Source organism: Chthonobacter albigriseus, from assembly GCF_013839445.1.
Classification (GTDB): domain Bacteria; phylum Pseudomonadota; class Alphaproteobacteria; order Rhizobiales; family Pleomorphomonadaceae; genus Chthonobacter; species Chthonobacter albigriseus.
This window is the reverse complement of the sequence record NZ_JACDIT010000003.1, coordinates 219538-275364: the sequence shown is the minus strand read 5'-3', so window position 1 is coordinate 275364 and position 55827 is coordinate 219538. Positions and strand designations below refer to the sequence as shown.

At 68.0% G+C, this 55827-nt stretch carries 54 protein-coding genes and 1 tRNA gene (2 of these 55 cut by a window edge); 40 read left to right on the top strand and 15 right to left on the bottom strand.

Annotated features, from left to right (window positions below; all coding sequences use genetic code 11):
* The 5 genes from HZ321_RS11580 to HZ321_RS11560 form a co-directional block, all read left to right on the top strand.
* A protein-coding gene (locus tag HZ321_RS11580) for an SspB family protein (protein ID WP_181702499.1) crosses the window boundary here: on the top strand, window positions 1-446 show its 3' portion. Its footprint begins 115 nt before the window's first position; only the last 446 of its 561 coding nucleotides appear in the window; its start codon lies beyond the left edge, outside the window; it ends in the stop codon at window positions 444-446.
* A 144-nt stretch (window positions 447-590) separates the two neighbouring features.
* Window positions 591-1979: a class II fumarate hydratase gene (fumC, locus tag HZ321_RS11575; protein ID WP_181702638.1), complete on the top strand. Its 1389-nt coding sequence runs from the start codon at window positions 591-593 to the stop codon at window positions 1977-1979.
* 85 nt (window positions 1980-2064) lie between these two features.
* Window positions 2065-2256, top strand: a complete 192-nt coding sequence (locus HZ321_RS11570) for a DUF4169 family protein (protein WP_181702498.1) — start codon at window positions 2065-2067, stop codon at window positions 2254-2256.
* Window positions 2253-2528, top strand: a complete 276-nt coding sequence (locus HZ321_RS11565; RefSeq protein ID WP_342343840.1) for a ribbon-helix-helix domain-containing protein — start codon at window positions 2253-2255, stop codon at window positions 2526-2528. The genes HZ321_RS11570 and HZ321_RS11565 overlap by 4 nt, the downstream gene beginning before the upstream one ends.
* The gene (locus HZ321_RS11560; protein ID WP_181702497.1) at window positions 2525-2986 is read left to right on the top strand and encodes a hypothetical protein; all 462 of its coding nucleotides are present in this window, start codon (window positions 2525-2527) and stop codon (window positions 2984-2986) included. Before HZ321_RS11565 ends, HZ321_RS11560 begins: the two co-directional genes overlap by 4 nt.
* Before the next feature lie 21 nt (window positions 2987-3007).
* On the opposite strand, the gene serB is transcribed toward HZ321_RS11560, so the two are convergent.
* Entirely contained in the window at window positions 3008-3898 is an 891-nt protein-coding gene (gene serB / locus HZ321_RS11555; RefSeq protein ID WP_181702496.1) for a phosphoserine phosphatase SerB, read from the bottom strand.
* A gap of 15 nt (window positions 3899-3913) precedes the next feature.
* Here serB and miaA point away from each other — a divergent pair, with 15 nt between their 5' ends.
* The 9 genes from miaA (at window position 3914) to HZ321_RS11510 (ending at window position 12328) form a co-directional block, all read left to right on the top strand.
* Complete coding sequence (gene miaA, locus HZ321_RS11550) at window positions 3914-4861, top strand: tRNA (adenosine(37)-N6)-dimethylallyltransferase MiaA (protein WP_181702495.1); 948 nt, start codon at window positions 3914-3916, stop codon at window positions 4859-4861.
* 120 nt (window positions 4862-4981) lie between these two features.
* Window positions 4982-5476, top strand: coding sequence for a YcbK family protein (locus HZ321_RS11545; RefSeq protein WP_181702494.1), 495 nt, complete (start codon window positions 4982-4984; stop codon window positions 5474-5476).
* 313 nt (window positions 5477-5789) lie between these two features.
* Entirely contained in the window at window positions 5790-7553 is a 1764-nt protein-coding gene (locus HZ321_RS11540) for an acetolactate synthase 3 large subunit (protein ID WP_181702493.1), read from the top strand.
* Between the two features lie 64 nt (window positions 7554-7617).
* Window positions 7618-8169: an acetolactate synthase small subunit gene (gene ilvN, locus HZ321_RS11535; protein ID WP_425305393.1), complete on the top strand. Its 552-nt coding sequence runs from the start codon at window positions 7618-7620 to the stop codon at window positions 8167-8169.
* A gap of 22 nt (window positions 8170-8191) precedes the next feature.
* Window positions 8192-8347 carry a hypothetical protein gene (locus tag HZ321_RS11530; RefSeq protein ID WP_181702492.1) on the top strand — a complete coding sequence of 52 codons (156 nt, stop codon included), beginning with the start codon at window positions 8192-8194 and terminating at the stop codon, window positions 8345-8347.
* Window positions 8348-8375: 28 nt separating this feature from the next.
* Window positions 8376-9017 (top strand): VOC family protein, encoded by a 642-nt coding sequence (locus HZ321_RS11525; RefSeq protein ID WP_181702491.1) that lies wholly within the window; start codon window positions 8376-8378, stop codon window positions 9015-9017.
* A 154-nt stretch (window positions 9018-9171) separates the two neighbouring features.
* Window positions 9172-10377: a DUF898 family protein gene (locus tag HZ321_RS11520; RefSeq protein ID WP_181702490.1), complete on the top strand. Its 1206-nt coding sequence runs from the start codon at window positions 9172-9174 to the stop codon at window positions 10375-10377.
* Window positions 10364-11527, top strand: coding sequence for a M48 family metallopeptidase (locus tag HZ321_RS11515; protein ID WP_425305390.1), 1164 nt, complete (start codon window positions 10364-10366; stop codon window positions 11525-11527). The genes HZ321_RS11520 and HZ321_RS11515 overlap by 14 nt, the downstream gene beginning before the upstream one ends.
* Before the next feature lie 51 nt (window positions 11528-11578).
* Window positions 11579-12328 carry a pyridoxine 5'-phosphate synthase gene (locus HZ321_RS11510; RefSeq protein WP_181702488.1) on the top strand — a complete coding sequence of 250 codons (750 nt, stop codon included), beginning with the start codon at window positions 11579-11581 and terminating at the stop codon, window positions 12326-12328.
* 9 nt (window positions 12329-12337) lie between these two features.
* Here HZ321_RS11510 and HZ321_RS11505 read toward each other — a convergent pair whose 3' ends face one another.
* On the bottom strand, window positions 12338-13438 hold the full coding sequence (locus HZ321_RS11505) for an NADH:flavin oxidoreductase/NADH oxidase (RefSeq protein WP_181702487.1): 1101 nt from the start codon (window positions 13436-13438) through the stop codon (window positions 12338-12340).
* A 116-nt stretch (window positions 13439-13554) separates the two neighbouring features.
* On the opposite strand from HZ321_RS11505, the gene HZ321_RS11500 reads away from it, so the two are divergent.
* The gene (locus tag HZ321_RS11500; protein ID WP_181702486.1) at window positions 13555-13860 is read left to right on the top strand and encodes an ArsR/SmtB family transcription factor; all 306 of its coding nucleotides are present in this window, start codon (window positions 13555-13557) and stop codon (window positions 13858-13860) included.
* Window positions 13861-13972: 112 nt separating this feature from the next.
* On the opposite strand, the gene HZ321_RS11495 is transcribed toward HZ321_RS11500, so the two are convergent.
* Window positions 13973-15088 (bottom strand): helix-turn-helix transcriptional regulator, encoded by a 1116-nt coding sequence (locus HZ321_RS11495; protein WP_181702485.1) that lies wholly within the window; start codon window positions 15086-15088, stop codon window positions 13973-13975.
* Window positions 15089-15387: 299 nt separating this feature from the next.
* On the opposite strand from HZ321_RS11495, the gene HZ321_RS11490 reads away from it, so the two are divergent.
* A complete protein-coding gene (locus tag HZ321_RS11490) occupies window positions 15388-16050 on the top strand; it encodes a TetR/AcrR family transcriptional regulator (protein ID WP_244635818.1) in 663 nt (220 codons plus the stop codon).
* A gap of 17 nt (window positions 16051-16067) precedes the next feature.
* A complete protein-coding gene (gene ilvC / locus HZ321_RS11485) occupies window positions 16068-17087 on the top strand; it encodes a ketol-acid reductoisomerase (RefSeq protein ID WP_181702482.1) in 1020 nt (339 codons plus the stop codon).
* A 331-nt stretch (window positions 17088-17418) separates the two neighbouring features.
* Here the strand turns inward: ilvC and HZ321_RS11480 are convergent, their stop codons facing one another.
* The gene (locus HZ321_RS11480) at window positions 17419-18942 is read right to left on the bottom strand and encodes a methyltransferase regulatory domain-containing protein (RefSeq protein WP_181702481.1); all 1524 of its coding nucleotides are present in this window, start codon (window positions 18940-18942) and stop codon (window positions 17419-17421) included.
* A 152-nt stretch (window positions 18943-19094) separates the two neighbouring features.
* Between HZ321_RS11480 and HZ321_RS11475 the strand changes: the two genes are divergently transcribed.
* The gene (locus HZ321_RS11475) at window positions 19095-19802 is read left to right on the top strand and encodes an NUDIX hydrolase (protein ID WP_181702480.1); all 708 of its coding nucleotides are present in this window, start codon (window positions 19095-19097) and stop codon (window positions 19800-19802) included.
* Window positions 19803-19824: 22 nt separating this feature from the next.
* On the opposite strand, the gene HZ321_RS11470 is transcribed toward HZ321_RS11475, so the two are convergent.
* Window positions 19825-20298, bottom strand: a complete 474-nt coding sequence (locus tag HZ321_RS11470) for a BA14K family protein (protein ID WP_181702478.1) — start codon at window positions 20296-20298, stop codon at window positions 19825-19827.
* Between the two features lie 255 nt (window positions 20299-20553).
* Between HZ321_RS11470 and HZ321_RS11465 the strand changes: the two genes are divergently transcribed.
* The 3 genes from HZ321_RS11465 (at window position 20554) to HZ321_RS11455 (ending at window position 22837) form a co-directional block, all read left to right on the top strand.
* Complete coding sequence (locus tag HZ321_RS11465) at window positions 20554-21468, top strand: PhzF family phenazine biosynthesis isomerase (protein ID WP_206682770.1); 915 nt, start codon at window positions 20554-20556, stop codon at window positions 21466-21468.
* Window positions 21469-21534: 66 nt separating this feature from the next.
* Window positions 21535-22116 (top strand): NAD(P)H-dependent oxidoreductase, encoded by a 582-nt coding sequence (locus tag HZ321_RS11460; RefSeq protein WP_181702476.1) that lies wholly within the window; start codon window positions 21535-21537, stop codon window positions 22114-22116.
* A gap of 100 nt (window positions 22117-22216) precedes the next feature.
* Window positions 22217-22837: a GNAT family N-acetyltransferase gene (locus HZ321_RS11455; protein WP_181702474.1), complete on the top strand. Its 621-nt coding sequence runs from the start codon at window positions 22217-22219 to the stop codon at window positions 22835-22837.
* Window positions 22838-22902: 65 nt separating this feature from the next.
* Here the strand turns inward: HZ321_RS11455 and HZ321_RS11450 are convergent, their stop codons facing one another.
* On the bottom strand, window positions 22903-23970 hold the full coding sequence (locus HZ321_RS11450) for a coiled-coil domain-containing protein (protein WP_181702471.1): 1068 nt from the start codon (window positions 23968-23970) through the stop codon (window positions 22903-22905).
* 642 nt (window positions 23971-24612) lie between these two features.
* Between HZ321_RS11450 and HZ321_RS11445 the strand changes: the two genes are divergently transcribed.
* The 7 genes from HZ321_RS11445 (at window position 24613) to HZ321_RS11415 (ending at window position 29719) form a co-directional block, all read left to right on the top strand.
* Window positions 24613-26175: a 2-isopropylmalate synthase gene (locus HZ321_RS11445; RefSeq protein WP_181702469.1), complete on the top strand. Its 1563-nt coding sequence runs from the start codon at window positions 24613-24615 to the stop codon at window positions 26173-26175.
* A gap of 364 nt (window positions 26176-26539) precedes the next feature.
* A tRNA-Lys gene (locus HZ321_RS11440) sits at window positions 26540-26615 on the top strand.
* A 219-nt stretch (window positions 26616-26834) separates the two neighbouring features.
* Window positions 26835-27416 carry a DJ-1/PfpI family protein gene (locus tag HZ321_RS11435; protein WP_181702467.1) on the top strand — a complete coding sequence of 194 codons (582 nt, stop codon included), beginning with the start codon at window positions 26835-26837 and terminating at the stop codon, window positions 27414-27416.
* Window positions 27416-27961 (top strand): class I SAM-dependent methyltransferase, encoded by a 546-nt coding sequence (locus tag HZ321_RS11430; RefSeq protein WP_181702466.1) that lies wholly within the window; start codon window positions 27416-27418, stop codon window positions 27959-27961. The genes HZ321_RS11435 and HZ321_RS11430 overlap by 1 nt, the downstream gene beginning before the upstream one ends.
* 32 nt (window positions 27962-27993) lie before the next feature.
* Window positions 27994-28356 (top strand): ArsR/SmtB family transcription factor, encoded by a 363-nt coding sequence (locus tag HZ321_RS11425; RefSeq protein ID WP_181702634.1) that lies wholly within the window; start codon window positions 27994-27996, stop codon window positions 28354-28356.
* The gene (locus HZ321_RS11420; protein WP_181702464.1) at window positions 28337-28897 is read left to right on the top strand and encodes an SRPBCC family protein; all 561 of its coding nucleotides are present in this window, start codon (window positions 28337-28339) and stop codon (window positions 28895-28897) included. Before HZ321_RS11425 ends, HZ321_RS11420 begins: the two co-directional genes overlap by 20 nt.
* Before the next feature lie 24 nt (window positions 28898-28921).
* Window positions 28922-29719, top strand: a complete 798-nt coding sequence (locus tag HZ321_RS11415; protein ID WP_181702463.1) for an SDR family NAD(P)-dependent oxidoreductase — start codon at window positions 28922-28924, stop codon at window positions 29717-29719.
* 239 nt (window positions 29720-29958) lie between these two features.
* Here the strand turns inward: HZ321_RS11415 and HZ321_RS11410 are convergent, their stop codons facing one another.
* Window positions 29959-31086: a LacI family DNA-binding transcriptional regulator gene (locus HZ321_RS11410; RefSeq protein WP_181702461.1), complete on the bottom strand. Its 1128-nt coding sequence runs from the start codon at window positions 31084-31086 to the stop codon at window positions 29959-29961.
* A gap of 461 nt (window positions 31087-31547) precedes the next feature.
* Here HZ321_RS11410 and HZ321_RS11405 point away from each other — a divergent pair, with 461 nt between their 5' ends.
* Window positions 31548-31715 carry a hypothetical protein gene (locus HZ321_RS11405; protein WP_181702459.1) on the top strand — a complete coding sequence of 56 codons (168 nt, stop codon included), beginning with the start codon at window positions 31548-31550 and terminating at the stop codon, window positions 31713-31715.
* Between the two features lie 276 nt (window positions 31716-31991).
* Entirely contained in the window at window positions 31992-32822 is an 831-nt protein-coding gene (locus HZ321_RS11400; RefSeq protein WP_181702458.1) for an aldo/keto reductase, read from the top strand.
* A gap of 71 nt (window positions 32823-32893) precedes the next feature.
* Here the strand turns inward: HZ321_RS11400 and HZ321_RS11395 are convergent, their stop codons facing one another.
* A complete protein-coding gene (locus HZ321_RS11395; RefSeq protein ID WP_181702457.1) occupies window positions 32894-35089 on the bottom strand; it encodes an esterase-like activity of phytase family protein in 2196 nt (731 codons plus the stop codon).
* Between the two features lie 454 nt (window positions 35090-35543).
* On the opposite strand from HZ321_RS11395, the gene HZ321_RS11390 reads away from it, so the two are divergent.
* Both HZ321_RS11390 and HZ321_RS11385 read left to right on the top strand, forming a co-directional pair.
* Window positions 35544-36485: an acetamidase/formamidase family protein gene (locus HZ321_RS11390; protein WP_181702456.1), complete on the top strand. Its 942-nt coding sequence runs from the start codon at window positions 35544-35546 to the stop codon at window positions 36483-36485.
* 23 nt (window positions 36486-36508) lie between these two features.
* Window positions 36509-38203, top strand: coding sequence for an asparaginase domain-containing protein (locus tag HZ321_RS11385; RefSeq protein ID WP_181702455.1), 1695 nt, complete (start codon window positions 36509-36511; stop codon window positions 38201-38203).
* Window positions 38204-38313: 110 nt separating this feature from the next.
* Here the strand turns inward: HZ321_RS11385 and HZ321_RS11380 are convergent, their stop codons facing one another.
* Both HZ321_RS11380 and HZ321_RS11375 read right to left on the bottom strand, forming a co-directional pair.
* Window positions 38314-38736 carry a MarR family winged helix-turn-helix transcriptional regulator gene (locus HZ321_RS11380; protein WP_181702454.1) on the bottom strand — a complete coding sequence of 141 codons (423 nt, stop codon included), beginning with the start codon at window positions 38734-38736 and terminating at the stop codon, window positions 38314-38316.
* Window positions 38737-39045: 309 nt separating this feature from the next.
* Window positions 39046-40083, bottom strand: a complete 1038-nt coding sequence (locus tag HZ321_RS11375) for a substrate-binding domain-containing protein (RefSeq protein WP_181702453.1) — start codon at window positions 40081-40083, stop codon at window positions 39046-39048.
* Between the two features lie 413 nt (window positions 40084-40496).
* On the opposite strand from HZ321_RS11375, the gene HZ321_RS11370 reads away from it, so the two are divergent.
* Window positions 40497-41882: an amidase gene (locus tag HZ321_RS11370; protein ID WP_181702452.1), complete on the top strand. Its 1386-nt coding sequence runs from the start codon at window positions 40497-40499 to the stop codon at window positions 41880-41882.
* Window positions 41883-42020: 138 nt separating this feature from the next.
* Here HZ321_RS11370 and HZ321_RS11365 read toward each other — a convergent pair whose 3' ends face one another.
* The 4 genes from HZ321_RS11365 to HZ321_RS11350 are packed head-to-tail and all read right to left on the bottom strand — an operon-like array spanning window position 42021 to window position 46481.
* Window positions 42021-43415, bottom strand: coding sequence for an amidase (locus tag HZ321_RS11365; RefSeq protein WP_181702451.1), 1395 nt, complete (start codon window positions 43413-43415; stop codon window positions 42021-42023).
* A 10-nt stretch (window positions 43416-43425) separates the two neighbouring features.
* A complete protein-coding gene (locus HZ321_RS11360) occupies window positions 43426-44829 on the bottom strand; it encodes an amidase (RefSeq protein ID WP_181702450.1) in 1404 nt (467 codons plus the stop codon).
* 33 nt (window positions 44830-44862) lie between these two features.
* Window positions 44863-46275, bottom strand: a complete 1413-nt coding sequence (locus HZ321_RS11355) for an amidase (RefSeq protein ID WP_181702449.1) — start codon at window positions 46273-46275, stop codon at window positions 44863-44865.
* Entirely contained in the window at window positions 46272-46481 is a 210-nt protein-coding gene (locus tag HZ321_RS11350) for a hypothetical protein (protein ID WP_181702448.1), read from the bottom strand. Before HZ321_RS11350 ends, HZ321_RS11355 begins: the two co-directional genes overlap by 4 nt.
* Before the next feature lie 378 nt (window positions 46482-46859).
* On the opposite strand from HZ321_RS11350, the gene HZ321_RS11345 reads away from it, so the two are divergent.
* The 7 genes from HZ321_RS11345 to HZ321_RS11315 all read left to right on the top strand — a co-directional run bounded on the left by HZ321_RS11345 (window position 46860) and on the right by HZ321_RS11315 (window position 55202).
* Entirely contained in the window at window positions 46860-48464 is a 1605-nt protein-coding gene (locus tag HZ321_RS11345) for an ABC transporter substrate-binding protein (RefSeq protein ID WP_181702447.1), read from the top strand.
* Window positions 48465-48559: 95 nt separating this feature from the next.
* A complete protein-coding gene (locus HZ321_RS11340) occupies window positions 48560-49516 on the top strand; it encodes an ABC transporter permease (RefSeq protein WP_181702446.1) in 957 nt (318 codons plus the stop codon).
* An 18-nt stretch (window positions 49517-49534) separates the two neighbouring features.
* Window positions 49535-50431, top strand: coding sequence for an ABC transporter permease (locus tag HZ321_RS11335; protein ID WP_181702445.1), 897 nt, complete (start codon window positions 49535-49537; stop codon window positions 50429-50431).
* A 14-nt stretch (window positions 50432-50445) separates the two neighbouring features.
* Complete coding sequence (locus tag HZ321_RS11330; RefSeq protein ID WP_181702444.1) at window positions 50446-51579, top strand: ABC transporter ATP-binding protein; 1134 nt, start codon at window positions 50446-50448, stop codon at window positions 51577-51579.
* An 8-nt stretch (window positions 51580-51587) separates the two neighbouring features.
* Window positions 51588-52613, top strand: a complete 1026-nt coding sequence (locus HZ321_RS11325) for an ABC transporter ATP-binding protein (protein WP_181702443.1) — start codon at window positions 51588-51590, stop codon at window positions 52611-52613.
* Between the two features lie 68 nt (window positions 52614-52681).
* Complete coding sequence (locus HZ321_RS11320; RefSeq protein ID WP_181702442.1) at window positions 52682-53626, top strand: DMT family transporter; 945 nt, start codon at window positions 52682-52684, stop codon at window positions 53624-53626.
* A 64-nt stretch (window positions 53627-53690) separates the two neighbouring features.
* Entirely contained in the window at window positions 53691-55202 is a 1512-nt protein-coding gene (locus tag HZ321_RS11315; protein ID WP_181702441.1) for an amidase, read from the top strand.
* A 138-nt stretch (window positions 55203-55340) separates the two neighbouring features.
* On the opposite strand, the gene HZ321_RS11310 is transcribed toward HZ321_RS11315, so the two are convergent.
* Window positions 55341-55827, bottom strand: the 3' portion of a protein-coding gene (locus HZ321_RS11310; RefSeq protein ID WP_181702440.1) for an urease accessory protein UreD. The gene runs 392 nt beyond the window's last position; only the last 487 of its 879 coding nucleotides appear in the window; its start codon lies off the right edge, out of view; the stop codon is at window positions 55341-55343.

Sequence of the window (55827 nt, the reverse complement as noted above, 5' to 3'; positions counted from 1 at the left end):
ACATCGCCTTCGACACCGGTGCGCCTGGCGTGCGGATCTCGTCGCGGCTGCGCGAGCGGTTCCCGGAGGAGATGACCATCATCCTCCAGCACCAGTTCTGGGACCTCGCCGTCACCGAGCACGCGTTCGAGGTGGGGCTGTCGTTCTCCGGCGTGCCGGAGCGTCTGCTGGTGCCGTTCTCGGCGGTGAAGGGGTTCTTCGACCCGTCGGTGGAGTTCGGCATGACCTTCGAGGTGGCGCGCGAGGCCGAGGCCACAGCCGCCGGCGCGGAGGTGGAGACGCTGAAGCCGGCGCCGCCGGCGCTGACGCCCGTGGTGCCCGTGCAGGTGAAGCCGGTCGACGACGAGGCCAAAGAGGCCGCGCCGCCGGCCGCCGAAGCGCCGCCGGCGGAGGGCGAGAAATCCGCCGCGGTGGTCTCGCTGGACGCGTTCCGCAAGAAGACCTGAGCCTTTTCCCGATCCCATCAGAAACCCATCGTCGTTCAACTCGACGCGACGGGAGCGGTTCGCTCTTCTGGCGCGGGGTGGGGCGGTCTATCTCTTGTCCGGGGGCTACCGGAGAGAGATGCCGTGAGTGAACTTTTGCCCGCCATGCGGATGGAAAGCGACACCTTCGGGCCGATCGCGGTGCCGGCGGACCGGGCGTGGGGCGCGCAGACCCAGCGGTCGGTGGAGAACTTCCCGATCGGCGGGCCGGACGAGCGGATGCCCTTGCCGCTGATCCGCGCGCTGGCCGTGGTCAAGGTGGCGGCGGCGCGGACGAACCGGGCGCTCGGGCTGCTGGACGAGCGGCTTGCCGATGCGATCGAGCGGGCGGGGCTGGCGGTGGCCGGCGGGATGCACGACGGGGAGTTCCCGCTGGTGGTCTGGCAGACCGGTTCGGGCACCCAGACGAACATGAACGTCAACGAGGTGATCGCCAACCTCGCCAACGAGAGCCTGGGCGGGACGCGCGGCGCCAAGATGCCGGTGCACCCGAACGACCACGTGAACATGGGGCAATCGTCCAACGACGTGTTCCCGACCGCCATGCATGTGGCGGTGGCGACCGCGATCGTGCGGGACCTGATCCCGGCGCTGCGGCATCTGGCGGGCGCGCTGGCGGTCAAGGAGCAGGCGTTCGCCGGGATCGTGAAGATCGGCCGGACTCATACGCAGGATGCGACGCCGCTGACGCTGGGGCAGGAGTTCTCCGGCTACCGGCACATGGTGGAGAAGGGGATCGGGCGGCTGGAGGCGGCGCTCGACGGGGTGCTGGAACTGGCGCAAGGCGGGACGGCCGTCGGTACGGGGCTGAACGCGCATCCGGAATTCGCGGCGCGGGTGGCGGCCGACGTCGGCGACCTGACCGGCATCGCGTTCCGGACGGCGGAGAACAAGTTCGAGGCCCTGGCGACGCACGACGCGCTGGTGTTCGCCCACGGGGCGATCGAGACGGTGGCGGTGTCGCTGCACAAGATCGCCAACGACATCCGGTTTCTGGGCAGCGGGCCGCGCTCGGGGCTCGGCGAGCTCAGCCTGCCGGAGAACGAGCCGGGATCGTCCATCATGCCTGGGAAGGTGAACCCGACGCAGGCCGAGGCGCTGACGATGGTGGCCGCACGGGTAGTGGGCAACCAGGCGACGGTGGCTTTTGCCGGAGCGCAGGGGCATTTCGAGCTCAACGTCTACAAACCGGTGATCGCGGACGCGGTGCTGCAGTCAGTGCGGCTCCTGGCGGACGCCGCGCGGTCGTTCGCGGACCGCTGCGTGGCGGGGATCGAGGCGAACGAGGACCGGATCGCGGAGCTGGTGGCGCGGTCGCTGATGCTGGTGACGGCGCTGGCGCCGACCATCGGCTACGACAAGGCGGCGGCGATCGCCAAGGCGGCGCACAAGAACGGCACCACGCTGCGCGAGGAGGCCGTGCGGACGGGCGCCGTCAGCGAGGCCGAGTTCGACGCCCTGGTGCGCCCGGAGACGATGGTGGGTCCGGGCTGATGCGCACGGCGGCGTGCCGTCTTCGCAGCGGGGCCGATCGGAGGTATCGTGCGGAACCTATCCGTTTTGCTAAGGGGGCCAAGACATGGGCGATGTCGTCAGCCTGAGACTGCACCGCAAGCGGAAGGAACGCGACGCGAAGGCCGACAAGGCCGCGGAGAACCGCGCCAAGTTCGGGCGCACCAAGGCGGAGAAGACGCAGGAGTCCGCGCTCGCCGAACTCGCCGAGCGGCGCCTGCAGGGACACCGGATCGATAATGGCGAGGACGGGTCGTGAGCCCGCAGGCGGAACCGGCCGGCGGCGCCCGGGCGAGCACACCCCCGTCGCCGCTGCTGGAGAAGCGCTCGATCTCGCTGTCGGGTCATCGCACCAGCGTGGCGCTGGAGCCGGAATACTGGGCGGTGGTGGAACGCATGGCGGCCGAGCGCGGGCAATCGGTGGCGGCGCTGGTCGCCGCCGTGGACCGGACCCGCGGGCCGCGGAACCTTGCGAGCGCGATCCGGGTGGCCGTTCTCAAGGCGCTGGACGAACGGGGGAAGCCGGCGTGAGACGATTTTTCAGCGTGGTTTCGGCGGCAATGCTTATGGCGGGCGCTTCGGTTGCCGGTGCGGCGGAGGTGAGCCTAGGTAAGCCGCATGTGTTCCTGATCTTCGAGGATTCCGGCGGACTGTCGAACGAGCTTGCGACCGTCGAGGGACCGGTTCTGGCGATGACGGACAAGGGCCGCTCGCTGCAGATGGTGGTCGACGTGATCGTGGACGGTGAGCCCGACGCGCTGTTCTTCGACCCGCCGCGCGTGGAGGTGACCGCGCGGGGGGACAGAGGGGACGTGTTGTTCCAGAAGACCTGGCCGATCGGCAGTATCGGCGATTATGGCACGACCATGCGCTCGTTCATCGTGGACCACGATTGCAGGCCGGTGACGGTGGAGGCGCGGCTGACTGCCGGCGGCGCGGACGCCGGCCGGTGGGAGAAGCGCGTGGCGATCTCCTGCGAGGCGCCCTGACCAGGTCCGCGCCGTGCGGCGTCAGGTCCTGACGAACTCGTCGATCGCGTAGCCCTGGAGGTAGAGCAGGGCGGTGAGGTCTGCGTGGTCGATCCGGGCGTGCGCCTCGGCGGCGACGGCTGGCTTGGCGTGGTATGCGACGCCGAGGCCGGCGGCCTTGACCATGGCGAGATCGTTGGCGCCGTCGCCGACGGCCAGGGTTTCGTGCAGGGCCAGGCCATGCCGCGCGGCCAGCTCCTCAAGGCTTTCCAGTTTGGCTGCCTTGCCGAGGATCGGCTCGGCGACCTCGCCGGTGAGGAGCCCGCCCTCGGCAAGCAGCGTGTTGGCGCGATCCTCGTGGAAGCCGATTCGATTGCGGATCACGCCGGTGAAGAGGGTGAAGCCGCCGGAGACGAGGGCCGTGTAGGCGCCGTTGGCGCGCATGGTGCGGACGAGTTCCACCGCTCCGGGGGTGATGGTGATGCGCTCCTCCAGGACCTCGTCGATCACCGCGTGGGGGAGACCCTTCAGAAGGGCGACGCGTTCGCGCAAAGCGGGCTCGAAGGCGATCTCGCCGCGCATCGCGCGCTCGGTGATGGCCGCTACGTGCTCCTTGAGGCCGGCGTAGGCGGCGAGTTCGTCGATGCACTCCTGGCCGATCATGGTGGAATCCATGTCGGCGACGAGAAGCTTGCGGCGGCGGTTCTCGGCGGGAAGGACCGCGACGTCGACCGGCCGGTCGCCGATGACGGCGCGCAGGCGGCGTTCGGCCTCGGCGGCATCCAGGCCGGCGGGGAGGGGCAGGTCGGCGGCAATCTCGGGAGCGAGCACGCGATGCCCGGGGGCGCCGACGGCGCGGCCGGCCTCGGCGACGAGCCGCACGCTGACTTGCGGATCGGCCGGGGATGAGACAAGCGTGGCGACCAGCGACATGACGACTCCCGGAGAATGCTTGGAGTGGCGGCCTTGGGACATGAGGGGAGACCGCGCGCGGTCCTGATAGCCGGGCCGACCGCGAGCGGCAAGTCGGCGCTGGCGATGGCGGTCGCGGAGCGGATCGACGGCGTGATCGTGAACGCCGATTCCATGCAGGTCTATCGCGAACTGCGGATCCTGACGGCGCGGCCGACGACGGCGGACGAGGCGCGGGTGCCGCACCGGCTCTACGGGCACGTCGGGGTGCGGGATGCCTACACGGTGGCGCGCTGGCTTGGCGACGTCGCGGCGGTGCTGGACGACCTCGACCGGGCGGGGCGGCCGGCGGTGTTCGTGGGCGGGACTGGCCTCTACTTCACGGCCTTGACGACGGGGCTTTCCGAGGTGCCGGCCGTGCCGGCGGAGGTGCGCGCCAGCGTACGGGCGATGGCGGCGACGCTGGGCGCGGCAGGGCTGCACGCGCGGCTCGCCGAGGCGGATCCGGTGATGGCGGAACGGCTGGGACCGGCGGACGGGCAGCGGGTGGCGCGGGCGCTTGAGGTGCTGGCCGCGACCGGTCGCTCGCTCTCGGAATTCCAGGGCGAGCGGTCGGCGCCGCTGGTGCCCCTCGACCGCGCGGCCGCCTTTGTTGTCGCGCCGGACCGGGCGTGGCTGAGAGCGCGGATCGAGACCCGGTTCAGGATGATGGTCGGGGAAGGCGGGCTGGACGAGGCGCGCGCCTTCGCCGCGATCGGCGTCGATCCCTCGATGCCGGCGGCGAAGGCCATCGGCGTGCCGGAGATGACGGCGGCGGCCACCGGGGCGATGGCGGTGGAGGACGCGATCGCCGCGGCAGTGACCGCGACGCGGCAGTATGCCAAGCGGCAGGAGACGTGGTTCCGCAACCAGTTCGGCGGCTGGACCCGGTTCGCGCCCTACGCCGGGGCAGTCGACGAGATGGTTGCAGCGGCCACTCGGTGAACTCGCCACTCCGCCACAAGTGTTAACAGGACTTCCGAAGGTGGGGGATTTCGCGTATCAAGGCCGTGAGTGAGGCCGCTCAGGCCCGGTGCTTCCGCCGGGCCGTGGAGGAGTGTGCCCATGCGTCGGCTCGCCGTTGCAGCTCTCACGGTTCTATCCATCCTCGCGTGGTCGTCCGCATCCCTTGCGGGAACCCGTGAAGAATTGGAGGGGCTGGATGACGAGGTTGCCGCCGAGGCGGAGGACGCGCCCGAACTGGCCCAACGGACGCTGGTCGCCTTCGTTCACCAGACGCGGACAGTGCGCAGCAGCTGCCTGACGCCGAAGCTGCGGGCGGTGCTCGGAAAACTGCGTGACCAGTTCGGACGACAGATCATCCTGACGTCAGGATACCGACCGCCGGGGCGGGCGCGGCCGGGTTCCTACCACAGGCGCTGCATGGCGGCGGACATTCAGATCCCCGGCGTGGCGCCCTCGCGGCTGGCGCGCGCCGCGCGGAACCTGGCGGGGATCGGCGGTGTCGGCACCTACTGCCACACGCGGTCCGTCCACGTGGACGTGGGGCCGCGGCGCGACTGGGCCTGGGGCTGCCGGAAGAAGAAGCGGCGGCGGTGAGGGTGCGGGCCTGAGACATTTTGTTGCGCGCGTGCCATGCGGCTCGCAACAAACGTAAAATAGGGGTTGACCCCGGCCGGCGGGATGACTAGGTTCCGCCCACATCGCACTCGCGACGAGGATTCCCAATGGCCCTGGCCATTATCGTACTTAGGCAGCGCACCGTGACGGAGGCTCTTCACTAGAGCCCCCGAGCAACATGGTGCGCCGAAAGCAAGGTCCCTCTCCGGGGCCTTTTTTATTACCAGAACGTCCCCCACCCGATCCCCAACAAGACGATGAACGGCGGATCGGCCGACATGAGGCAGAAACGATGACACGGCAGATGACGGGCGCGGAGATGGTCATCCAGGCCCTGATCGACCAGGGCGTCGACACGATCTTCGGCTATCCGGGCGGCGCCGTCCTGCCCATCTACGACGAACTGCATCAGCAGGATAAGATCAACCACGTGCTGGTCCGCCACGAACAGGGCGCCGGCCACGCCGCGGAGGGCTATGCCCGCTCGACGGGGCGGGTGGGTGTCGCGCTGGTGACGTCCGGGCCGGGCGCCACCAACATGGTGACGCCGCTGACCGACGCGCTGATGGATTCCATCCCGATGGTGTGCATCACCGGGCAGGTGCCGACGCACCTGATCGGCAACGACGCCTTCCAGGAGTGCGACACGGTCGGCATCACGCGGCCCTGCACCAAGCACAACTGGCTGGTGAAGCGGATCGAGGACCTGCCGCGCATCCTGCACGAGGCGTTCCGGATCGCCACAACGGGGCGTCCGGGCCCGGTGGTCGTCGACATTCCGAAGAACATCCAGTTCCAGACCGGCACCTACACGAACTACAAGGGCCAGCCGCAGACCCAGTACAACCCGCGCGTCAAGGGCGACGAGGCGGCGATCCGCGAGGCGGTGGCGCTGTTGGCGGCTGCCAAGAAGCCGGTGCTCTACACCGGTGGCGGGGTGATCAACTCCGGGCCGGCGGCCTCCACGCTGCTGCGCGAACTGGTCAAGCTGACCAACATGCCGATCACCTCGACGCTGATGGGCCTCGGCGCCTATCCGGCGTCCGGGCCGAACTGGATCGGCATGCTGGGCATGCACGGCACTTACGAAGCCAACATGACCATGCACGACTGCGACGTGATGGTGTGTGTCGGCGCGCGCTTCGACGACCGGATCACCGGCCGGATCGACGCCTTCGCGCCGAACGCGAAGAAGATCCACATCGATATCGATCCGTCTTCGATCAACAAGAACGTGCGTGTCGACATCCCGATCGTCGGCGACGTCGGCTACGTGCTGGAAGACATGATCAAGGTCTGGAAGCAGACCCATCCGCAGCAGGACAAGGCGGCGATGGCTGCCTGGTGGCAGCAGATCGCGGTGTGGAAGGCGAAGAAGTGCCTTTCCTACCGCAAGAACAACGACGTGATCATGCCGCAGTACGCCATCGAGCGGCTGTACCAGCTGACCAAGGGGCACGACACCTACATCACCACCGAGGTGGGTCAGCACCAGATGTGGGCCGCGCAGTACTTCGGCTTCGAGGAGCCGAACCGCTGGATGACCTCCGGCGGCCTCGGCACCATGGGCTACGGCCTGCCGGCGGCGCTGGGCGTGCAGATCGCGCATCCGGACTCGCTGGTGATCGACATCGCCGGCGACGCGTCGATCCAGATGTGCATCCAGGAGATGTCGACGGCGATCCAGTATGACGCGCCGATCAAGATCTTCATCCTCAACAACCAGTACATGGGGATGGTGCGCCAGTGGCAGCAGCTGCTGCACGGCAACCGGCTCTCGCACAGCTACACCGAGGCGATGCCGGACTTCGTGAAGCTGGCGGAGGCCTACGGCGGCGTCGGCATCCGGGCGGAGAAGCCGGACGAGCTGGACGGCGCGATCGAGGAGATGATCCGGATCCGCAAGCCGGTGCTGTTCGACTGCCGGGTGGCCAACCTCGCCAACTGCTTCCCGATGATCCCGTCGGGCAAGGCGCACAACGAGATGCTGCTGGGCGACGCCTCGGACGACGAGATCGACAGCGCGATCGGCTCCACGGGCAAGGTCCTGGTCTGATTGACCGCGGCGGGCGTCCTGGACCGGGCGCCTTCCACAACACACAGGGTTGGGAATGACCATGATGATCGTCGCGGGACAGAGCCAGTCGGCCTATTTCCTGGAGGAGACCTCGACCGTTTCGGAGAGCCACACGCTCTCGGTGCTGGTCGACAACGAGCCCGGCGTGCTGGCGCGCGTGATCGGTCTGTTTTCCGGGCGCGGATACAACATCGAGAGCCTGACGGTGTCGGAGGTGGAGCACGAGAACCACCTGTCGCGCATCACCATCGTGACCGGCGGCACGCCCCAGGTGATCACGCAGATCATGAACCAGCTGGCGCGCCTGGTGCCGGTCCATCGCGTCGTGAACCTCACCAAGAAGGGCGACGCGATCGAGCGCGAACTGGCGCTGGTGAAAGTGGCCGGCAAGGGCGAACACCGGGTGGAGGCGCTGCGGCTGGCGCAGGCCTTCAGCGCCCGGACGGTGGACGCCACGCTGGAGAGCTTCGTGTTCGAACTGTCGGGTTCCCCCACCGACATCGACCGGTTCGTCAACCTGATGACCGAATGCGGTCTCGTGGAAGTGGCCCGGACGGGGCTCGCCGCGCTCAGCCGCGGCCGCGAGGCGATGTAGACAAGGGACGAGAGGGGAACCCATGGAAATCGAGGACTTTGAAACCATCCATCTGGCGCATGAACTGGCCCGCGAAAAGGGCTGGGAGCACGTGATGGAGACGATCCGCAAGGCGCTTCGGGAGGAGAACGAGGCCAAGGCGGATGCGGGCGACATCAAGCCGCCGCGCAGCCACTGACGCGGCGGACGAGACCGGTCGCGGGGCCATGATGATCGCGCTGGACCATGTCTTCGTGTTCGTCGCCCGCGACGATGCCCTGCCGGGCGGCAAGGTCCGGCAGGTTCTGGACGGGATCGGGCTGGTCCCGTCCTACGAGCGGCGGCACACGGGGCAGGGCACGTCCAACGTCTGCTACTGCTTCGACAATGCCTACCTGGAACTGCTGTTCGTGGTGGATGAGGCCGAGCTGGCGGCACCCGCGCTGGCGCGCAACGGCTTCACGCGGCGGTCCCGACTGCGGCAGACGGGCGCCAACCCGTTCGGGATCGCCCTGCGGGGCGAGCCGTTTCCCTTCGAGAGCTGGCCCTATCGGATCGACGCGTTTCCGCCCGGACTGAGCATTCCGGTGGCGGTGGCGAGCGACGACGACGGGGTGCCGTTCGTGTTCGGATCGCCCGGAACAGAGAGGCCGGACCGCTGGACCGACGGGCGCGCCGACGCGCGGCAGACGGCGGGCGGATACACCACGATGACGATCGCGCGGATCGGGGCGGAGCGGGCAGGGCCGCTGGCCGCGTTGGCGGGACTGGGGATCGCGGACGCGGTGGTGACAGGGGCTGCGTCGCTGGTGCTCCGGTTGCAGCGGGGCGGCGACAGCGTGGAGCTGGAGCTTGCGGACTGGGTGTGAGGCTGCCGCGGCGGAAGTCCTGGCAGCCGGGGCCCCCGTTAGGGATCCCTGACCTACCCCGGCAAGCCCGACGGATCGCACGCGCTCTATGTCAATTCTGACTAGTCCGTGCGATCATGGGTTGTTATGGTCTCCGTCCTGAACGGAGATGCCCTTGGACGCCCTGGCCTCGACACAACCCGCGACCGTGCGGTTCGATTCCCTCGACGGCGCATTCGCGAAGACGGCTTTTCGCGGATCCGTCATCACGGTGCTGACGCTGGGACTCTACCGGTTCTGGTTCGTGACCAACCTGCGGCGCCTGTTCTGGAGCCGCACGGTGCTGGACGGCTCGCCGTTCGAGTACACGGGGCGGGGGCTGGAGCTTTTCCTGGGTTTCCTTGTGGCCCTAGTGATCGTGTTGCCGCTCTACGGCCTTTCGTTCTGGTGGGGCGCGAACAATCCGATCGAGCACCCCATCGCCTATGTCTGCTTCATCGGCATCTACCTGTTCCTGGTTTACGACGGGCTCTACCGGTCGTACCGGTACCGCTTCTCGCGCACGCGGTGGCGCGGCATCGCCTTTTCGCTCGGAGGGTCGGCTGAGGTCTATGCGGCCTGGGCAGTGGTGTTTCTCGTCCTCAACGTGGTCACGCTCGGGTGGAGCATTCCGTACACGATCGCCAGCCAGGAGCGCCGGAAGATCGGGAACCTGTCGTTCGGATCGCTGCCGGTGTCGACGGAGATCAAGGGGCGGATGCTGCTGAAGCCGTTCGCCTACGCGTGGTTATCCACAGCCGCGGTGACAGTTTCGATGTGCGGTTTCCTTTTAGTCACTCTGTTGTGGGCCAAAGAAATCGTAGATGAGGACCAGTATTTCGATCAATTTTTAATCTATTTCCAAGCTTTGCCCTTCGTGGTTCTGATCGGCTTTGTCTCCTATCTCTTTTTCGACGCGCGCCGGATATCGATTTGCGGGAGCGCGATTTCATGCGGCCAAAGTCGGGTCAAGCTTTTTTTCTCGGTACGTAGTCGAATACTGCCGATCATCGGCATGGGCGTTGCTTTGCTGGCCGCTACTGGCCTTACGATCTTCATCTTCAGTGTTGGAGCGCGGGCTTTTCCGCTCCACGGAACGACTACCTACTCCGTTACTTCAATCGGACTAATGGCTGCCAACTACGGCCTGTGGATCATCATCTTCATGTTTGCCAAGATCTGGATCTGGCAGCGGTCGATCTGGGGAGCGATCGCCAACGGCGCGTCCGTGACGAACCTGGACGCGCTCGGGGTGGCGGCCGCGGTGGCCGGCCCGGCGACCAGCGCTGCGAACGAGGGGTTCGGGGACATCCTGACGACGGGCATCGATGTTGGATTCTGAAGCCGATGCTCCGGCCGGGAGCTACTTCGACGGGCGCACCGCCCGCCGACGCGCCGTCACGCTCTCGATCTCGACGGACGGTCATCTGGAAGGCCGGGATCCGTTTCTCGGGGAGGCGGTGTTCCGCTGGCCGCTGGATGCGATCCGGGAGGTCGACGAGGGTGCCGCTGCGTTCCACCTGGCGGTCGGGGAGGACGGGCCGGGCGGCGCGGAGCGGCTGGTCGTGCACAGCGAGGCATTTCTCGCCACCCTGCATGCACGCGCGGGGAGCCTGAAGGAGCAGCGCCGCGTCTCCGCCAACTCGGCGCGAAAGATCGCGTTCTGGAGCGTGGCGGCGACGGTTGGGGTTGTGGCCTCAGTTTGGTTCGGAGTGCCCGTGCTTGCCAAGGCGATCGCGCCATTGGTTTCGGCCGAAACGGAAATCGCGCTTGCCGACGGTCTGGAAAATGCGATCGCGTCGATGCTCGACATGGACTCTCTGGCTGATGCGACGTGCAGCAACGCGGAAACCGAACGAATCCTGGATGACCTGACGCAGCGCATCGTCGGCGAAGAGACCTTCGTGGTGACGCCCACGGTGAGGATCGTCGATCATCCCATGGAGAACGCGCTGGCCTTCCTCGGAGGGCGGGTGATCGTGTTCCGGGGGCTGCTGGAGGCCGTACAATCGCCCGACGAACTCACGGGGGTAATCGCGCATGAGTTCGGGCATGTGGCCGCGCGCGACAGCCTGGTCAAGATCATCGAGGCTGCCGGGCTCGGGTTCGTGTTCGGCTATGTGCTCGGCGACTTCACGGGCGGCACGGCCGTTGTGCTGGCGGCGCAGGCGATCGTTTCCAGCGCCTATTCCCGGGAAGCCGAGGCGGCGGCGGATGCGTTCGCGGCCCGGCGCATGATGGCGCTCGGCGGCGATCCGCTGGCATCCATCCAGTTGATCGAGAGGATCGAGGGTGTGGGGGATGCTGGGGACGCGTCGCCATTCGACAGCCATCCGGTGACCGAGGAACGGGGCGCTGCCGTCAGGGCTCTCGCTGCGGGGTACACGGCGCGCGGGCCTTTGCTTTCGCTGGCGGATCAGAAGGTGCTGCAAGCCACCTGTCCGCAGTCCAGCGGCGAAACAGCTGCGCCTTCCGCGCGCATTGCGCGCTAGAACGGGCCGGCCTATGGGATGGACCCCTTTTTGACGGCGGAGTTTCGCGCCATGCCCGGACCCAGGCTTTCGGTGAACATCAACGCCATTGCGGCGCTCAGGAACCGGCGGGACCTGCCGTGGCCGGACGTGGTGGGGATCGGGCGGATCGCGCTTTCGGCCGGCGCCTATGGGCTGACGGTGCATCCGCGGCCGGACGAGCGGCATATCCGCCGGACCGACGTGTTCGCGGTGCGCGACATGATCCGGGCGGAGTTCCCGGACCGGGAGTACAACATCGAAGGATACCCGTCGGAGGACTTCCTTCAGCTCTGCGAGGCGGCCAAGCCGGACCAGGTGACGCTGGTGCCGGACGACCCCGCCCAGAACACCTCCGACCACGGCTGGGATTGCGCGGCGCATGCGGCGATGCTGAAGGGCGTGGCCAGCCGGATGCAGGGGCAAGGGATGCGGCTGTCGCTGTTCCTGGACGCCGATCCGGCGCTGGTGCCCGCTGCGGCTGCCACCGGCGCGCGGCGGATCGAGCTCTACACCGGGCCCTATGGGCACACGTTCGACACTGCCGAGAAAGCCAAGCGGCTGGAGGAGTTGGCGCGGACGGCGGAGGCGGCGACGGCGGCGGGGCTTGCGGTCAACGCCGGACACGACCTGACGCTGGACAACCTGCCGCCGCTGGTGGCGCGGGTGCCGGAGATCGCGGAGGTCTCGATCGGGCACGCGCTGACTGCGGACGCGCTGATCCACGGCATGGCCGAAACGATCCGCCTCTACCGGGCCGCCTGCGGCGACCCGGTGAGTTAAGCCGCTGGCTCAGCTGAGTTGGTAGCGCGCGAGCGAGTTGGCGTAGGACGGCGGCAGGGTGATCCAGGCGGCGTTCTCCACGCTGAGTGCCTTGGCCGCGTGGAAGGGCCAGTGCGGATTGGAGAGCACGGGACGCGCCAGCATGACGACGTCGAGCGAGCCGTTGCGCACCAGGGCGTCGGCGGTCTTCGGGTCGGCGATGTTCCAGCCGGTAGAGCCGGGGAGTTCCACGGCGGCAAGGACCCGGCGGGCGACGGGTGCGAGCATGGCCGGGCCCCAGGGCGGAGACGCATCGGGGGTGGAGAAGCCCATGCTGACGTCGAGAAAATCGAGGCCTTCAGTCTTGAGGCGGCGGACGAGGGCGATGGCCTCGTCGATCTCCTCGTCGTCGCGGCCGTCGAACTCGATGACGCCGAGCCGGACGGAGAGGGGCTTGTGCTCCGGCCAGACCTTGCGCACGGCGGCGAGGGTCTCGACCAGGAAGCGGCCGCGGTTCTCGGCGGAGCCGCCGTAGCCGTCGGTGCGGGTGTTGGAGAGCGGCGACAGGAAGTTCTGGGCGAGGTAGCCGTGCGCGAAGTGGAGCATCAGCCACTCGAAGCCGGCCTCGTCGGCGCGGCGGGCGGCAGCGACGAAGTCGGCCTGGACGCCGGCGATGTCGTCGGCGGTCATCGCGCGGGGAACCTTGGTGAGGTTCTTACCGAAGGGAATGGCGGAGGGGGCGATGGTCTGCCAGCCGCGCGGGTCCTCATTAGGGATGTGTTCGTCGCCTTCCCAGGGAACGTTGCTGCTGGCCTTGCGGCCGGCGTGGGCGATCTGGATGCCTGGGACCGCGCCGGCGGCCTTGATCGTCTCCACGATGGGAATGAAGGCGTCGCGGTGGGCATCGCTCCAGAGCCCGGTGCAGGCGGGCGAGATGCGACCCTCCGGCGAGACGCCGGTGGCTTCCACGACCACGAGGGCCGCGCCGCCGCGGGCAAGGGCGGGATAGTGCACGCGGTGCCAGTCGTTGGGCAGGCCGTCGACGGCCTGGTACTGGCACATGGGCGCGACGGCAATGCGGTTGCGCAGGGTGACGCCCTTCAGCGTCAAGGGATCGAAGAGTGTGGGCATGGACCTGTCCTTCTGCCGCGGGGAGGGCGCGGGTGGAGCCGCCGGAAGGTGCGGTTTGTTAGTTCTAGAAATATCGAACTCTCGAAACAAGGGCACATCTGCGTTATGAAGGCGGCATGCGAGCCTTCAAGCACCCCCACCCGGACGAGATCGAGCTGGAACGCGTCCTCTACGGCCTCAGCGATCCGCTGCGGCTGGCGATCGTGCGGCAGCTGGCCGACTGCGGCGAGGCGAGCTGCGGCGCGCTGGACGGCGGGCGGCCGAAATCCAGCGTCTCCTATCACTTCCAGGTGCTGCGGGACTGCGGAATCATCGCCACGCGCAACGACGGGCCGGTGCACATCAACACGTTGCGCCGGGCGGATCTGAATGCGCGCTTCCCCGGGCTGCTCGACGCGATCCTGGCGCAGGGGCGGGGATAGGATCTTCCCCAGCGGCAATGAAAGCGCGTCGAGAGACGAGTGCTCCCACCCTGAGATGTCGGGGCAATAGCCGATCTGTCGGGCGATTTCGTCAGGTCCGGCGCCGCGGTCGTCACTCGAGGGTGCGGATGCGGGTCACGATCCGGGCGAGGTCGACCTGCCGGTTGACGCCCATGCGTTCGTAGACCGCCTTCAGGATCGTGCGGATCGTGTGGAGCGAAACGCCATGCCGATCGGCGATCTCCTGGGGAGCCAGCCCGGCGGCCAGAAGGTCGGCGACCTTCGCCTGAGTGGGCGTCAGGCCGTAGGCGCGCAACAGGTCGTTGGCGTCGGGCTTGGGATGAACGTCGGGATCCATGGCCAACAGAAGCACGCAATGCTCCGGCCTGACGCCCGGCAGCTTCCGCTCCAACGTCTGCGCGGCGACAGGCATCGCCCGAATGACCAGGTCGCGTTCGCTAGCGCTGCGCCGCAGTGTAATCGCCGCTCCATCGTCGGCCGCCGTCGGACTGGCCGCCGCGGCGATCAGGCGGTCCAAAGCATGCTGCTGGCCCGCGGATTCGGGTACCAACCGCCCTCTGACGATCGACAGGCCGCGGCGCGAAAGGTTCTGCAGCTCGCGGTTGGCGGCGAGGACTGTTCCGTCAGTGCGGACCAGGGCGACGCCGCAGCCGAACCTGTCGAAGCCGGCGAAAAGCGTGTCGCGGAGCGCTTCGAACGAGCCAATCCGGGCGCCGATAGCGGCTGCGCGGGTAAGATGGCCGCAAAGGGCTTCCAACAGCTTCATGTGTCCGGGTTTGAACACGTGGCCGAGTGGGGTCTGGATCGAAAAGGAAATTGTTATGTCCCTGATCGGGGAGGCGAGTAGGCCCGCGACACCGCCGATCCCGTGCCGGCGAAGGAAGTCCTGGTAGAAGGCGCCTTTTGCGATGACCTCTTCATCCAGGCGCTCGACATCGCGAAAGACGCCGTCCTTGTACTTCTTGCGGCGGGCAACCTCTACCAGGGGGTCGTGGGACCACCACTCGGACTGGTACTCGGCGGTCGCTTCCAAAAGGTCCGCCGATACGTGCAGCAATGAGCGGTCGAGGGTCAGCGAATGCATGACGCCGCCGACGCCGCCGAAGAAGCGGCTGTAGCTGTGCAGCGTATCGGGCCAGAGATCCGGATCGAGGGCGGCGTCATAAAACGCGCCCGTGAGACCCAGGATGTCGTCTTCGACGGCCATGCCACCCCCGCTGCTGCTGGTGTCTTCAGGATCTATTTCGTCTCAACCTCAAGATGCATTTTCCTGTGTCTTGTCCGAAAGTTGCTTATTGTTAAATCAGTTGTACTGACAAGCCCCCGTATCATCAGGATAGCAGTGCAACCTGCATTAATGAACACGGTTCGTTGGCCAATGGTTGGTGGACGAGGGCGCCGGGTTGCGCGTGCTTGACCGGGCTGCAAAGCGGAGATATGAGACCCGTACAGTACCGTACGGTACGCAGGGTATGCGTGTTCGCGGGAACCCCGATCGTGTCCGCTTTGGCCGAATCTCCCAACCAGACCTACTCGCCGCGCCAGAACGCCGTTCTGGAATGCGCGCTGAAGGTGCTGGTGGAAGGCGGCGAGAGGGCGTTGACCACGGCGCGGATCGCACGCGAGGCGAACTGCTCCAAGGAGAGCCTCTACAAGTGGTTCGGCGACCGTGACGGGCTGCTCGCCGCGGTGATCGGGTTCCAGGCGGCCAAGGTGCGGGTTAAGGACGCCGGGCAAGGCGCCGGCGACCCGGACGCGTTCCGGGCGTCGCTGGTGGTCTTCGCGCGCGACCTGCTCACCGTGCTTGCCGGGGACGTTTCGCTGGCGCTCAATCGGCTGGCGATCGGGCAGGCGAGCCGCGAGGGCTCCGCGCTCGGACGTCTGCTCCTGGAGCGCGGGCGGCGGACCATCGAGACGCGGGCGCGGGCGCTGCTGGAAAGCGGAGCGCGCGCCGGGCACATCAGCGGCGACCTCGGCGAGGCCTACCGCGTGCTCTACGCGCTGGTGGTTCGCGACAGCCACGTGCGGCTGCTGCTCGGCGATGATCTCGCCGACGACGAGCGTGATTTCGCGACGCGGGCGGATGCCGCGGTGGACCAGTTCTTCCGCCTGCATGGGGCGGACGGGAAAACCGGCAGGGCAGGACCCGGGCCGGACAACAACAGCTGACAGGAAGGGACGAGACAATGCGCGTCTATTACGATCGTGATGCCGACCTCAACCTCATCAAGGGCAAGAAGGTGGTCATCGTCGGCTACGGCTCCCAGGGCCGCGCCCATGCGCTGAACCTGAAGGATTCCGGCGTCAAAGACATCGCCGTGGCGCTGAAGGCCGGTTCCGCCACCGCCAAGAAGGTGGAGGCCGACGGCCTGCCGGTGATGACGGTGGCCGAGGCGGCCGCCTGGGGCGATCTCCTGATGATGGCGACGCCGGACGAGCTGCAGGCGGACATCTACAACAAGGAAATCGCGCCAAACATCCGCGACGGTGCGGCGATCGCCTTCGCGCACGGCCTGAACGTCCACTTCGGCCTGATCGAGCCGAAGAAGACCGTCGACGTCATCATGATCGCGCCGAAGGGCCCCGGCCACACGGTGCGCGGCGAATACCAGAAGGGCGGCGGTGTGCCGTGCCTGGTGGCGATCCACCACGACGCTTCGGGCAACGCGCTCGACATCGCGCTCTCCTACGCCTCGGGCGTCGGCGGCGGTCGGTCCGGCGTGATCGAGACCTCGTTCAAGGAAGAGTGCGAGACCGACCTGTTCGGCGAGCAGGTGGTGCTCTGCGGCGGCCTTGTGGAGCTGATCCGCGCCGGCTTCGAGACGCTGGTGGAAGGCGGCTATGCGCCGGAGATGGCCTACTTCGAGTGCCTGCACGAAGTGAAGCTGATCGTCGACCTGATCTACGAAGGCGGCATCGCCAACATGAACTACTCGATCTCCAACACCGCGGAGTGGGGCGAGTACGTGACCGGGCCGCGCATCATCACCGCCGAGACCAAGGCCGAGATGAAGCGCGTGCTGAAGGACATCCAGACCGGCAAGTTCACCTCGGAGTGGATGCAGGAGTACCGCGCCGGCGCCGCCCGCTTCAAGGCGATCCGCCGCAACAACGACAGCCACCAGATCGAGGAAGTCGGCGAGAAGCTGCGCGGCATGATGCCGTGGATCAAGCAGAAGGCGCTGGTCGACAAGACCCGCAACTGATGTCGGACGTGGGTGCGTTTGCCGCGTGATCCACGGTTTTTCGCTTTGCGCCGGCTCAGGGCTACGCCCTGACCGGTCGCGAGGAGATCAAGCAGAAGGCGCTGGTGGATAAGACTCGCAATTGACGCTCTACGATGGTGCGTTTGCCGCTTGATCCACGGTTTTTCGCTTTGCGCCGGCTCAGGGCTACGCCCTGACCGGTCGCGGGGAGATCAAGCAGAAGGCTTGAGCCTCCTTCGTCGGCGTCCGACTTCCGGATCTGCCACGCACGAGCGATCGATCTGAATGACCGCCCGGTCCGCTTCGGCAGGCCGGGCGGTTTTCGTTCGGGTCAGATGCCCAGCCGGGTGAGGGTGGGGCGGTGGGCGGATTGGAACGTTGCGTGGCGGCGGGTGAGTTCGGCGCGGTTTTCCTCGGGGGTGTCGAGGCGGCGGCCGTCGTGGAGGAGGCGCTGGTTGTCGCGGGCGAGGACGGGCCAGGCGGTGTCGGCGGGGTCCGCGCCAAGGGTTTCTGCGAGCAGGAAGAGCTGCGACAGGCGGTCGAGCTGGACGCCGCCGCCGGTGACCGGCGAAGCGAGCCACTGGATGTCGGTTGCGACGGCGGCGCGCTCCAGGACGGCGCGGTTGAAGCGGCGGGCGGCGGCCGCGCGCGCTTCCAGACCCTCAGCCGGAAGGCAGGGCTCGGCGATGCCGGCGCCGACGAGGACGGCGAGGGCCTGGCGCAGCGACGCGGCGTTCACCGCCGACAGGCCCGGGCGGCCGGCGAGGTCCGCCACCGCGAGAGGGCCGTCGGCAAGGGCGTCCAGGATCGGGTCGTAGATCTCCGGCAGCAGGCGGATACGGCCGAGATGACCGACGACGGTGGCCGGAACGGCCGCGCGCGGGGTGGCGAGAACGAAGCGCGCGGCGTGCCAGCCGGCGTCCGCCTCGGCGGAGAAAAGTCGTTCGCGGCCTTTCACATAGACATCGGCGCGGAAGTGGCGGTTGAGGATGAAATCGCGTGCGGTTTCGCGCAGGATCGGGTCCGAGAGGGTGTCGAGGAAGGCGCGCTGGTCGGCAGTGAGGTTGGCCGCGTCGACCCCGTCGATGAGCGAGGCGGGGCCGAGGTAGTCGAGCTTGGCCTCGGCGAGCGCCGCGGCGACCTCGGCGACGTGGAAGGGCTGCCAGTGGCGGTTCAGATACTCGTGGGCGAGGTAGCGCCGATCCTGGCCGCGATTGAGAGCGAGGCGTTCGGCGAGGGCCGGATTGTTGCGGAAGGCGGCGGGGTCGACGGCGGAAAGCCGGTCGAGGAAGGCGAAGGCGGCGTCCAGGCGCTCGGCGGGGGAGCCGGCGGCGGCATCGGCGGTGGTCTTGAGGAGGGCGCGGAGCGGGGCGGCGGCGGACCAGCCGGGCAGAGCGTTGTAGGCGCAGAAGACCAGGCCGCCGGGCTTCAGATGGCGGCGGAGGAAGGCTGTGATGACGTCGCGGTCCTCCGGCGAGACCCAGGTCCAGACGCCCTGCAGGGTGACAATGTCGAACGCCGGCAGATCCGGCCGGGCGCAGAATTCGGCGAAGCTCTCATCGTGAAAGTGGGCGTTGTCGAGGCCGCCGGCCTCGGCGAGCCGGCGGATGGCGGCGATGTGGGCGGGGTTGAAGTCGACGCCGTGAACCTGCCAGCCGGGGTTCGCTGCGGCAAGCACGGCAGCGGTGAGGCCGTAGCCGCAACCGAGATCGCAAATCCGAAGCGGTGCAGCGGGATCGGGGGCACGAAAGCCGGCGGCGAGAGCGGCGAAGGCGAGGAGCGTCGGCGCGCAGTCGCGATGATAGCTTTCGGTGTAGGTGATGTCGGTGACGTATCCACCGGTCCAGCCTGGCATGGCCCCCTCCGCCGATTCGGCCTCTGCGATGTGACCACGCCAGCGCGACGGGCGGAAGCGGGACGGCGGGCCGACGCGTCGGGCGGACGAAATGGCCTTCCGTCGGCGCGGGAGAATGCTTAGGCAGGAGGGCCGACTTTCAGGGAGCCGCCATGATCACGCCGATCTCGTCCGTCCAGATCCGACTATCGCCCGGCGGCTGGGGCGTCGATGCGGAAACGAGCGCCAAGGTCGACGCCCATTGGGCGATGCTGACGGCGAAGAACCCGCATCTGTGGAACGGGCGGGTGCTGGGCACGGTCGCCCCGGGTCTTCCGGGCGGGTTGCGGGTCGAGGACGGCGTGCTGCACGGGACGGCACGGGAAGGCAGCTTCGCCGAGTTCCTGGCCTGGCGCGACTGGGGATTCCCGGACATCGGGCTCCGGAACCTGTTCGGCTCCGCGCTGGTGCTGTCGGGCGACGGGGCGTTGATCTATGGCCTAATGGGGCGGCATACCGCCAACGCGGGGCGGATCTATCCGCCGGGCGGGAGCCTGGAGCCGGCGGACGTGACAGCCGACGGACTGGTGAATGTGGTGGGGTCGATCGAGCGCGAGCTTCATGAGGAGACCGGGCTCGACGCGGACGATGCGACCGTGGAGGGGATGATCGCGGTGTTCGACGGGCCGCGGATTTCGATCGGCCGGATGTTCCGCTTCGATGCGCCTGCCGCAGCCCTGGCGGAGGCGATCCGCGCCCACAACGCGGGGGTGGAGCGGCCGGAGTTCGACGAAGTGGTCGTGCTGCGATCGGCGGCGACGCTGGACGAGCGGTCGCCGCCCTATGCGCGGATGGCGGCCGCCCACGTGCTTTCGGGCTGAAGCGCGCGGGCGGCGGGGCCGGTCAGTAGGAGTAGGGCGAGACGCACTCGCGGACCTGACCGGAGTAGGCGACCCAGGTGTTGTCGTAGGGCGAATAGGACCGGTAGCGGGCCGAGCACCAGGCGACGTGGGCGTCCTGTCCGCGGTGGTGGCGATTGCGGTAGACCGGCACCGGATCGTCGTAGACGACGCGCGGACGGACGTAGATCTGGCGCGGCTGGACGTAGACGGGCGGCCGGTCGTGATAGTAGGCGCGCGGCGGGGGGTAGTAGGCCGGCGGCGCCGAATAGGAGGGGTAGGCGTAGCTCGGCTGCGGCGCGAGGGCCTGGCCGAGCAGGACGCCACCGAGAATGCCGATGGCCGCGCCGGCGAGCACGTCGCCCGAGCGGTGGTGCCGGCGGTGGCGGGCTTCCGCGTCGCCCGTGGTTCCGAGCGTGGCGGTGACCGCGGTCAGCGACATGAGGCCGGCGGTCGCCAAAATGCCGAGTTTCATCATCTTGGGTCTCCTTGGTGCCGGGCGGGGCCGGGTATCCGACTGCCGGCGATGTGCCCGGCAAGGGATCCGTGCTCCGGCAGTGAAACTAACACACGGTTTGCGGCAAATAGCAGGCGCCGCACAACCGACAACGAACAATCAACCATTGCCGTTCCGTTCACTCTCGCCGCAACGAGGACGCCGGGGTCGTGGACGGGACGCTCGCAGACTCCTATGGTCGTTCGCGCCTGAACGGCGCATGAACAAGACGGGGAGATGGCTTTGGCGCGTCGCTATGTGATCCTGGATGTGTTCACCGAACGGGCCCTGGCGGGCAATCCGCTGGCCGTCGTGCTGGAGTCCGACGGGCTCGATGCCGCGGCGATGCAGAAGATCGCAGCCGAGTTCAACCTTTCCGAGACCGTGTTCGTGAGCCCGCCGCCGCGGCCGGGGCTGACCGCGGCCGTGCGGATCTTCACCCCGGCGCGGGAGCTGCCGTTCGCAGGACATCCCACGGTGGGCACGGCGGTGCTGCTGGCGGCCGAGCGGCTGGACGGCATCGCGCGGGAGACCGACGCGGTGGTGGTGCTTCAGGAGGAAATCGGCATCGTGCGCTGCGGCGTGGTGCTGGCGCCGAACCGGCCGGGACGGGCGGTGTTCGACATCCCCAAGCTGCCGGAGGAGTTGCCGTTCCACGGGGACGTGGGGCTGGCGGCGTCGGCCCTCGGCATCGACCGGCAGGACATCGGCTTCGAGAATCACGTGCCGACGGTCTACTCGGCCGGCGCGCCCTTCGTGTTCGTGCCGGTGCGTGACCGCTCCGCGATCGCGGCGATCGAGCTGCAGACAAGCAACTGGGAGGCCGGCTTCGGCTCCAAGAAGATGAACGTCTTCGTCTACACGCGCGACTGCGCGAACGCGGACGGGGATTTCCACGCGCGCATGTTCGCACCAGAGCTGGGGATCGCGGAGGACCCGGCGACCGGATCGGCGGCGGCGGCCTTCGCCGGGGCGGTGATGCGCTTCGACGGATCGTCGGACGGCGAACGGCGGCTGATCATCGAGCAAGGCTACGAGATGGGCCGGCCGAGCCGGATCGAATTGGAGCTCGTGGTGGAGAAGGGCCGGCTGCACGGTGCACGCATCGGCGGTCACGCGGTGGTGGTCGCGCGCGGCGAACTGATGATCTGACGAGGATCAAGGCCGAAGCCGCTGCACGGATGCAGAATGGGGCATTCCTTTCCCGAGAGGTGCCCCATGCCCAGACGCATTCTCATCATCCAGGGCCATCCCGACCGGGATCCGGCCCGCTACGGCCGCGCGCTGGCGGATGCCTACGCGAACGGTGCGCAGGCCGCGGGGCACGACGTGCGGCGGCTCGACCTTGCCGAACTGGCACTGCCGCCGCTGGCGAGCGTCGCGGACTGGAACAGCGCACCGACACCGGCGGTGAAAGCGGCGCAGGAGGCCATTCTTGCGGCGGAGCACCTGGTGTTCTTCTATCCGCTCTGGCTCGGCGCCATGCCGGCGCTGATGAAGGCCTTCCTGGAGCAGGTCTGCCGGCCGGGCTTCGCCTTTCCGCAGAAACGCGACGGGCTCGGCCTCGGCCTGCTGAAGGGACGATCGTCGCGGACCGTGGTCACGATGGGCATGCCGCGGCTGTTCTATGTGGTGTGGTACCGGGCGCTGACGCTGCGGGCCTTCGAGCGCAACATCCTCACTTTCATCGGGGTGAAGCCGAACCGGCACACGATCATCGGCAACGTGGAGGGCATGACGCCCGTGGCGCGCGCCGGCTGGCTGGAGCGGATGCGGGCGCTCGGCGCGGCGGCACGGTGAGGCGCGGGCGGCGCGCCGGCAGGGGACGGCCGCATGCCGGGGTCGAACCGGGGCGTCAGCTCGGCTATGATCCCGCCGACATTCAGCGGAGGCTTTTTCCTTGGCGGCTTTCACCATCCGGCAAGCCCGGAGAGACGACCCGGCGGCGCGCATCGCGAACCTGATCTGGACGGTGGATATTCCGGTGATGGCCTTTCAGTTCGGCAGCTTCGACACCTTCCTGGCCGGTCTGGCGCAGGACTGGGCGGCGAACCGCGGCGCAGAACCTCCACGGCGCACTCTGGTGGCGGAAGCCGGGGGCGAGATCGTCGGGCTGACCGTGCTGCATTCGGCCGACAGCCTGGAGCGGGCCTTCGAGGAAGCCGGGGAGACGCTTCGGGCGATCGTGCCTGAGGCGGACTGGGCGGCGATCGAGGCGCGCTTCGCGGCGACCGGGATGCTGTTCGAGGGCGTGCCGGAGGATGCGGTCTACGTGCTCGACCTTGCGGTGGACGCGGCATGGCACGGGCGCGGCGTGGGGCGGGCGTTGATCGCCGCGGCGACCGACCGGGCGCGGCGAGACGGCGCCCGGCGGCTGGCGCTGGACGTGGCGGCAACCAACCCGGCGCTGGCGTTCTACCAGCGGATCGGGCTGCAGATCGTGGGACAGGTGACGCTGGACATCCCGGTCGCGGAGGAGGACCGGCTTCACTACCGGCTGGAACTGCCGCTGGAGGCCTGACCCGCCAGCGGCGGGCCGCATGCCCGCCGGGTCGGACCGGCGGGCGATGGCTGACGGGCCTCGGCTCAGGGCTGCAGGGCGGCCTGGACGGTGGGGGCGCCGAGCAGTTCCTCTATCGCAGCGAGGTGGCGGGCCGTGGTGCGGGCCGCCTCCGCCAGCTGGACAAGACGCTGGTCGGCGTCGCCGAGCTGGGCGACGAGTTGGTCGTTGCGTTCGGTCAGGGCGGCATTCTCGGCGGCGAGACCCGCGACGTCGGTGTTGAGCTGGACGAGCTGGCTTTCGCGCGCCTTCACCGCGGCGAGGGCGGGAACCAGCCGGTTGTTGGCGTCGACCATCAGGCGCAAGGCCGCTTCGCGTTCGGCGGTGAGCTTGTCGATGGCCTTGCCGAGAGCCTCGGCCTCCGCACGCAACTCGAGCACCTCCACAAGGGCCTGGCGCCGGGTGTTTTCCGCTTCCGATTTCACGAGCAGCGCGGCGGCGACATCCTTGCGCCGGTAGTCGACGGCGGCAGCGAGCGAGACGACCTGGTTCTCCAGGCCGACGACCTCGCGGCCGAGGCTGTCCTTGGCGGCCGTGAGCCGTTCGCTGTCGGCCTTCCAGGCGGTGGCTTCCGCCACCAGACGGGCATTCTCCTCGACGTCGGCGATCAGGCCGCCGAGCTCGGTGCGGCGCGCGCCGACAGCGGCCTGGAGGGCCGTGAGGCCGTTTTCAAGCTCCAGCACGGTGCGGCCGAGGACCCGGTTCTTCGGCTCCAGTTCGGCATAAAGCGCGGATGCTTCGGCCGCGCGCGCGGACGCGTCGGCTGCCTCGGCTTCGATCCGGGCCAATTGGCCCGCGGCCTTGGCGACCTGATCCTGCCGGGCCCCGGCGGCGGCGGAGAAGGATACGAGGGCGTTCTCGACGCCGACGAGTTCACGCTGCTTGGCGGCGATCGACCGGTTCAGCGTTTCCGCCGTCGACGGCTCCAGCCCGGCGGCGGCCAGCTGCGCGTTCACACCGGCGAGTTCGGAGCGGGCGCCGAAGGTCTCGGCCCAGCCGGCCACGGCCAGGACGGCCGAGACGCCGAGGGCGACCACCACCGACCGGGGCGACTTGTCCAGCCAACCGGCTGACGTCTTCTCGTCACTGCTCATCCGACAACCCCCTGAATGAAGATGAAAACAACAAGATTTCGTTCGCTCGGCGATCTGCCGGCAGCGAAGAAGGCACAAGAACTGGACGGGGCAGTCTGCTTCGGGTGAGAACGAGGCGCAACCGTCAGATGGATGATTTCGTGAATTGTTGATTGGTCCAATCAAGCAGATTTCCGGCGGGGATGCCGGGGGCGTTTGCAATCAGATACTTGTCCGTCTAAGATGAATTGCTCATGTATTCTCGACGGAAACGGCCGACCGGTGCGATGGCTGTCGCCTTCACGCATTCGGCCGCCGGGGACCTCGTCCGAGGCTTGCTTTTCCCGGTCGTATCGGGCAAAAGGCAGTGGAAACCTGGGATTGGCGCCCCCGTGCGCCCGACGAGAGACGAGACCGGTTCCATGACGATCGCGGTTCATCCGATCGCATCGACCGCTGCCGAGGGGGACTTCTCCCGGCGGACGCTTCGCCTCGCCTTGCTTTCCGGTCTCCTCCTTATCCGCCCCTGAGCGTCGGCTGGCCTGTTCACGGCCGGGCTCTCAGGGGATGATCGCACGACACGGGACCCAAACCGGCCCGTCGGACGCGCTTTTCAAACCGCACCAGCGCTCCGGGCCACAGCGACCGACAAGGAAGCCATCGATGACCGAGACCAGCCAGCCCACCAAGGACAAGATCGTCATCTTCGACACCACGCTGCGCGACGGCGAGCAAAGCCCCGGCGCCTCCATGTCGCTGGAGGAGAAGCTGCAGGTAGCCGAGCTCCTCGACGAGATGGGCGTCGACGTGATCGAGGCGGGCTTTCCGATCGCCTCGAACGGCGACTTCGAGGCCGTGTCGGAGATCGCCCGGCGGGTGAAGAACGCGGTGGTCTGCGGCCTCGCCCGCGCCTCGGCCAACGACATCGACCGGGCCGGCGAGGCGCTGAAGCACGCCCACGCCAAGCGCATCCACACCTTCATCTCCACCTCGCCGCTGCACATGAAGTACAAGCTGCAGCTGGAGCCGGAAAAGGTGTTCGAGAAGGTGATCGCCTCGGTCACCCATGCGCGCAAGTGGACCGACGACGTGGAGTGGTCGGCCGAGGACGGATCGCGCACCGAGCACGACTTCCTCTGCCGCTGCGTGGAAGCGGCGATCAAGGCGGGCGCGACGACGATCAACATCCCGGACACCGTGGGCTATTCGGTGCCGGAGGAGTATTTCGCGCTGATCCAGATGCTGCTCAACCGCGTGCCGAACGCGGACCAGGCGGTGTTCTCCACGCACTGCCACGACGACCTCGGCATGGCAGTGGCGAATTCGCTGGCCGGCATTCGGGCCGGCGCGCGGCAGATCGAGTGCACCATCAACGGCCTCGGCGAGCGCGCTGGCAACGCGGCGCTGGAGGAGGTGGTGATGGCGATCCGCACGCGCGGCGACGTGCTGCCCTTCCGCACCGACATCAAGACGCCGATGCTGATGCGCGCCTCCAAGATGGTGAGCAACGCCTCGGCCTTCCCGGTGCAGTACAACAAGGCGATCGTCGGCCAGAACGCCTTCGCCCACGAGAGCGGCATCCACCAGGACGGCATGCTGAAGAACGCGCAGACCTACGAGATCATGCGGCCGGAGGACGTGGGCGTGAAGTCGACGTCGCTGGTGATGGGCAAGCATTCCGGCCGGCACGCCTTCAAGGAGAAGCTGAAGGATCTCGGCTACGAACTGGGCGAGAACGCCTTCGAGGACGCCTTCAAGCGCTTCAAGGACCTCGCAGACAAGAAGAAGCACGTGTTCGACGAGGACATCGACGCGCTGGTCTCCGACGAGATGGGCGCGGCGGGCGAGAGCGTGAAGGTGATCGCCCTGACGGTGATCGCCGGCACGGCGGGCCCGCAGATGGCGACCATCACGCTCGACGTGAACGGCACGCATATCACCAAGATGTCGAACGGCGACGGTCCGGTCGACGCCACGTTCAACGCCATCAAGTCGATCATCCCGCACGAGGCGACGCTGCGGCTCTACCAGGTGAGCGCCGTGACCGAGGGCACCGACGCACAGGCGGAGGTGTCCGTGCGTCTGGAGGAGGGCGGCAAGCAGGTGACCGGCCGCGCCGCCGATACGGATACGCTGGTGGCGAGCGCCAAGGCCTACGTGAGCGCGGTGAACAAGCTCAGCGGCAACCGCGGCCGGCTGAACGCGCGGGAAGCCGCCGCGGTGTGAGTCGCCTGCGTCGAGAACAGCGACCGGGAGCGTCTCCCGGTCGCTGACGTCCGCCCGGGTTCGCCTAGGGCGCGGTCACCATCGCGGCGGTGACTGCCGGTGGGAGGCTCTCACAGAGAGCTGGCGGCCCAGAGGCGCCGGACTCTTCGCGCGCTCCGTCAGTCCGGTCGATTCTCCCGAAGGACACTCCTCCATGGCCCGCCTAGGTAGTGGGAAAGGGCGCGGGTCCGCGCTTGCCCAGGCTCGTTTTGGCGGTCTTTTCATGGCTGCCGAACAGCCGGGAAAAAGAGCTTGCGGCCGGCCGCCGCCGCCGCTATAAGCCCGGCATCCCAAACGGACGGCGGCAGCGTCGCCGACCGCGGTAGGGCGCGTAGCTCAGTTGGTAGAGCAGCTGACTCTTAATCAGCGGGTCACAGGTTCGATCCCTGTCGCGCCCACCACACAAAAGGCCCGGTTCTCCGGGCTTTTTTGTTGCCTGGAATCAGAACAAAAAGTGAACTATTGTGACAACCTCGGGGAGGTGTCCATTGTCGGAATGGCCCGTTCGGAGGCGAGCGTCGGTCGTTCTTGTGGGATGACGGACTGCGGGAGCAAGATTGCTGACAGGGGCTGGCGGGGATCGCCGGGATAAAGAGGGGAGGGGGCGGAGGGAGGCTTTCATGACTGGGAAACGGATCGCCGTCGTGCTCCTCGACGCGTTCGCCGATTGGGAGATCGGGTTGTTCGGCGCGGCGGCGAGGACATGGGCGGGCGGGGACGTCCGCCATGTCACGCCGGGCGGCGCGACGGTGCGGTCGATGGGCGGACTGGCGGTGACACCTGCGGGTACGCTCGCCGATCTTGCGAGCGGCGACCACGATGCGCTCGTGATCATCGGTTCGTCCCTCTGGGAGGCTCCCGATGCGCCCGATATCGGCGGGTTGGTGCGGGCCGATCTGGCGACCGGGATTCCGGTCGGGGCGATCTGCGGGGGGACGCTGGCGGTGGCGCGGGCAGGCGTGCTCGCCGAGCGCCGGCACACCAGCAATGCCGCCGGATACCTCACGGAGCACGTGCCCAACTACGGCGGTGCGGCGCGGTATGTCGATACGCCGCGCGCCGTGGTGGACGGCGGCCTCGTGACGGCGCCGGGCAGTGCGCCGGCGACATTCGCAACGGCGATGATCGGCCTGATCTGGCCCGGACATCCCCTGATCGATCAGATCGCGGCGCTTACCGCCGCCGAGCACCGGAGCGGGTGATGGCCGGGCCGGCGAGTGCCCGGCTCGCGTGGGCGGTCGACCGCGTCGCGCCCCGCATGGGCGACCGGGTGCTGGAGATCGGGTGCGGCCCGGGCGTCGCGGGCGACCTGGTGTGCTGCCGCATCGGCGGCGGCCGGTATGTGGGGCTCGACCGCTCGGCGACGGCCATCGCGGCCGCCGAGCGGCGGAACGCCGTCCATGCCGCTCGCGGGACGGCGTCTTTCGTGACGGTCGAGGCCGAGAACGCGGTTTTCCCGGACGCGGCGTTCGACGTTGTGTTCGCCGTCCGGGTCGGGCTCGTCGCCGACGGGGACGCGCAACTGCTCGACCGGATCGGGAGATGGCTGGCGCCGGCGGGGCGTCTGGTCGTTGTCCACGACAAACCGGGGATGGAGGGCGGCGCCCTGGGCGGGGTGATCCGCGACCGGCTGGAGCGGGCCGGCTGGACCGTCGTGGCGGTGAACCACGCGGATGCCATGGACGGCGGGATGACCTGCGTTGAGGCCTGCCCGCCGCCTGGAGGGAACATTCAACCAAGTAGTTGACAGTCAGGATTGCCGCTCCTATTCTCAACCACATGGTTGAAGAAAGCTCCTCCCGGCTCGATGCCGTCTTCCATGCCCTGGCCGATCCGACGCGGCGGTCGATGCTTCGCCAACTTTCCGCCGGCGAGCGGACGGTCGGCGATCTCGCCGCGCCGCATCCGATGTCGCTGGCCGCGGCGTCCAAGCACGTCAAGGTTCTGGAGGAGGCGGGGTTGGTGCGCCGGGAGATCCGGGGGCGGACCCATGTCTGCCGGCTGGAGGCGATGCCGATGCACGCCGGGCAGGAATGGATCCGGCACTTCGAGCGGTTCTGGACCGAAAGGCTCGATGTCCTGGAGGCTCTGCTGACCGCCAACGACGAGAAGGAACACGGCGATGACCAGCGTGAACGGTGACGAGACGGGTGGCTTCGGCCGGCAGGTGACCGCCGATACGGTGCGGATCGAGCGGGTGCTGCCCGGCCCGCGGGAACGGATCTGGCGCTACCTCACGGAACCGGAGCTCAGGCGGAAATGGCTGGCGGCCGGCGCGTTCGAGCTTTCACCCAGCGGCGACGTGGAACTCGTGTTCCGCAACAGCGAACTCACCGCCAATGACGATCCGCCGCCGGCGCGTTTCGCGGACGCGGGCGGGGAGGTCCGCCTGGTCGGCGTGATCACCGTCTGCGCGCCGACGGAGGTCCTCGCCTACACGTGGGGAGCCGGAGACGACGCCTCGGAGGTGCGCTTCGACCTTGTCGACGAAGGGTCGAAGGTGCGGCTGACGGTAACCCACACCCGGCTGGCGAACCGCGACATGCGGGTCATGGTCTCGGCGGGATGGCACACCCATCTCGATCTCCTGGTCGCCGTCCTGGAAGAGAGGGCGCCGGATGGTTTCTGGCGGCGTTTCGCGACGCTGGAGCGCGCCTACGAGGACCGGCTGCCGCGCGCGTGACGCGGCCTGAGGAGGAGCAGCGCCATGTTGCTGAAGGACAAGACGGCCGTCATCCACGGTGGCGGCGGAGCGATCGGCGGCGCCATGGCCAGGGCGTTCGCCAGGGAGGGCGCGCGGGTGTTCCTGGCGGGCCGGACGAAGGCGAAGCTGGACGCGGTGGCGGCTGACATCCGCGCGGCGGGGGGCGCGGCGGAGACGGCCGTGGTGGACGTGCTCGATCTCGACGCGGTGCGCGCCCACGCCGGCGGCGTCGTGGAGCGGTCCGGGCGGATCGACATCGCGGCCAACGCGGTCGGCTTCCTTCACGTGCAGGGAATACCGCTCGAGGCGCTTTCGCTGGAGGCGTTCGAGCGGCCGTTACAGGCCTATACGCGGGCGCATTTCATCGTCGCCAAAGTGATGGGCGAGATCATGGGCGCGCAGGGAAGCGGCGTGATCCTGACGATCTCCACGCCGGGATCGAAGGTGACCTTTCCCGGTTTCCTTGGCTACGGCACGACATGCAGCGCGGTGGAGTCGTTTTCCCGGATCCTGGCGGCCGAACTGGGCGGGCAGGGGGTGCGGGTGGTCTGCCTCCGGCCGGACGCCATTCCGGAGACGCTCGACCGATCGCACGTGCGGGAGATCTTCGCGCCGATGGCCGAGCAGGCCGGGGCGCGGCTGGAGGACATGCTGGAAGGGCGCGCGCAGGCGAGCACGTTCCTGAAGCGCCTGCCCCGGCTGGACGACGTGGCCGAGGCGGCGGCCTTCTACGCCTCCGACCGGGCCGGCGCCGCAACGGGCGTGGTCGTCAACCTGACCGGCGGCTCGCCCCTCGACTGATCGAAAGGCCCTGCGCGGTGTTCTGTCCGGGAATCGGTCGAGCCGCGCGAAGCCGATCTTCGCGTCCGCCGTGCGCAGAAGACGCGGTAGATACCCTCGATCCTCTTGATGGCGGTAGCGTTGTCCAGCCGGTGGTGCGCCGGTTCCGCGGCCCGGAGCTCCATGAATTGATCGTGGGTGACGCTCGAGTAGCGGAGACGGACACCCGGATGGCGTTGCTGGAACGCCTCGTTGACCGCTCAGAAGGCCGTGTCCGAGCCTTCAGCCCTGGACACCAGCATGTTCAGGGTGCCGGCGATCGGGTCGCACTCAAGCGCCGTCGGCGGTGGCGGCGGTGCGGGTCGTTCGCGGTTGCGTGAGGGACCGATGGTGCCGCCGGGTTCGATCTCGGCCGGCGGCAGCGGCACGTCCGGCAGCTTCCGTTCGCCGAGGCTTTCCAGAAGCAATGCCGCCGCCTTCGCGCCGATCAGGAACGGTGACGTCCGCACCGTGGTCAGGGTCGGGTCGAGGACGCGGCCGGCCGGCACACCATCGAAGCCGACGATCGAGACGTCCTGGGGAATGCGGAAGCCGAGCGCCCTTGCGCGGCGGGCGAAACCCAGCGCGGCGGCGTCGCTGGCAGCCACGACGGCGGTGGGAGGCTCCCGCCCGGCCATTAGCTGTTCCGCGGCCCGCTCGCCGTCCTCGAAGCTGCCATCGCCCTCGACGACGGGATCTATGACGACGCCGTAGTCGCGCAGCGCTTCCCGCCAGAGCATGCGCGTACGCCAGCTGCGGACATGCGGCCGAGGACCCGTCAGATAGGCGATCCGGCCGTGGCCGGCCTCGACGAGCGTCCGTGCGAGGGTGCGGATCGCGGCATTGCAGTCCTGGTGAACCACGGGGAACGGAAAACCGTCTGAATGGGCATCGATTCCGACCGCGGGCAGGCCGATATCGAGGAGCCCGGGTATGCGCGGATCGTTGTGCCGGATATCCTGGAGCAGGACGCCATCGACGCGCCGATCCGCCATCAACCGGCGAAACCCCTGCAGCTTGTCGTCGACCGGCGCGCCGCCCAGCAGCACGAGCACATAGCCGCGCGTTTCGAGCATCGATTGGACGCCGCCGACGAAGGCCGGAAGCAGGGAATCGCGATCAAAGGCGGCGGGCGCACGCCGGACGATCAGGCCTACGGCATAGGCCCTGTCCGACGAGAGACTGCGGCCGCGGATGGACGCGACGTAACCAAGCTCGTCGGCCGCTAGGCGGATGCGCCGACGGGTCTCCTCCGACACGCCCGACCGGTCATTAAGCGCGCTCGACACCGAGCTGATCGCGACCCCGGCGCGCCGTGCAACATCCGCGATCGTCACCCGTTCTGACAACTTGTTCCGTCTCCCTCCGTTTGCCGGCGAAGGACAGCGGCGCCAAGCCTGGCGCTGCCTAACGTTTCAGCCGCAAAGGTCCGCGGTTGCGGCGAGTTTCATGGGTTTCCGGCCGCAGAAGTGATCGCTTGTCATACCTCAGTAAACCGAAAGCGATGTACTTCTATCGTTAAAAGAAACTATCGGACAACAACTATCGTACACACCGCTATACGTTGACGGAAGGGTTTCGCGTCGCTTTGCGCAGAACAAGACAGCCGTGAACGATCGCATGTCGTCGCCGAAGGAAGAATCCGGCGAGGCGGCGGTTTCGCGCAAGACCGACTACAGGGGTGTGCGGCCCGTCGCTGGGGACGACTGGACGTAGACCGCCGGCGTTTCCGCCCCGGACTTTGGGCCGTTCATCCGCTAAGCCGGAAACCCGATGCTGGCCGCCGAACGGCTATTCCGGTCGCCAGGCGATGTTCGACCTGCACGATGCCGCGAAGCTCATGGTCCGAACGGGCCGGTTCTTCATCACGCTGCGCACGGCCTACGAACTGGACATCGCCATCGGTTGTCCGGTCCGCTTCGTGGAAGGGCCCGGCGCGCTTCAAGGGCCGTGGGATGCTCTTCTACCTCGCCGGTGATCACTGCGACTGCCTCGCCACCGGTGACCAGACCGGGTCGAACCGGCGGAAGCCTAACCCAATCGCAGCAGGAACGGAGGTGTGGCCACTCTTTGGGACGGTGGGCGACGGAACCTCGCGGCATGGCAGGGGTTGCGTGACCGGGGTCTTTGCCTTCGTCTGCCGGGGGCGATTTCCAGATGCCGCTTCCGGCCCGCGCCTGCGGCCGGCTATCCTCGCGCCGGTGCAGCGCGTTGCCGGCGAGCGTGCCAATCAGATCGTCCGAAGGAGAGTTTCGTGAAGGATCAGCCATTCGTTTCCCTGCATGACGGAAACAGCATCCCGCAGGTCGGGCTTGGCGTCTGGCAGACGCCGAACGACGGCGCTGCTGCCGCGGTCCAGGCGGCTCTTGCAACCGGTTATCGGCATGTCGACACGGCCGCGATCTACGGTAACGAGGAGGGCGTCGGCCAGGGTCTTCGTGCCGCGGGGCTGCCGCGCGACGACGTGTTCGTGACGACCAAGGTGTGGAACGACAGCCAGGGGTTCGACAGCACCCTGAAGGCGCTGGACGACAGCCTGACGCGGCTCGGCCTCGCTTACGTCGACCTCTACCTGATCCACTGGCCGGCGCCGCGCCGTGGTCAGTTCGTGGATACATGGCGCGCGCTCGGCCGGCTGCAGGCCGAGGGCCGGGTTCGATCGATCGGCGTTTCTAACTTCGAGGTGGAGCACCTGGACCGGATCATCGAGGAGACGGGCGTCAAGCCGGTGATCAACCAGATCGAGGTCCATCCTCGCTTCCAGCAGCATGCGCTTCGCAGGGCCCACGCCGAGCGCGGGATCGTCACGGAATCGTGGAGCCCGCTGGGGCAGGGCAAGCTGCTGGCGGATCCGGTGATCGGCGAGATCGCAAAGAAGCACGGCAAGACGCCGGCGCAGACAATCATCCGCTGGCACATCGACAACGGCCTGGTGGTGATCCCGAAGTCGGTGACGCCGAGCCGGATCCGCGAGAACTTCGACGTGTTCGGGTTCACGCTGGACAAGGACGACCTGGCGCGGATCGCGGCGCTGGATGCCCCCGACGGGCGGATCGGGCCGAACCCGATGACCGCGACGTTCTGAACGCGGCTGCAGACGTGAAGAAAGGCGGGCCCGGTTTCGGACCCGCCCTTTTCTGTTGCCCTCGACTGACGTCAGCGGGCGGCGAATTCCCGGCCGATCTTCAGGAAGAGGGTCTCGCCGGAGGAGTCGTCCGTGCCGTCGTTGTCGGTGACGACGTAGGCCTCGCCGGCCGGGTCGACCGCGAAGCCCTCGACCTTGTCGAGGATGTAGCCGTTGGTAGCCGCAAGGTCGGGGATCAGGTCGCGGACGATGCGCTTCTCGACGAGCGGGATGTCGGTGGCGCCGACCGGGGCCGGCTGGAGACCGGCCAGCGAGACTTCGGTAAGTACCTTGAGCGCGGCCTTGCTGCCGATCTGGTTGTCGCGCTCGATGAGGACCAGCTTGTCGCCGACCGCGGTGATCTCGGAGAGGCCGACCCAAGCCCCGTCAGCCGCCTTCTCCAGGGGATAGCGCACCACGCCCCAGGCCTTGGTGGCGGGGGTGTAGGCGAGGAGCATCACCTGGCCTTCGGGGTCGCCCTTCCATTCGCGCTGGACGGCGAGCCAGACGGTTTCCGCATCCCCATCACCGACAACGGCGACGCCTTCAAGGCCGTTGCTGGTCATGCCGGCGACGAGGTCGGCGGGGAGTTCGATCTCCTCCTCGATCGCGCCGTCCGCGGCAACCTTCAGCAGCAGGTTCTTGAGCTCGTTCTTGACGTGTCCCTCGGAGGCAAGCCAGAAGCCGCCGGCCGGGCGGGTGGCGATGCCCTCCAGGTCGAGCTTTTCCGCCGGCGCGCCGGCACGGATCACGAGCGCCTCGGCGGTGATCGCGGCCGGGGTCCGGGTGGCATCGATCGTCAGGATCCGTGGGGCGGCGGCGAAGACGCTGTCGGTGACGGCGTAAAGCCTGCCCGCCGTCGTGGTATCTGCGGCAAGGCCGGAAAGCGCGCCGAAGGGGATCGGCTTGCCTGCGGTGTTATCCGCCACGAGGGTCGGGTAGGAGGCCGGTCCTTCGCCGCGGGCGTAGATCATGACATGGGCGCGCACGCCGCCGTCCTCCACGAGGTCGGTCTCGTTGGCGGTGACGAAAAGGTTGCGGCCGGGCAGGGCGAGGAGACCCTCGGGGCCGATGCCGGAAGGGAGCAACTGGACGAGCTCCGGCGCCCCGCCGGTGTCCTTGTAGACGGCGACGAGGGACGCGCGCTCTGACCCTACGAAGATCAGGCGATCGTCGCCGTAGGTGCCGGCCTCGACACCTTCGATCTCGATGCCCTTCTTGTTGCGCTTGTCGTTGTAGTGGCCGATCGCGATGGCGGCGTGTTCCAGGGACGCGCCGGCTTCGTAGGCGACCGTGCCGTTCTTGTTCCAGATGGTGAAGCCGCGCGAGCCGCCCTCGTAGTCGCCCTCGTTGGCGGTGGCGAAGCGGTTGTCGTCGATCCAGACCGCACCATCGGGTTCGCGGAGCGCGCCATCGATGGCGCCGGAAAGGTCGATGCGGCCGTCCTTCTTGGTGTCGATGTCCTTCAGGTCCACGGCGCCGGCGGAGAAGTGGGCGGTGACCTTGGCGGCGGCGAGGTCGACGATAGCGATATGGTTGTTCTCTTGGATCGTCACCACGGCTTCGTTGAGGCCGTTGATGGAGACGAACTCGGGCTCCGGATCATCGCCGGCGACGGCTGCGAGGCCGGTCATGTCGACCTGCTTGAGGGTCGCGCAGTCCGGCAGCCCGTCCTTCAGCGTGAGCACCGCCAGAGAGCCGGCGGGAAGCTGCGGGATCTTGCCCTCGTTGAGATCCTCGTCGCGCTCGTTCTCGATGGCGATGGCCATCACGCTCTTGTCGGGAGCGACGGCGACCGAGTCGGGCTGGCCGCCGAGGTCGCAATTGGATTCCACGGTCTTCGTCGCGATGTCGACCACCGCGAGGTGGCCGGACGGCGCGGTCTTGGACGCTGAGGTGACGACGCCGACCAGTGCCTTGCCGCCGACGACCTTCACGGACGTGGGCTCGCCTTCCAGCTTGACGAAGCCGCCGGCCTTCGGTGCGGAGGGGTCGGCGATGTCGACGAAGCCAAGGCCCTTCTGCGGGCTGTCGGTGTAGACCAGCGTCATCCCGTCTTCCGTGGCGCTGATGATCTCGGCCACGGATTCGGAGCCGCGGTCGGCCTCGGAGAGGTTCAGCGTCGTTTCGAAGCTGGAGACGCGGTTGAACATCTCGGCTGCTTCGGCGCCGAGGCTGGTGGACGCGAGCAGTGCTGCCAGGAGGCCGCCGGCCAGGGGGAATCGCATGGATGAACTCCGATCGCGAGGAAGAGACATGCGTTCTTCGGCGCCCGCCGTGAAGCGCAGATGACGGCAGCGTGACGGTTGGATGACGGAGCGGGGCGGCGCAGCGGCCGCGGCGCAGCTGCGCCGGTCGCGTGTAGCCGCGTTCGAAGCGACGAACCGATCCGGACGGCTCGGGATTGGATGAATATTCAGCTAATTCATCTTGACAGGGTGGGTGCCGCATCGCACCATTCAGCGGTCGGTCCGGATCGCTACCGGGCCAGGGGACATGCCCGGGCGGGCGCCAGCTTTCGCCGCCGCCGGGCCGGTCTGGACGAGGGAGGCGGCTGCACGGCCGTCGCGTCGTCCCGTTCCGCGATCCCGACACATCGCCTCACTCCCCACGCGGGCCAACACCGGCTGCGTTCCGATCGTGCGCGCTGGCGCATGTTTGTGCGCGCCTGAAGGATCAGACATGACCGACCATCACCTGGCTGCCGGCGCGTCCACCTGCCACTGGGGCTTCTTCGACGCAGCGCTGGAGCCCAAGATCCGGATCAAGAGCGGCGACACGGTGACCATCGACACCGTGACCGGCGCGCCGGAGCACCTGCCGCCGGACGGCGGCTTCCACATTCCGCCCGAGGTGCTGGAGGTGCACAAGCACGTGCCGCCCAAGCTCGGGCCGCACATCCTGACGGGTCCGGTCTACGTCGAGGGTGCCAAGCCCGGGATGGTGCTGGAGGTGCGGATCCTGGACGTGAAGCTGTTCCAGGACTGGGGCTTCAACGTGATCATCCCGACGCTCGGCACGCTGCCCTACGACTTCGACGAGGTGACCTACCACGTGATCCCGCTGGACGCGGAGGCGATGACCGGCACGCTGCCCTGGGGGATGAAGCTGCCGCTGAAGCCGTTCTTCGGCGTGATGGGATTGGCGCCGCCGCCGGCCTGGGGGGCGGTTTCCTCGGCGCCACCGCAGCCCTACGGCGGCAACCTGGACAACAAGGAACTGGTAGCCGGGACCACGCTCTACCTGCCGGTGTTCGCCGAGGGCGGCCTGTTCTCCTGCGGCGACGGGCACGGTGCGCAGGGCGACGGCGAGGTGAACGTGACGGCGATCGAAACGGCGCTGACCGGCACGTTCCAGTTCATCCTGCACGAAGACATGTCCCTGGCCCGGCCGCGTGCGGAGTCGTCCACCCACTACATCACGATGGGCCTGGATCCGAGCCTGGACGAGTGCGCGAAGGTCGCGCTGCGCGACATGATCAGCCTGATCACCGAGAAATCCAGCCTCAGCCGGGAGGACGCCTACATGCTCTGCAGCCTGGCGGCGGACCTCCGCGTCACGCAGACGGTGAACGGCGTCAAGGGCATCCACGTGATGCTTGAGAAATCACTCATTCCGACCTGATCGCCAGCCCGGATACACCGACGATGACCAGACCCAAGGTGCGCATCGCGCATGTGGCCGGCCCGACCGCCACGATCCAGAACACGCCGCCGCTGGTGACCTCCAACAAGGCGCGGACTCGCCACGGGCTCGACCCGCGGCCCAACCCGGACGGCTCGCCGGCCGCCTTCGACGCGCTGCGGCCGCAACGGCTGGCGGCGCCCGCGACGGTCTACGTGGAGCAGTTCAGCGCGCACCCCCTGGAGAAGGACGCGGCCGATCTCTACGGGCCGCCGGACGGCTATATCGGCGCGGACGGCGTGTTCAGCCGCGAGCGGATGTCGGCCGACGACAAGGCGGTCTACGAGGTGCGGCTCGATCCGGCGGATGGGCTCTATCCGCTGCCCTATATGGCGGTGCAGAAGGACGGCTCGCCTTGGGAGGAAGAGTGCGTGGCGCCGGGCAGCGCGCTGGCGCGGCAAGGCTTCTTCCCGGACGGCTCGCGCAGCTTCGAGGAGATCGACCGGCTGTCGGTGTCGATGGACGGCGTCGCCAACGTGATCTCGTCGATGGCGGAGGTGTCGTTCTACCGTGGCCTGCCGCCGGGCGGCTTCACCAAGGGACTAACGGCCGCCGAGCGCGCTGACGTGGGCGATGGCGAGATTCCGCCGGAGCGTATGGGGCACGACTTCTTCGCCTACAAGCCGTTCCACCTGGCGCAGTCGCCGCCGCGGCCGGCGTTGGCGCGGGCCACCAACGCCCTTCAGGCGGTGGCCGACAGCGGCCTCTACGACGGCATCATCTGGACGCAAGGAAGCCCGCAGATCGAGGAGACCGCCTACTGGTTCAACCTCCTGATCGACACCAAGCTGCCGATCTGCGGCAACGCCGCCCAGCGGCCGCAAGGGCAGCTGAGTGCGGACGGGCCCGCGAACATCGTGGACAGCGTGCGCTACATCCACTCCGGCATCTGGGCGGACGGAAACGGGCACAACCGCGCGGGTATGGTGGTGATCCAGGAGCAGCAGTTCTTCGCCGCGCGCGAGGTGATGAAGGTGGACGCGCGTCCCGGCGGCTATGTGGCAACGGGCGGGCATGGCGGCATCCTGGGGCAGGCGAGCCATACGGGCGCGGTGTTCCTGATGTACCTGCCGGCCTACAAGCACACCTACCTTTCTGATGTGAAGCTGACCAGCCTGCCCACCAGCGTGACGGCGGCCAAGGTGGTCGACGGGGTGGTGACGGGGGTGACCGTGGCGGTGAAGGACGCCGACGGCCGGCTGCTGGCCGACGCGATCCCGTCGGTCTCGATCACCAAGGACGGCAGCTACACCGCCGAGGAATTCGGCGACGATCCTGGCGCGGAAGGCGACCTTCTGGCTTTGGTGGCGCACAAGCTTTCGCTGGGGCGGCTGGGCGGGTTCGTGCTGGAGGGATTGGTGCCCTACGGCTCGACGACGTCGGAGCTGCGGCAGGGAATCCTGCACCGGGCGATCTTCGCGGGCCTGCCGTCGGTGCGCGTGGGACGCGGCAGCCCGGAGGGATTTGCCGATCCGCACCCGTATTTCATCGCCGGTTCGAACCTGACGGCGACCAAGGCGCGGCTGCTGCTGATGGCGTGCCTCTTGAAGTTCGGCAGCCTGCCGATCGCGGCCGATCCGGCCAACCCGACCGAGGCGGAGAAGGCGGCGACGCGAGCCGCCGTGGCGCGCTACCAGGCGGTGTTCGACACGCACTGAGGGCGGGTTGCGAGGCGGCGGCCGGACGAAAGTCCCCGCCGCCGGGATGCCGGGGCGGGGCCGTTCAAAGGCGAGGTGCGCGTGTTCGGAGACGCTCGGACCTGCCGCCGTCAGCCTTCCATGATCTCGGTGAGGAGACGGCGGAGTTCGTCGAGCTTGGCGGCCGGGATCTGGCGCTGGAGACGTTCCTCCTGCGCGGTGGTGATCCGGTCGAGGCGGCGGAACAGCGTCTTACCGCCGGGGGCGATACGGATCAGGACACGACGGCGATCGGACGGGTCGGGCGCACGGAAGACGAGCCCGTCGGACACCATGCGGTCGACGATCTTGGTCAGCGTGGTCGGCTCGATCAGCGCCTTGGTTGCGAGCTCGCCCATCGGGCGGCCGTTGGCGCTGTTGAGCACCTCCAGGATGCGCAACTGCTCGATGGGCACGCCGGCCGGTCGAAGGCGCTCCTGCAGTTCGTCCTCGAGCTGCTTGTTCACCGTCGCGATGATGTAGGCGAGTTGGTCACTCAAACGGCTCTCGGCCATGCGCAAGCTCCTGCCCCGGACGCCTAAAGGTCCAAACTTCATCCTTTCAGCTTGGTGGGTTAATAGCGTTCCGCCGCAACAAGGGCAAGAGGAACGCGTGCGATTCCTCGCTTGTGCGTATTTTGGTCTAGACGATGGAGCTGCAGCGTGCCGACCGATGCAGGGGCGCGCACGGATCGCCGGTGTAACGGATATCTCCGGGCGACGGTGTCGAAGGGTCGACGTCGTGGGGCATCGGCTCTCCGGTGGATGGAGGGCAACCCACTGACCTTCCCGCCGGACCTCCCGGGCCACGGCGGGCGCACCGCTTCATCGCGTGCTCAACAGTTGAAGGTCGAGGCCATCGGCGGCGAAGAAGTGTGTCGAAAGCGCGCTGCGGCCGATCGCGGGCGGGATGAGGTCGCGGATGCGATCCCGGTTGCGAGAGCGCGCCAGGAACTCGGCTCCGGCGCGGCGGCCCGTGCTGCCGGCGGCCTTCGCCACCGCGGCGGCGAGATGGATCCCTTCGTAGGAGGACTGGCCGAAGACGGAGACCTGCGGCGCGTGCTCGCCATAAAGGCTGTGGTAGAGCTCCAGCAGCCGGGCGGTCTCCGCGGTGCGGGCCGACGAGACGAAGGTGGTGGCGCCGTAAAGGTTTTCGCTCGCCTCCGACCCAATGCCGTAGAGCACGTTCTCGTCGAAGCCGAGGGCAAAGCGCAGGATGTGGGACGACAGGCCGGACTCGCCGAAGGTCCGGTTGAAGCGCACAAGCTCCTCGCCCAAGAGGAAGATGACCAGCACGTCGGGCTTGAGACGGCGGATGTCGTCGATGCTTTCCGTGTGGTCGGCACCGAAGGGGATCTGCATCTCGCCCACCACCCGTCCGCCGGCGCGGTTGATGATCGCACTCGCCGTGTCCATCGCCCGCTGGGGCCAGACATAGTCGTTGGCGACCAGGCAGAAGCGGCGCGCTTTCCTGTTGTCGACGAACCAGGGGAGGGTGGAGCGCATCAGGCTGCCGTCGGTGGCGCCGATGGCGACGGTGGTCGGGGCGGCTTCGCCGCCCTCGTACTGGGGCGTGTAGAAGTAGGGCACCCGGCCGGCGAGGCGGTTGCGGATGGCGGTACGGACGTTGCTCGGATGCATGCCGACGACCGCGTCGACCCCGGCGATGTCGACCATGTCGGCGGCGACGCCGACGGCCTCGGTTTCGGTCCAGCCGGGATCGGCGACCGTCAACTCGATGTTCCGGCCCATCACGCCGCCGGCGGCGTTGATCTCCGCTGCAGCCAGAATGGCGCATGCCTCCGAGGATGGTCCCCAGATGCCGGCGGGACCAGTTCGCGAGATCAGCACACCGATCTTCATTCGACAGCTCCTGCGGTCGCGGACGGGCTTTTTACGGCCCAGGTATGCGGAGCGGTCCTCCCTGGAACGGACGCGCCGTTGTCATGCTGACGCGCTTCATCCCGCAAAGCCCCACGCAGGGCTGCGTTGGCCGTTTTGCAAAGACCGTGCCGCCCGCGGTGGCCAGAAGGTCGCGGGCAGGCATGGCCAGGAGCCGGCATATCCAGGTGGAAGCGAGCGAAACTGGGCCGGGCCAGCCGGCTCCGCCCGCGGCACCGACCGTGCAGGCGGCAACTGCCCAATAAACGCGCCCCGGCGCTGTCGAAATAAACTTGAAATATGGAATAACGCGTTGTGAAATGAAATCCGAGGCGGCTGCTGAGGCCGGTGGTCGTGGTGACCGCCTGGCCCGTCTGCGCCATTGGAGGACAGCCATGGACCTGCACTACACGAGCCTTCTGGATGTCTCGAAGTCGATCAAGTCGGGCGCCGTCTCGCCGGTGGAGGTGACCGAGGCGATCCTGAAGCGGATCGAGGCGCACGACGGCAGCCTGAAGAGCTATACCACCGTGCTTCCGGAGCGGGCGATGAGCCAGGCCAAGAAGGCGGAGGCCGAGATCGCCGCCGGCTTCTGGCGCGGGCCGCTGCACGGGGTGCCGATCGCTGTGAAGGACCTCTGCGACACCACCTACGCGCCGACCGCGGCGGGGATGTACATCCACAAGAACCGGATGGCGAACAGCAACGCGACGGCGGTGGAGCGGCTGGAGATGGCCGGCGCCATCATGCTGGGCAAGCTGACGATGACCGAGGGCGCCTTCGGCGCGCATCATCCGAAGATGCCGACGCCGCGCAATCCGTGGAACACGGACTACTGGACCGGCGCGTCGTCGTCCGGGTCCGGTGCGGCCACAGCGGCGGGCTTCTGCTATGCCTCGCTCGGCTCGGACACCGGCGGCTCGATCCGCTTTCCGACGGGCGCCTGCGGGCTCTCGGGCATGAAGCCGACGTGGGGGCGGATCAGCCGGGCGGGCGTCTGCGACCTGTCGGAGTCGCTCGACCACCTCGGTCCGATGACGCGGACCGTGGCCGATACTGCGGCCGTGCTGGGTGTGATCGCGGGCGCCGATCCCAACGATCCGACCGCGGCCAAGGTGCCGGTGCCGGACTATCTCTCCGGTCTGTCCGGCGGGATCCGGGGGCTGAAGATCGGACTGGACGAGACGTGGGTCTACGGCGGCACCGACCCGGAGGTGGCGGGCGTGCTGAAGGAGGCGATCGACATCCTGATCGCGCTTGGCGCGACGATCGTGCCGGTGAAGTTCCCGGACACCACCGGGATGGCGCAGGCGTGGACGGATCTTTGCGCGGTTGAGACCGCGATCGCCCACGAGGCGACCTATCCGTCGCGCAAGGACGAGTACGGCCCCGAACTCGCCGGGTTCATCGAGACCGGGCGGAAGGTCGACGCCTTTAGCCTGGGCAAGGCGCAGATCTTCCGCAACGAGTTCAAGGGCAGCCTGGCGGCGCTGTTCGAGATCGTCGACGTGCTGATCTGCCCGATGATGCCCTACAAGATCCCGACGCTGGCCGGCTGGGACGAGGTGATGAAGGGCGACTTCGGCGACTACCTCAAGTTCACGGGCGTGTTCAACTTCACCGGCAGCCCGAGCGTGATCATGCAGGGCGGCTTCGACAGCCGCGGCATTCCGATCGGCTTCCAGCTGATCGGGCGGCCGTTCGAGGAGGCGCTGCTCTTGAAGGCCGGGCATACCTTCCAGACGGTGACGGACTGGCACACCAAGAACCCGGTGCTCTGAGGCCGCGGTACCGGCGACCGGGGCGGCAGCGCTCCGGCCGCCCTCACGCGCGGGTCCGCGCATTCGGACGAAAAAAGACCCCGCTGACGTCGTCAGCGGGGTTTCCAGTTTCAGGGGAGCCAGGAACAGGGGCGGGCGTCAGACCGGCGGGCGCTTCAGGTGCCAGTCGGTCGCCTGCTGGTAGGCGTGGGAGGCGGCCAGGAGGAGATCCTCGGAGAGGTGCCGGCCGACCAGCTGGAACCCGATCGGGCGGCCGTCGGCGGTGAAGCCGCAGGGGGACGTGACGGTCGGGCTGCCGGTGGCGTTGAACACTGCAGTGAAGCGCATGAAGGAAGCCATGTCGCTTTCCACCACGTCCGTTACTTCGTCCCAGGTCGGCGTGCCGGCCTTGTTGACGGCCATCACGATGGCGTCGACGCCGGCGAAGGTCTGGGCGAGGAGGCCCTTGTAGCGATCGCGCTCGAAGGCGTTGCGGGCGAGGGTGAGCGGATTGGCGGCGATGCCGCCGTCGATACCGGCCTTCAGCCACTTGCCATAGTGCTCGGCCTTGGACGGGTAGGTTTCCCGGTGGGCGTAGGCGATCTCGGCGAGCTGCGCATCGAGCAGCCGCTCGAAGAGAGGGGCGGTGTCGGGGAAGGCGATGTCGACGATCTCGGCGCCGAGGTCGGCGAGCGTGTCCACCGCGGCCTTGGTGGCGGCGAGCACCTCAGCCGTGACGCCGCCCGCGATGTAGGCCCAGTCGACGCCGATGCGCAGGCCACGCAGTCCGAAGACGCCGGCTAGCGCCGCCTCATAATCGGGCACGGGCGCGGAGAGCGTCGTGCCGTCGAGCGGGTCCCAGCCGGCGATGGCCGTGAGCATGGCGGCACAATCGGCTGCCGAGCGGGCCATCGGGCCGAGGGTGTCGTAGGAGGCGGCGAGATCGAAGCTGCCGGCGCGGCTGACGCGGCCCCATGTGGGCTTCAGGCCGGTGACCGAGCAGCTGGCGGAGGGAAAGCGGATCGAGCCGCCTGTGTCCGAGCCGATCGAGGCAAAGCAGAGGCCGGCGGCGGTGGCGACGCCTGATCCGGAGGACGAGACGCCGGTCCAGAGGTCGGCACGCCACGGATTGGTGGGGCGCGGAAACTCCGGGTGGTGCTCCAGGGTGGCACCTTCGGTCATGTGGAGCTTGCCGAGAAGCACGGCGCCGGCGGCGGCCAGGCGGCCGACGATGGTGCCGTCCGCCTCCGGCACGAAGCCGCGGTGGATCGACATGCCGGCCGACGTGGTGATGCCCTTGGTGTTGCAAAGGTCCTTCAGCGCGATCGGAATGCCGTGCATGGAGCCGCGGTACTGGCCGGCGCGGATCTCAGCCTCGGCCTTGGCGGCCTGCTTCAGGGCGAGGTCCGGCGTGACGGTCAGGTAGCTGTTGAGGCCGGGATCGACGGCTTCGATCCGGGCCAGCATGGCGCGGGTGAGTTCGACGGGCGAGAGCGCGCCCGACTTGATGTCGGCGGCGGTCTCGGCGAGCGATCGGGTGCAGAGGTCGGTCATGGCGCGGGCCTCAGGCGTTGAACGGGATGGGCGGGCGCTTCAGGTGCCAGTCGGTCGCCTGCTGGTAGGCGTGCGCTGCGCGGAGCAGCTTCGCCTCGGAGAGGTGCGGGCCGACGAGCTGGAAGCCGACGGGAAGGCCGAGGCTGGAGAAGCCGCAGGGGAGGGTGACCGTGGGCGTGCCAGCCATGTTGAAGGGGCCGGTGTAGCGCAGGAAGGCCGACACGTTGTCCATGAAGCTGTCGAACTCGTCGTAGCGGACGCCGACGCCGGGGAAGACGGGCACGATGATCGCGTCGACGTCGAGGAAGGTGCGGGCGAGCTTGCCCTTGAAGATGTCGCGGTCGATCTGGTGTCCGGCGTATTTCACGGGGTCGTAGACGAGGCCGGCGGCGACGGCTTCGCCGAGCAGCTTGCCGAAGTCGCCGGGGGCGGCCTTGTAGGCGTCCTCGTGGAAGGTGGCGGACTCCACCTGGCAATAGGCGAGCTGGCCGTTGGCGACGGCGGTGACGTCCGGCATGCGGAAGGGCTTCAGCTCGGCGCCGAGCGACTGGAACACCTCGGCGGCGGCTTCGATCAGCGCAACCGTCTCGGCGTCGTTGCCCTCGCCGATGTAGCTCATGTCGACGCCGATGCGCATGCCGCGGGCGCCGAAGACGCCGTCGATCTCGGCGAGATAGTCGGGCACCGGAGCCGTGAGGCTGGTCGGGTCGTTGGGGTCGTAGCCGGCGAAGGCGCCGAGCATGGCCGCGCAGTCGGCTGCGGACCGGGCCATCGGGCCGATGGTGTCGAGGCTTTCGGCCAGCGGGAAGGCGCCGTAGCGGCTGACGCGGCCCCAGGTGACCTTGACGCCGGTGACGCCGCAGGCATGCGAGGGGAAGCGGATGGAGCCGCCGGTGTCGGTGCCGATCGAGGCGTAGCAGAGGCCGGCGGCGGTGGCGACGCCGGATCCGGAGGACGAGCCGCCGGGCCAGTAGTCCTTGTTCCAGGGGTTCAGCGGGTTGCCGAGGTCGCGATGGTGCTCGCCGAAGGCGCCTTCGTGCAGGTGCAGCTTGCCCAGCATGACCGCACCGGCGTCGTTGAGGCGCTTGGCGACCGTGCCGTCGTGGTTCGGAACGAAGTCCTTCAGCACGCGCATGCCGAAGGTGGTCTTCACACCCTTGGTGAAGCAGAGATCCTTGATGCCGATCGGAATGCCGTGCATCGGGCCGCGATAGCGGCCGGACATGATCTCGGCCTCGGCCTTTTTGGCCTGATCCATGGCGATGTCGGCGGTGACGGTGATGTAGCTGTTGAGGTCGCCGTCGAGCGCCTCGATGCGGTCGAGGAGTGCGCCGGTCACCTCGACGGGCGAGACGTCGCGGCGCCGGATGGCGCCAGCGACGTCGACCAGCGACTGGTAGTGCAGGTCTTCCATGGTTCGTTTCCCCCGGTCTCTTCAAGTGCCCGATCAGGCGGCGATGGCGGATTCCAGCGTCGGGCGGATGCTCGTCCAGCCGGCGGCGGCCTCGTAGGCGGCGCCGATACGCAGCGTGGTGGCCTCGTCGAAGGGCTTGCCGACGATCTGCATGCCGAGCGGCAGCCCGCCGGCGGAGAAGCCGGTGGGCAGGCTCAGCGCCGGGTTGCCCGTGACGTTGAACGGGATCGTGTACATGCCGACCCAGCGCTGGACGTCGTGCGCGAAGTTGGCGAAGGGCGCCGCCTCGGTGAGGGCGGAGGCGGTGATCATCGCGTCGCAGGACTTGAACACGCGGTCGTTGACGATGGAGGTGAGTTCGGCGCGCAGGCGGAAGGCCTGGACCATGTCGGCCGCGCTGAGGACGGCACCCGGGGCGAAGCGCTGGTAGGCGTAGCGACCGTAGGCGAAGGGGCGGGACTTCAGGTCCTGCTCGTGGATGGCGTAGGCCTCCCCGATCAGGATGACGCGGCCGCAGGCCTCGAAGAGCTCGTAGGTGGGCAGTTCGACTTCGACCACCTCGGCGCCGAGGCCGGCGATCGTCTCGGCCGCCTTGTCGAGGGCCGCCAGCACCTCCGCCGAGGTGATCGGGTTGGCGGCGAAGAAGGAGCGGGCGTAGCCGATCTTCAGGCCGGCGAGATCCTGGCCGATGCCTGCGGTGAAATCGGGCACCGGGACGTCGGCGCTTGCCGGGTCCAGCGGGTCGTGGCCGGCGATCACCTGCATAGTGAGGGCGGTATCCTCCACCGACCAGGTAAGCGGGCCGGCGTGGTCGAGCGTGAAGGACAGCGGAAAGATGCCGCGGCGGGAGACGCGGCCGTAGGTGGCCTTGAGCCCGACGGTGCCGCAGTGGGCGGCCGGGCCGCGGATCGAGCCCCCGGTGTCGGAGCCCATGGCCAGGCGGACCATGCCGGCAGCGACCGCGGCCGCCGAGCCGGACGAAGAGCCGCTGGTGGAGCGCGACGTGTCCCACGGATTGCGGGCCGGCGGGGTGATCAGGTCGAAGCTCGGGCCGCCGATGGCGAACTCGAAAGTGCCCGCCTTGCCGACAAGCACCCCGCCGCCGGTCGCCAACTTGGCTGCCACGGTGCAGTCCTCCGCCGGGATCTGGTCGGCGAAGAGGCGCGAGTGATTGGTCGTTCGGATGCCAGCAGTGGCGTAGATGTCCTTCAAAGCATAGGGGATGCCGTGCAGCGGGCCGCGATCGACGCCGGCAGCGAGTTCGGCGTCGGCCCGCACGGCATCCGCAAGCGCCCGCTCGCGCGTGACGGTCACGAAAGCATCCAGGGTCGGTTCCAGCGCCGCGATCCGGCTCAACGAGGCCTGGGTGAGGGCAGTGGAGGTGATCTCGCCGGCGCGCAGCTTGCGCCCGGCCTCGGCGATGGAGAGTTCGTTCAGTGCGGTCATTTCGCGTCTCCGGCGGGGGCGTAGCGGGCGAGGCTGAAGATGTTGGACGGCTCGGCCGCGGCGGTGCGAGGCCCGCGCAGGAGGCTGGTGATGCGGCGCAGGTCGCGCGCCTCGGAGTAGACGCCCGCCGCCAAGTCGGGCGGAACCTGCAGACCTGCCGCCGCAAGCAGCGCCGTGATCTCCTGATCGAACGCCTTATCGGGCATGTCGCACCTTTCTGGATATCCGGTTTAGCTGAATTTATCGTAATGGATATTACCAAAATCAGATAACCGAGATAGCGCAAAATTTGTGCATGCCTTGCCTAAGCGCGTAGCTTGGTTCGATATTGAAGATCCGGAGAACGGCTTTTCCTGGTGTTTTTGAGCCGATCTGGCTTTCGGTCTGAATTGACGGCGCCATGACGAACTTTGGCTGGTGAGGCCAAAAACTCCAAATTTCAGATAAAAAATTGGCGGGATGAACGCCCGATTTTCGGCTGGGTCGATTGCAATTCGAGAAGTTGGCATCGGGATTGCAGATGGGGTCCGGGTGGTTGCCACCGCAGGACAAGAAACGTTCCCACCGCTTCCCGGAGGTGTTTCATGAAACGTAGCCGACCAAGCCTAGCCCGGCCGACGATCACGGCCCTGACGCTCGCCCTGACGACATTCGCGCTGGGAGCCGGCGAGGCTACCGCGGAAACGCAGGTGCGCGTCGCCATGACGGCAGCGGACATCCCCGACTGGACCGGTGCGCCGGACCAGGGCTACGAGGGGTTCCGCTTCGCCGGCTTCACGATCTACGACAGCCTGGTCAACTGGGACCTGTCGTCCTCGGAGAAGGCCGCCGACATCACCCCGGGTCTGGCGGAGAGCTGGGAGATCGATCCGGCCGACCACAAGCGCTGGATCTTCAAGCTTCGCCAGGGCGTGAAATTCCATGACGGCTGCGACTGGAACGCGGACGCGGCGCTCTGGAACTTCGCCCGCATCAAGGACGACAAGGCGCCGCAGCACAACGTCCGCCACCAGACCATGCAGGGCTGGACGATCTCGAACGTGGAGTCGATGGCCAAGATCGACGACTACACGATCTCGCTGACGACGAAGATCGTGGACTCGCTGATCGCCTACCAGCTGGCCGGCTACTTCCAGATCTCGCCGTGCGCCATGCAGGCAGTGAACAACAACTACGACGAATTCGCCAAGAAGCCGTCGGGCACCGGTCCGTACAAGTTCGACAAGGTGGTTCCGCGCGAGCGCCTGGAACTGGTGAAGAACGCCGAATACTGGAACCCGAAGCGCGTACCCAAGCACGACCGCCTCGTGCTGCTGCCAATGCCGGAGGCGACGACCCGCGCCGCCGCTCTGCTCGCCGGACAGGTGGACTTCGTGGAGGCGCCGTCGCCCGACACGATCCCCCGCCTCAAGGACGCGGGCATGAACATCGTCCTGGTGCCGTACCCGCACAACTGGGACTACCAGGTGCGCGTCGACATGCCTCCCTTCGACGACGTCCGCGTCCGCCGCGCCGCCAACTACGCGATCAATCGCGCGGAGATGGTGGAGATGCTGCAGGGCATCGCGATGGAGGGCTATGCCAAGTTCATCCCGTCGCAGACCTACTACGGCAATCCGGTCAAGTACGAGTACGACCCGGAGAAGGCGTCGGCGCTGCTCGAGGAAGCCGGCTGCAAGCCCTGCCAGGTGACGATCGCGATCTCCACCTCCGGCTCGGGCCAGATGCAGCCGCTGCCGATGAACGAACTGGTCAAGGAGCAGCTGGAGGCCGTCGGCTTCGAGGTGCAGCTCGACCCGATCGACTGGAACGCGCTGCTCGGCGTGTACTTCGGCGGCGCCAAGGCCTTCCCGCAGTATCACGGCGTCAACGTCAGCCTGTCGTCGATCGAGCCGGTTCAGGCGATCATGAAGAACTCCATGACCCGCTACCAGCCGCCGAACGGCCTGAACTGGGGCTTCTTCTCCGACCCGGAGACGGACGCCCTCGGTGAGGCCGCGCTGAACGAGTTCGATGCGGAGAAGCGCCTGGCGCTGATCCAGAAGATGCACGAGCGGCTGGTCGACCAGGCCTACGAGATCTTCATCGCCCACGACCTGAACCCGCGCGCCCTGTCGCCGAAGCTGAAGGGCTTCGTGCAGGCCCAGAGCTGGTTCCAGGACCTGACGCCGATCGAAGTGGTGGAGTGATTCATCCTCCCGCCCGGGGCGCCAGCCGGCGTCCCGGGTGGAGCCTGCCCGCCCGCCCGGCAGGATGACCTTGCGACCGATCAGGAGCTTCCTCGATGTGGCTTTACGTTGCGCGCCGTCTGTTCCTCACGATCCCGATCGGGCTCGGCGTCACGATCATCTGCTTCGCCCTCGTCTATCTGGCTCCCGGCGATCCCATCCAGAGCCTGCTGCCGCCGGATGCGAGCGAAGCGGACAAGATCGCCATCAAGAAGGCCTACGGCCTGGATGAGCCGATCCCCGTGCAATACGTCGTCTGGCTCGGCAAGGCGCTGATCGGCGATCTCGGCAAGTCGATCCAGACCAACCGGCCGGTGATCGACGAGGTGATGCGGGCGTTCGGCAACACCATCACCATCGCCGTCATCTCGGTGGTGCTGGCGATGGGCATCGCGCTGGTGCTCGGCATCATCGCCGCCATCAAGGTCGGCAGCTGGGCCGACCGGCTCTCCACCGCCATCGCCGTTCTTGGCATCAGCGTGCCGACCTTCTGGCTCGGCGTGGTGCTGGTGATCGTGTTTTCGGTCAACCTCGGCTGGCTGCCCGCGACGGGCATGGGCGAGGGCGGATCGGAGGACTTCAGCTTCCTGGAATGGGAGAGCCTGCAGTACGCCATCCTGCCGATCATCGCGATGACGCTGACGCCGCTCGGCATCCTGATGCGGACCACGCGCTCAACTTTGGCGGAGATCCTGGGGCAGGACTTCATCCAGACGCTCAGGGCCAAGGGCCTCAGCGAATGGCAGATCATCGTCCACGCGATCTGGAACGGGGCGCCGCAGATCCTCGCCATGCTGGGCCTGCAGCTCGGCTACCTCGTGGGCGGATCGATCCTGGTGGAGACGATCTTCACCTGGCCGGGAACCGGGTTCGTGCTGAACACCGCGATCCTGACCCGCGACATCCCCCTGCTGCAGGGCACGATCCTGGTGCTGGCGATGGCCTTCGTCCTCATCAACCTGATCGTCGACCTCCTGCAGACCCTCGTCGATCCGCGCATCAAGCGCACCTGACGCCCCCGGGAGAGAGCCATGACCGACATCTCGGCCGAAAACGCCGCCCTCATCCCAGCCCCGCAGAAGCCTGTCGTCCGCGGCTACTGGGGCAACGTGTGGAACAAGCTGCGCTACGACTATGTGACACTGTTCTTCCTGGGCCTGATCATCGCGATCATCCTGATCGCCATCCTGGCGCCCTGGATCGCCCCGTTCGACCCAAACAAGTCGAGCATGGCGTCGCGGTTGAAGCCACCGGGTTTCAAGCACTTCGTTCTCGGCACGGACGAGCAGGGGCGCGACATCCTCTCGCGCATCATCTGGGGCGGCCGCACGTCGCTGCTGATGGGAATCTCGCCGGTGCTGTTCGCCACGATCATCGGCGGCCTGTTCGGCGTGCTCGCCGGGTTCGCCGGCGGGCGCACCAACACCGCGATCATGCGGACCATGGACGTGTTCTTCGCGTTCCCGTCGGTGCTCCTGGCCGTCGCGATCTCCGGCAGCCTGGGCAGCGGCATGGTCAACCAGATGATCACGCTGACGATCGTGCTCATCCCGCCGATCTGCCGCGTGGCGGAGACGGCAACGGCCCAGGTGCGCACGATGGACTTCATCGACGCCGCCAGGGCGAGCGGGGCGAAGACGCCCAGCATCCTGTTCAGGCACGTGCTGGTGAATGTCATGTCGCCGGTGCTTGTCTACGCTTCGACTCTGGTGTCGGCGTCCATCCTGCTCGCCTCCGGCCTCTCCTTCCTCGGTCTCGGCGTCGCGCCGCCGACCCCGGACTGGGGCCTGATGCTCTCCACCCTCCGCCAGTCGATCTATGTGCAGCCACTCGTCTGCGCCCTGCCGGGCGTGGCGATCCTGGTCACATCGGTCGCCTTCAACCTCGTGAGCGACGGCCTGCGCCAGGCCATGGACGTGAAAGCGTGACAGAGGAGACCGCCATGACCGCGCAACCCACAGAGCGCCACCTCCAACCGGTCCCGCCGGGCGACAACAACGACCGCGGCGGCAAGGCCCAGCCGCTCCTGATCGTGCAGAACCTGCAGAAGTACTTCCCGATCCGCGGCGGCGTGCTCAACCGCAAGGTCGCCGAGGTGAAGGCCGTGGACGACGTGTCGTTCTCGGTGATGAAGGGCGAGACGCTGGGTATCGTCGGGGAATCGGGCTGCGGAAAGTCGACGCTCGCCCGCCTGCTGATGCATCTGATGCCGCGCGACAAGGGCACGCTGGTGTTCGACGGCGACCCGGTGGACGAGCCGCACGGCATCACGCTGCGCGAGTTGCGCCGGAACATGCAGATGGTGTTCCAGGACAGCTACTCGTCGCTGAACCCGCGCCTGCCGGTGGTGGACTCCATCGCCTACGGGCCGACGGTGCACGGTGTCGCCACGTCGGAAGCCAAGATCAAGGCGCGCGGGCTGCTGGAGAAGGTGGGGCTCCGGCCCGACCTGTTCGGCGGGCGCTATCCGCACGAGCTTTCGGGCGGTCAGAAGCAGCGCGTCAACATCGCCCGGGCGCTGGCGCTCGATCCGCGCATGCTGATCCTGGACGAGGCGGTTTCGGCGCTGGACAAGTCGGTGGAGGCGCAGGTGCTCAACCTGCTCGGCTACCTGAAGCGCCACCTGAACCTCACCTACATCTTCATCAGCCACGACCTCCACGTGGTGCAGTACATCTCAGACCGCGTGCTGGTGATGTATCTCGGCCAGGTCGTCGAGATCGGGCCGGTGGACCGGATCTACAACGCGCCGAAGCACCCCTATACAAGGGCCCTGCTGCAGTCGGCGCTGGAGATCGACCCGGAGCACCGGATCGAGACGCCGCCGCTGGTCGGCGATCCCCCGAACCCGATCAATCCGCCGTCCGGCTGCCGCTTCCGCACACGCTGCCCCTATGCGGAAGCAATCTGCGAACGCGAGACGCCAAAGCTCGGAAAAGCCGCGGAAAACCCGGCGGAGCACGTGGCCGCGTGCCACATCACCAACCCGGTCGCGGGCCACAGCATGGCCGGCCGCACCCTCCAGTCCCTGCCGGTCGAAGCGTCCGCTCCGCGCGCGCTCGCCGCCGCCCTTTGAGGTGCCCCATGGCCGATACGAACAACCCGACCCCGCCCAAGCGCCCGCTGGTGGAGGTGCGTGACCTCAACGTCAACTTCGTCAGCCGCGAAGCGACCGTCCGGGCGGTGAACGGCGTCAGCTTCGACGTGATGCCCGGTGAGGTGCTGTGCATCATCGGCGAGTCCGGCTCCGGCAAGTCCGTGACGATGCGCTCGCTGATGCAACTGCACCCGAAGAAGCGCACCCGGATCACCGGGTCAATGCGGGTGGGCGACCACGACATCATGGCGCTCTCCGACAAGGAGATGAACGCGGTGCGCGGCCGTGTCATCTCCATGGTGTTCCAGGAGCCGATGACGGCGCTCGACCCAGTCTACACGATCGGCGACCAGATCGCCGAGACGGTGATGCGGCACGAGGGTGTCAGCAAGGCCGCGGCGATGGAGCGGGCGCTTGAGCTGATGCAGATGGTGAAGGTTCCGTCGCCGGAGCGCCGGCTGAAAGCCTATCCGCACGAGCTGTCCGGCGGCCTGCGCCAGCGCGCGATGATGGCCGTGGCGCTGTCCTGCCGGCCGGCGCTGCTCTTGGCCGACGAGCCCACCACGGCGCTCGACGCCACCGTGCAGATCCAGGTGCTGATCGTGCTGCGCAAGCTGCAGGAGCAGTTCGGGATGGGCGTGATCTTCGTCACGCACGACCTCGGCGTTGCGGCGCAGATCGCCGACAAGGTGGCGGTGATGTACGCCGGCCGGATCATCGAGTACGGCAGCGTGAAGGACGTGCTCCTGAAGCCGAAGCACCCCTATACGCTGGGGCTGATGGCCTCCACCGTGCACGGGCAGAACCGCGATCAGGACATCGACGCGATCCCGGGAAGCCCGCCGGACATGCGCTTCCTGGCGCCCGGATGCTCCTTCGCACCGCGCTGCAAGCTGGCCCAGCCCGAGTGTCTGGCCTCGTTCCCCGAGCCGAACGACCACGGCAACGGCCACATGAGCCGCTGCTTCCGCACGGCGGCGACGACGCCGGCCATGGAGATGGGGATCGCCTGACGCCGAGGCCCGCGCCACCGGTGGCGCGGGTGGGGGGAAACGCTCTCAAACAAGAAAGAAGGAAGTTCATGTCCACCGTCCTTGAGGCCGGGGTGGCGCCGGACGAGCGCGCCGCTCGCAAGGGCATCGCCATCATGCTCGCCGGCATCGTTCTCTTCGCCTTCATGAACGCCGTGGTGAAGGAACTGGCGGCCGTGTTCCCGGTGAACCAGATCGTGTTCTTCCGCGGGTTGATCGGGCTGCTGCCGCTGGGCGTGCTGATGGCGATGAACCGGGTGCGGCCGACGCTGACGATCCGCCACGCGGCCAGCCATGTGTCGCACGCCATCTTCATGACGGCGACGCTGCTCTTGTCCTACACCGCCTTCGGGCTGCTGCCGCTGGCGGAGGTGACGGCGATCTTCTTTCTGCTGCCGGTGCTGGTGGCGCTGATGTCGGCGGCATTCCTGCGCGAAAAGATCAGCCTCAGGCTCTGGATGGCGGTGACCGGGGGTTTCCTCGGGGTTCTCCTGATCGCCCGGCCGACAGGCATCTCCGGGGGAATCGGCGTGCTGTTCGGCATGGCCGGCGCGTTCGCCGGGGCCATCTCGATGTTCCAGCAGCGCACCCTCATGCGGAACAACGACACCCTGGAGATCGTGTTCTGGTTCATGGTGATGTCGTCGCTGATGACGCTGCCGACGCTCGCCTTCGCCTGGGTGCAGCCGACGCTGGAGCAGTGGGTGCTGCTCCTCGTGATGGGCATCATCTCGTCGGTCGGCCAGTATATGATCGTGCTGCCGTTGCGCTATGCGCCGGCGTCGCGGCTGGCGCCGCTGCACTACACCAACCTCCTCGGCGGGTTGATCATCGGCTACCTGTGGTTCCACGAGGTGCCGGACGCGATGATGCTGGCCGGCTGCGCCGTGGTGATCGGCGCGACCGCCCTGGTGCTGACCGCCAAGGCGCCGGCCCCCGCGCCCGCCGTGATCGACGCCGTCGAACCCCTGGAACCCGAGCCTCCCCAGCCTTGACCCGACCCCGTCGCCGGTGGTCCGGCGGCGGTTCCTTCCGTCACTCGACACGAGGAGCATCCCGATGACCAGCCTGCCGACCGCTTCCGGCTTTCTCTCCATCGCCAAGTCGATGGGCTTCGACATGACCGAGGCCGACGCCGAGGATTTCCTCGTGCACATGAAGCCGCACTTCGAGGCGGCGGACACGCTGCTCTCCGCGCCCGAGGTGATGCCGACCATCAAGTATCCGCGCACGCCGGGCTATCGCCCCGGGCCGGCCGAGGATCCCAACAATTCCTGGTACCGCAAGACGTCGATCAAGGGCGCGCCCGAGGGCAAGCTGAAGGGCCGCACGGCGGCGCTGAAGGACAACGTGTTCGTCGCCGGCGTACCGATGATGAACGGGTCGACCTTTCTGGACGGCTTCGTGCCGGACGTGGATGCGACCGTGGTGACGCGGCTGCTCGATGCCGGTGCTGAGATCACCGGCAAGGTGCACTGCGAATACTTCTGCCTGTCGGGCTCCAGCCATACGAACGCGACCGGCGCCTGCCACAACCCGTGGAAGCGCGGCCATTCGGCGGGCGGCTCGTCGTCCGGCAGCGCGGCCGCAGTGGCGGCGGGCGAGGTGGACATGACGATCGGCGGCGACCAGGGCGGCTCGATCCGCCTGCCGGCGTCGTTCTGCGGCATCGTCGGCCTCAAGCCGACGCACGGGTTGGTGCCCTACACGGGCATCATGAGCCTCGACATGACGATCGACCACACCGGCCCGATGACCCGGACGGTGGCCGACAACGCCCTGATGCTGGAGGTGATCGCCGGTCCGGACGGCTACGACATGCGCCAGCCCGCCTATGAGCCGCCGGCCTATTCCAAGCACCTTTCCGGCGGCGTGAAGGGGATGCGGATCGCGATCGTCAAGGAAGGCTTCGGCCGGCCGGAGTCGGAGGAGGCCGTGGATGCCAAGGTGCTCGCCGCGGCCGAGCTCTACAGGAAGATGGGGGCGATCGTCACCGAGATCTCGCTGCCGCTGCACGATGCGGCGGCCGCGTTCTTCATGCCGATGGCGGCGGAGGGCTTCGTGCGCCAGATCTTCGACAGCAACGGCGTGGTGACCGGGGTGGACGGTCTCTACTCGACCGCCGCGGTGGACCGCTTCCGGCACTGGAAGGACCGCGCCAACGAGTTCCCCGACACCGCGAAGGTGTTCCTGACGCTCGGGCGGGCGATGGCCGACATGCACGGCGGCAAGGTCTGGGCGAAGGCGATCAACGCGCGCCGGGCGCTCAAGGCCAAGTTCGCGGCGGTGATGGAGAACTACGACATCCTCCTGATGCCGACGACGCCGATGGTCGCCCCGGCGCTGCCGGAACCCGGCGCGCCGCGCAGCGTGATCCTGAAGAAGGCGTGGGAGATGCTCGGCAACACGGCGCCCTACAACAGCACCGGCATGCCGTCGCTGACGGTGCCCTGCGGCATGTCCAACGGGTTGCCTGTGGGGCTGATGCTGACCGGCAAGTGGTTCGACGAGGTGTCGCTGTTCAAGGCGGCCTACGCGTTCGAGCAGGACGGGGATTGGACCAAAAAGTAATCGGATCCGGGCGTGCCGGGGGGCGTGATTTCGCCCTCCGGTTCGAGTTGCGAGCGCACCATCGGTCCGTCTCTGCAAGGGGGTGGCGCGGACGTGCTGGCTCCTCCCGCAAAGTAGGCAACAAGATCCTGGTCCGGGTCAGTATCGGCGTCGGCTCGGGGCGGATCCGGTTAGGATCAGGCGGGCGGCCGTCCAGGCGGCGGTGGTGGCTGCGCGCAGGCGGGCACCGTCGGTGGCGGCGATCCGGAGGGCGACGCCAGCGCCGCGGGGCAGGAGCGTGGCCGCTGCGAGGCAGTCGATATCCAGGAGCGAGGCGTCCAGGGCGGCAGCCAGGGCGGCGTGCGATTCCGTGCTGCCGGGCGTTGCCACGATCAGCGAGCCGTGCGCGCGGAGCGACGCGGCGCGGCCGAAGCGGTTGCCGGGTGCGGCGAGTTCGAAGCGGTCGACCGCGAGAAGCGCACCGTCGGGGCGGCGGATCTCGATCTCGCCGGCGTAGAGGCGGAAGTGGCGGTGCGCGCGTGGCAGTCCGCCCACCGCTTCGGCGCTTGTCGCGTCCGGGTCATGGGCGACGAAGCCATCCGCGACAACGGCGGTGGCGGCGGGGTCCACCGTCAGGATCAGGCGC

Coding starts and splice junctions, on each gene's coding strand:
- HZ321_RS11350 (WP_181702448.1), bottom strand. CDS start 46,481: ATGCCCGATAAGGCGTTCGATCAGGAGATCACGGCGCTGCTTGCGGCG.
- HZ321_RS11480 (WP_181702481.1), bottom strand. CDS start 18,942: ATGCCAGGCTGGACCGGTGGATACGTCACCGACATCACCTACACCGAA.
- HZ321_RS11415 (WP_181702463.1), top strand. CDS start 28,922: ATGTTGCTGAAGGACAAGACGGCCGTCATCCACGGTGGCGGCGGAGCG.
- HZ321_RS11330 (WP_181702444.1), top strand. CDS start 50,446: ATGACCGCGCAACCCACAGAGCGCCACCTCCAACCGGTCCCGCCGGGC.
- HZ321_RS11430 (WP_181702466.1), top strand. CDS start 27,416: ATGGCCGGGCCGGCGAGTGCCCGGCTCGCGTGGGCGGTCGACCGCGTC.
- HZ321_RS11345 (WP_181702447.1), top strand. CDS start 46,860: ATGAAACGTAGCCGACCAAGCCTAGCCCGGCCGACGATCACGGCCCTG.
- HZ321_RS11515 (WP_425305390.1), top strand. CDS start 10,364: ATGTTGGATTCTGAAGCCGATGCTCCGGCCGGGAGCTACTTCGACGGG.
- HZ321_RS11315 (WP_181702441.1), top strand. CDS start 53,691: ATGACCAGCCTGCCGACCGCTTCCGGCTTTCTCTCCATCGCCAAGTCG.
- HZ321_RS11380 (WP_181702454.1), bottom strand. CDS start 38,736: ATGGCCGAGAGCCGTTTGAGTGACCAACTCGCCTACATCATCGCGACG.
- HZ321_RS11475 (WP_181702480.1), top strand. CDS start 19,095: ATGATCACGCCGATCTCGTCCGTCCAGATCCGACTATCGCCCGGCGGC.
- HZ321_RS11500 (WP_181702486.1), top strand. CDS start 13,555: ATGCGAGCCTTCAAGCACCCCCACCCGGACGAGATCGAGCTGGAACGC.
- HZ321_RS11545 (WP_181702494.1), top strand. CDS start 4,982: ATGCGTCGGCTCGCCGTTGCAGCTCTCACGGTTCTATCCATCCTCGCG.
- HZ321_RS11450 (WP_181702471.1), bottom strand. CDS start 23,970: ATGAGCAGTGACGAGAAGACGTCAGCCGGTTGGCTGGACAAGTCGCCC.
- HZ321_RS11530 (WP_181702492.1), top strand. CDS start 8,192: ATGGAAATCGAGGACTTTGAAACCATCCATCTGGCGCATGAACTGGCC.
- HZ321_RS11390 (WP_181702456.1), top strand. CDS start 35,544: ATGACCGACCATCACCTGGCTGCCGGCGCGTCCACCTGCCACTGGGGC.
- HZ321_RS11365 (WP_181702451.1), bottom strand. CDS start 43,415: ATGACCGACCTCTGCACCCGATCGCTCGCCGAGACCGCCGCCGACATC.
- HZ321_RS11445 (WP_181702469.1), top strand. CDS start 24,613: ATGACCGAGACCAGCCAGCCCACCAAGGACAAGATCGTCATCTTCGAC.
- HZ321_RS11335 (WP_181702445.1), top strand. CDS start 49,535: ATGACCGACATCTCGGCCGAAAACGCCGCCCTCATCCCAGCCCCGCAG.
- HZ321_RS11420 (WP_181702464.1), top strand. CDS start 28,337: ATGACCAGCGTGAACGGTGACGAGACGGGTGGCTTCGGCCGGCAGGTG.
- HZ321_RS11360 (WP_181702450.1), bottom strand. CDS start 44,829: ATGGAAGACCTGCACTACCAGTCGCTGGTCGACGTCGCTGGCGCCATC.
- HZ321_RS11385 (WP_181702455.1), top strand. CDS start 36,509: ATGACCAGACCCAAGGTGCGCATCGCGCATGTGGCCGGCCCGACCGCC.
- ilvC (WP_181702482.1), top strand. CDS start 16,068: ATGCGCGTCTATTACGATCGTGATGCCGACCTCAACCTCATCAAGGGC.
- HZ321_RS11425 (WP_181702634.1), top strand. CDS start 27,994: ATGGTTGAAGAAAGCTCCTCCCGGCTCGATGCCGTCTTCCATGCCCTG.
- HZ321_RS11570 (WP_181702498.1), top strand. CDS start 2,065: ATGGGCGATGTCGTCAGCCTGAGACTGCACCGCAAGCGGAAGGAACGC.
- HZ321_RS11370 (WP_181702452.1), top strand. CDS start 40,497: ATGGACCTGCACTACACGAGCCTTCTGGATGTCTCGAAGTCGATCAAG.
- HZ321_RS11340 (WP_181702446.1), top strand. CDS start 48,560: ATGTGGCTTTACGTTGCGCGCCGTCTGTTCCTCACGATCCCGATCGGG.
- HZ321_RS11495 (WP_181702485.1), bottom strand. CDS start 15,088: ATGGCCGTCGAAGACGACATCCTGGGTCTCACGGGCGCGTTTTATGAC.
- HZ321_RS11525 (WP_181702491.1), top strand. CDS start 8,376: ATGATGATCGCGCTGGACCATGTCTTCGTGTTCGTCGCCCGCGACGAT.
- HZ321_RS11465 (WP_206682770.1), top strand. CDS start 20,554: ATGGCTTTGGCGCGTCGCTATGTGATCCTGGATGTGTTCACCGAACGG.
- ilvN (WP_425305393.1), top strand. CDS start 7,618: ATGATCGTCGCGGGACAGAGCCAGTCGGCCTATTTCCTGGAGGAGACC.
- HZ321_RS11395 (WP_181702457.1), bottom strand. CDS start 35,089: ATGCGATTCCCCCTGGCCGGCGGCCTCCTGGCAGCACTGCTCGCGTCC.
- HZ321_RS11320 (WP_181702442.1), top strand. CDS start 52,682: ATGTCCACCGTCCTTGAGGCCGGGGTGGCGCCGGACGAGCGCGCCGCT.
- HZ321_RS11510 (WP_181702488.1), top strand. CDS start 11,579: ATGCCCGGACCCAGGCTTTCGGTGAACATCAACGCCATTGCGGCGCTC.
- HZ321_RS11355 (WP_181702449.1), bottom strand. CDS start 46,275: ATGACCGCACTGAACGAACTCTCCATCGCCGAGGCCGGGCGCAAGCTG.
- HZ321_RS11505 (WP_181702487.1), bottom strand. CDS start 13,438: ATGCCCACACTCTTCGATCCCTTGACGCTGAAGGGCGTCACCCTGCGC.
- miaA (WP_181702495.1), top strand. CDS start 3,914: ATGCTTGGAGTGGCGGCCTTGGGACATGAGGGGAGACCGCGCGCGGTC.
- HZ321_RS11470 (WP_181702478.1), bottom strand. CDS start 20,298: ATGATGAAACTCGGCATTTTGGCGACCGCCGGCCTCATGTCGCTGACC.
- serB (WP_181702496.1), bottom strand. CDS start 3,898: ATGTCGCTGGTCGCCACGCTTGTCTCATCCCCGGCCGATCCGCAAGTC.
- fumC (WP_181702638.1), top strand. CDS start 591: ATGCGGATGGAAAGCGACACCTTCGGGCCGATCGCGGTGCCGGCGGAC.
- HZ321_RS11435 (WP_181702467.1), top strand. CDS start 26,835: ATGACTGGGAAACGGATCGCCGTCGTGCTCCTCGACGCGTTCGCCGAT.
- HZ321_RS11540 (WP_181702493.1), top strand. CDS start 5,790: ATGACACGGCAGATGACGGGCGCGGAGATGGTCATCCAGGCCCTGATC.
- HZ321_RS11405 (WP_181702459.1), top strand. CDS start 31,548: ATGTTCGACCTGCACGATGCCGCGAAGCTCATGGTCCGAACGGGCCGG.
- HZ321_RS11375 (WP_181702453.1), bottom strand. CDS start 40,083: ATGAAGATCGGTGTGCTGATCTCGCGAACTGGTCCCGCCGGCATCTGG.
- HZ321_RS11325 (WP_181702443.1), top strand. CDS start 51,588: ATGGCCGATACGAACAACCCGACCCCGCCCAAGCGCCCGCTGGTGGAG.
- HZ321_RS11460 (WP_181702476.1), top strand. CDS start 21,535: ATGCCCAGACGCATTCTCATCATCCAGGGCCATCCCGACCGGGATCCG.